We start from the raw sequence: 57,671 nt of genomic DNA on the forward strand, positions 1-57,671 counted from the left end.
CTCTCCCAGAAGGCGCGGAGGTCGTCCTCGTCGAACCCGAGCTCGCCGTCCTCGGTGAAGAGGTTGCCGCCCTGCGCGCGCAGCACGTTCTCGAAGTTCTGGATGCGCTGCGTGTAGTCCGTGCCGCCGTACACCGCGCCGCCGGTCGCCTCGGTGACCTCGGCCATCCACGCCGAGTAGTCCTCGAAGCTCGTGCCGCCCGGGTAGGACTCGATCCCGTGCTCGGCGAGGATGTCGTCGTTGAGGAAGACGGCCCACGTGCTGTAGCCGAGCGGGAGCGAGTACTGCGCGCCGTCGAGCTGGCCGGTCGCGAGCAGGCCCTCGTCGATCGCCGAGGTGTCCACGTACTCCGCGTACTCGCTGAGGTCGGCGAGCATGCCGTTCTGCGCGTACTGACGCAGGTACGTGTCGGAGAACTGCCACACGTCGGGGAGGCCGCCGCCGGCGGCCTCGGTCTGGCGCTTCTCCCAGTACGACGGGAAGTCGGTGAACGACCCGTTGACGGTGATGTTCGGGTGCTCCTCGTTGAATGCCTCGATGAGCTTCTCGTACCGCTGCGCGCGGTCGTCGTTGCCCCACCACGTGAAGGTCAGCTCGACCTTCTCGTCCGGGTCGTACTCGGTCGAGCCGGAGCCCGAGCTCGCGCATCCCGCCAGGGTGAGGGATCCGATCGCCGCCGTGACCGCGGCCACGCGGATGAGCCGTCGCTTCATCGCTGCTCTCCTGTCTGCTTCTTCGCTGTGTGAAGGGCGCGCTTCCCACGTTGGAAAGCGCTTCCCTTCGGGCACGCTAGTGCAGTCAGAAACGTTTTACAAGCCGGATGTCACGGCGCGAGCTCACGGGCGAGCGCCGCGACCTCGTCGGGCTCCCAGACGCGGTCGAGGAACGCGAGACGGTGCGCGAGCGCGAGCTCCTCACCCGGCGCGAGCACCACGGTCTCGGCGAAGGTCGGCGACGGCGCGAGCACGGGGAACGGCTCCGCGCGCACGAACCAGCGGATGGCCGGCGAGCCGCTCGAGCGCCCGGCGAACGCGAGCACGGTCCCGCCCCCGTCGATCTCGTCGTGCAGGCCCGAGAACGCCAGCCACGGCGCCTCCGATCCCATCAGCTCATCGGCCTCGGCGCCCGCACGGGCGGCGGCGACGCCGCTGACGTCGGGTGCGACGACCGTGCCGCCCGTGAAGGAGCGCGTCAGGCGCAGGAACAGGCCGGAGTAGCCCGCGTTCTCGCGGCCGTTCGTCGTCGGGCTCCCGAGCACGAGCTCGCGCTGGCTCGTGTTCCGCAGCGTCGACGCGATGTCGAGCGCCCAGAGCCCACGCGAGGGGTCGAGGGTGTGGAACCGGTGCTCGCGCGCCTCGCTCAGCCACGCGTCGCCCGAAGCCGTGATCCACGTGAGGTCCTCGCGGATGACCGCGGCCGGGCCATCCGACAGCGCCCGGAAGCGGTCGTGGCGGATGCGCCCCACGTTGTCGAGCGGGATGTAGCCGCGCCCGTGCACGTAGGTGTTGCCGCCCCAGAAGTTCTGGCCCGAGACGTCGGTGAGGGTCATCTGCAGGCCCTTGTGCCAGCGGTGGTCCCAGGGGCGGAAGCCCGTGAGCGGCGCCCCCGAGAGGGCTCGGATCGGATGGAGGTAGGGCTTCGGGCCCTCGAATGCCGGGGCGTCCTCGGCGAAGACGTATCGTGCGACCTCCCTCCCGCCCGCGCGGACGACGACCGAGGCCTCCTCCTCGTGCAGGGCGAAGCCGGTCATGCGCGCGCCGTTCGGATGGTGCCGGCATGGATGCGCGCGGTCGCCCCGACGGGATCGCCGCCGGGCATCGACGCGTAGAACGGGTCGGCGGGGGAGAGCTCGTCGCGCGCGACCGCCCGACCGGTCAGGGCGGACTTGTACATGCCGGCGGCGAGCTCCATGACGCGCCGCCCGTCCGCGCCGCTCACGCGGGGCCGCTCGCCGCGCTCCATGCTGTCGACGAACTGCGTGAACTGCGGCACGTGGGTCGAGCTCGGCACATCGTCCGTCGGCGCCCAGGCCGCCGCCGTCTCGGGGGCGACGTGCGGCGCGGGCGTCCACGTCCAGTGCGCGTTGCCGTAGCCGTAGAGATGCTCGACCTCGACGGTCGCGTGCTCGAAGTCGATGCGCACCTGGCTCGTCTCGCGCGGCGACAGGAGGCTGTTCGTGATCGAGCAGAGGGCGCCCGAAGCGAAGCGCACGACGGCGAAAGAGACGTCCTCGGTCTCGGTCTCGCGCGCGAGCGTCGACATGACGGCCGTGACGTCGGTCCATTCGCCCAGGAGCGACAGGAGCATGTCCATCTGGTGGATGCCGTGGCCCATGGTCGGGCCGCCGCCCTCGGTCGCCCACTTCGCGCGCCACGGCACGGCGAAGTACGACGGATCGCGGTACCAGAGCGTGTCGCACTTCGCGACGAGCGGCCGGCCGAGCGATCCCTCGGCGATGAGCGTGCGGAGTCGCTCGGCCGCCGAGCCGAACCGGTGCTGGAAGATGTAGGCGGCGTAGGGGCCGTTCTCGCCCTCGTGCGCCATGATCTCGTCGTAGTCGGCGAGCGAGAGGGTCGGCGGCTTCTCCGACAGGACCCACGCGCCGGCGTCGAGAGCGGCGATCGCGGCCTCCTTGTGGGCGATCGGCGGCGTCGCGAGCGTGACGAGGTCGGGGCGCTCGCGCTCGAGCAGCTCGGCGACGTCGGTGTACCAGCTCGCGACGCCGAACTCGGCCGCGGCCGACGCCGCGGACTCGGCGCTCAGATCGGCGACCGCGACGACCTCGACGCGATCGCCGAGCGCGCGCAGACTCGGCAGGTGCTGCACACGGGAGATCGCTCCCGTTCCGATGACGGCGACGCGGATGGCCATGGTGCTGCTCCTTCGCATAGGGCGCGCGGTGGGAAAGCGCTTGCCGACAGGGTATCGCGATTCGGCCGCGCGAGCGAGCCGAGGCGCCGCTCGCGGGTCAGAGCGCCTGGGTCAGGTGGAGCCGTGCGTAGCGGCCGTCGCGCGCGAGGAGCTCATCGTGCGCGCCCTGCTCGACGATCCTGCCCTGCTCGAGGACGACGATGCGGTCGGCGCTGCGGACCGTCGACAGCCGGTGCGCGACGACGAGCGTCGTCCGCCCCGACATGAGGCGATCGAGCGCCTCCTTGACGAGTCGCTCCGACTCGGGGTCGAGGGCGCTCGTGGCCTCGTCGAGCAGGAGGATGCGCGGGTCGCGCACGAGCGCGCGGGCGATCGCGATCCGCTGGCGCTGCCCGCCCGACAGGCGCGCGCCGCGCTCGCCGACGATCGTGTGCCATCCGTCGGGCAGCGCGTCGACGAAGTCGAGCGCGTTCGCGTCGCGCAGGGCCGCGCGGATGCGCTCGTCGTCGGCGTGCTCCAGCCCGTACGCGACGTTGTCCCGGATGGTGCCCTCGAACAGCACGGACTCCTGCGGCACGACCGACACGTGACGGCGGACGGTCCGCAGGTCGAGCTCGCGCGTGTCGGCCCCGTCGAGCAGGATGCGACCGCCCGTGGGGCGCACGAAGCCGAGCACGAGGTTGAGCATGGTCGACTTGCCCGAGCCGGACGACCCCACGAAGGCGACGGTCTCGCCGGGGAGGATGTCGAGTGACACGTCGCGGACCGCATCGACGTCGGCGTCCGGATAGCGGTGCGTCACGTTCTCGAGCGCGATCGCGCCGACGACGGCGTCGACACGTCGCCGGCCCTCGTTGACCTCGATGTCGGGCTCCTCGAGCACCTCGGCGATCGAGCGCACCGACTCCATCCCGCGCGCGGCGACGGGGAGGAGGAGCAGGAGCTGCGTCATCCCCTGCGTGAGGAGCGCGAAGTACGACGACAGCATGACGACCTCGCCCGGCGTGATCGGGACGATGCCCGTCAGCGCGAACACCGCGGCGAGGACGAGGCACGAGGCGCCGAGCAGCTGCATCGCCACCCACGACATCGACGCGATGCGCCCGTTGAGCAGGTCGAGCACGAAGCCCGCGCGCCGCACCTCGTCGGCGCCTGCGGCCACGCGCGTGACGGCCGTCTGCTCGAGCCCGTGCGCGCGGGTGATCGGGATGAGCGAGGCCATCTCGCCGACGCGCGCCGAGAAGCCCTCGACCTCGCGCCGGAAGCGCTCGTTGCTCGCGCGCGAGCGGCGGGAGGTGCCCCAGCGGATGAGCACGGCGAGCGGAACGGCGAGGAGGTAGATCGGCAGGAACTGCGGCACGACGAACGCGGTCATCGTCACGGCGCCGAGGAGGACCATCGCGGCCGACAGCAGCGGGTGCATGACCTGCTGCAGCATGACCTCGATGTTCTCGACGTCGCGGACGACCTTGGTCTGCACGACCGACGCGCTCTGGCGTGTGTGGAAGCCGATCGACAGGTTCTGCAGCCGCTGCGCGAGCGCGTTGCGCAGCTCGGCCCCGGTGTCGCGCACGACCGTCATGAACATCCGCGTGTACACGATGTGGTTCGGGTAGTTCTGCAGCAGCAGGAGCGCCGCGACCGCGAACCAGCCGAGCACGTGGATGACCTCGCCGTCCGACGCGACGATGTCGACGATGGCGGCCGTGACGACCGGGAGCGCCCACAGGGGGATCTCCTTGAGCGCGAACGCGCCGACGGCCACGGCCATCCGCCCCTTCCGCCGCAGCAGCAGGCGGACGACCGAGCGGGCGGGGTGTGATCCGTCGATGCGGACGGGCCGGGGAAGCGATTTCTCGGTCACGTCAGCCATGCTACGGCCGTCGTGGGCCATCCGGCCTCGCCGCGTTTCGCGGCGACCCGCCTCCGGATCGACGCGAAACGGGGCAGGGCTCGTCGAGCCCTGCCCCGGAACGCGTCGAAGGAACGCCCGGTCGCCGCACTTCGCGGCGACCGGGCGCCGGATCACTTCACGGTCACCCGGATCTCCTTCGTCTCGGTCTCGCCCGCGGCGTTCGCGAGCACGGCGCGGTACACGTGCTCGCCCGCGGCCCGGCCGGTCAGGTGCGTCGACGCGGTCTGGGCCTCCGGCGTCGCCGCCGTGAGCTCCTGCTCGTCGACGAGCTGCCCGTCCTCGTACAGGCGGTACGACGTCGCGTTCGTGCCCCACCAGAGGTTCGCCGTGACGGTGTAGTCGCCGTCGCGGTCGTGGTTGTCGTGCGAGAGCACGGCCGTGCCGGGGTTCGCGTCGACGACCTTCACGGTGACCGGCTTGCACGGGGTCGTCCCGTGCTGGTTCACGAGCTCGCACGTGTACTCGTACGTGCCGTTCACGCGGCCCGTCACGTCGAACGAGAACTCCTGCGCGTCGGGAGTGCGGTCGGCGAGGTGCGCCTCCGTGAGGAGCTCGCCGTTCTCGAACAGGCGGATGGTGTGCGCGTTCTGGCCGTGCCACAGGTTCATCGTGACGGTGTAGTCGCCGTCCTTCAGACCGTAGGCCCATCCGCTCGTCGTCGAGAGCACGCCCTTCGCGGGCGCCGCCGTCGCCGGCCCGGGCACGACCTCGGCCGGTGCGGCGTCGGTCGTGTAGGCCAGGCGGGGAGCGGCCGGCGTCTCCATGCCCTCGCCGAGGTAGTAGCTCGTGTGCGGCGGCTGGTTGTATCCGGTGAGCTGCCACGCGACGGCGAGGCGGTACTGCGCGTCCGACATCAGGGTGCGGAGGCGGTGCTCCGTGACGTCCGTCGTCGTGAAGATGCGCAGCGCCGTCGAGTCGGTCGTGCGGTACACGAGCTCCTCGCGCCAGTCGCCGAACAGGTCGGCCTGGAGAGCGGGGTTGCCCTTCGTGTCGTTGTTCGTCAGGACGCCCTCCGGCTCGAAGATCGGCACCTCGACGCCGTTCTCGTAGTCCCACTTCGACACGACGGGCGAGCCCAGGCGCGTCGTCGTGTCGAACGCGTGGTCGACGATCTCGCTGAGGAGGTCGCCGTCCCACTGGGCGACGAAGTTGGCGGCGGGGATGGCCGTGGAGATCTCCTCGCCCGACACGTTGCGCAGAGTGCCCACCCGGGAGTCCCACGCCACCGTGCCGCCGATGTTCCAGCCCTCGGCGCCGTCGTAGCGCGGATCGATGTCGGCCATCGCGCCGCGGCCGGTGTCCTTCGTCGCGGGGACCGACCACAGCACCTCGCCGGTCGCCGCGTCGCGGTAGGTCGCGCCCATGCTGCCGGACCGACCCATGTCCTCGTGCACGGCGTAGACCTCGAGGCCCGGGCGCGCCGGGTCGAAGTCGCTCACGTGCTCGGCATCGCCGTGGCCGAGACCCGTGGAGTACAGGCCCGTTCCGTCGTCGTCGATCGTCGCCGATCCGAAGACGATCTCGTCCTTCCCGTCGGCGTCCACGTCGGCGGAGATCATGGCGTGGTTGCCCTGACCCGCGTAGTCGCCGTTGCCCTTCGTCGAGGAGTCGAACACCCAGCGCTGGCTGAGGCTCTCGCCGTCGAAGTCGAACGCGGCGATCACCGCGCGCGTGTAGTAGCCGCGCGAGAACACGACGCTCGGGTGCTCGCCGTCCAGGTACGCCACGGTCGCGAGGAAGCGATCGACGCGGTTGCCGTAGCTGTCGCCCCACGACGCGACGTCGCCGCGGCCGGGCACGTAGTCGATCGTGTCGATCGCGCGGCCCGTCGTCCCCTCGAACACCGTGAGGTACTCGGGTCCGGTGAGGATGTAGCCCGACGAGTTGCGCCAGTCCTTGCTGCCGTCGCCGATCACGGTGCCCTGGCCGTCCTCGGTGCCGTCGGCGGTCTTCACGACCACCTCCGCGCGGCCGTCGGAGTTCAGGTCGTAGACCATCGGCTGCGAGTAGTGCGCTCCCGCTCGGATGTTGATGCCGAGGTCGATGCGCCACAGCTGCGTGCCGTCGAGCTCGTACGCGTCGAGGTAGACGTTGCCCGTGTAGCCGGCCTTCGAGTTGTCCTGCGAGTTCGTCGGATCCCACTTGACGACGTACTCGAGCTGGCCGTCGCCGTCCAGGTCCGCGACCGACGTGTCGTTGGCGCGGTAGGAGTACGGCTGCCCGTCCTTCGAGTACGCGTCGGCCGGCTTGTTCAGGGGGATGTCGAGCGACTGCCCGTCCTCCCACGGCCGGAACTCCTCGGTCGCCCAGAACGACACCCCGTCCTCGACGATCGCGATGCGGTACGTCGAGTCGGCCGAGCCCGCTGCATCGAGGTAGTTCGTCGTGTCGACGATCGGCTCCTCCGTGATGCGCTCGCCGTCGCGGTAGACGTGGAACGCGGCATCCTGCGCGTCGTCGCCCAGCAGGCGCCATCCGACGTAGACGCCCTGCTCCTGCGCGACGGCCACGGGGGCGCGATCGAGCCGCTCGGCGGCCCGATCGAGCGTCGTGACCGCGGGCGTGGTGACGGGCTCGGAGGGCTCGGACGCCCCGCCCGCGTTCACGGCCTGCACGCGGTAGGTGTACGCGATCGTCGTGAGGACGTCCTCGTCGACGTACGCGGGCTCATCCGCCCGCGCGATGACCTGCCACTCGCCCTTCTTGTCCTGACGGCTGACGAGATAGAACAGCGCGCCGTCGGACGCGTCCCACGAGAGCGCCACGGAGTTCTTGAGCACGTCGCCGTAGGCGAGGCCCGTGGGCGCCGCGGGGACCGCGACATCCGGGTCGATGACCTCGACCTCGACGCCGACCGAGGGCACCGACTCGTCGCCCCGCGCGGTCACGGTGGTGACGGCGTAGGTCGCGGTCTGGCCGGGCTGCGCCGTCTCGTCGACGAAGGAGGTGCCCTCCGTCTCGCCGACGAGGACGGTGCCGTCATCGGTCGTCCGGTACAGCCGGTAGGCCGCAGCCTCGGGCGCGGCATCCCAGGACAGCGCGGCCGTCGCGGACGCCCCGTCGAATGCGAGGTCGTCGAGCCGGATGGCCGCGGGCGCGACGAGGATGGGCGTGAGCGTGAGGCCGTTGAGGTGGCCGGTCGCTCCCGAGATCACGGTGCTGAGCTGCCCGTCGCTCACCGTGATGCCGTCGATCGCCTTCGTCGTGCTGCCGCGGCTGACCGACAGGCCGCCCTCGTCGCTGCCCTCGATCTCGAGGTTCGTGCGGACGGTGCCGAGCAGGTCGCCGACCGTGACGCTCGCCGAGTACTCGCCGTTGGGCACGTCGACGGCGAACTCGTAGCTGCCGTTGAAGTACGCGACGAAGTCGCGCGCGACGTCGTCGCCGGCCGATGCGCCGCGGTCGCGGTCGATCATCCCCGTCGGGTCGACGATGCCGTAGCCCCGCTCCGCCGAGTAGACCGTGGAGCGGTTGACCTCCGTGTAGCCCGCGCCGACCGGGGCGCCGGCCGGCTGGAAGTCGTAGCGGTACGCCGCGGCGCGGGTGGTCGCGGTCACGATGTCGCTCGACGGACCCTCGCCGAGTCCGTTGACGGCGCTCACGCGGAAGTCGTACGCGCCGCCCTCCGCGAGCGAGCCGATGCTCTTCTGCGGCACAGTGGATGTCGCCGCGAGGGTGAACGCGTCGGCTCCGGCCTCACTGCGGTAGATCCGGTAGATGTCGGCGCCCGCGGTCTCGTCCCATTCGAGCGACACCGAGGTGCTGGAGGTTCCGGCCACGGCGAGACCCGTGACCGCAGCGGGGAGCTCGGAGGGCGAGGTGACCTCGACCGCCTCCGAGATGGGCAGGCCGAGCTCGGCCACGCCCTGCGCGACGAGGCGCGCCATCTGGATCGCGCCGTACTCCTGGAAGTGCGTGTTGTCCTGCACGCCGTTCGGGCGGTTCGGGTACACCCCGGGGTCGGCGTAGAGGAAGACCGACTTCGCGGCCTCGGCGCCGATCGCGTCGAGGTAGGCGCGGCTCGAGGCGGAGAGATCGACCAGCGGGACGGCGAGCTCTGCGGCGACGGCCTTCATGACCGCGACGTACTCGGGGAAGCTCTCGTTGAAGAGCCCCGTCTCGCTGTCGACGTCGAGCCGGTTCACCGGGGTCACGAGCACCGGGATGCCGCCGCGCTGGCGAGTGCCCTCGACGTAGATGCGGAGGTAGTCGTCGAACTGGTCCGGCGGCGTGTACCGCTCGGGCACGGACGCGGTCGCGTCGTTGTGGCCGAACTGCACGAAGACGTAGTCGTCGGGTCGCACGACGCGGAGAATCTCGTCCAGGCGGCCCTGCTGCACGAACGACCGCGACGAGCGGCCGCCGATCGAGCGGTTGTCCACGGCGACGGCGTCGGTGAGGAACTGGTCGATCATCTGACCCCAGCCGGCCTGCGGCTCCCAGTACGGGTCGTACGTCTGCACGGTGGAGTCGCCGGTGAGGTACGCGGTGGGGGTCGCCGCGGCCTCGCGCGGAGCCTGCGGCGTGATGACGATCGCGTTGATGTTGGCGGCCGCGCCCGTGAAGTCGAACGACAGCTGCCCGTCGACGAGGGCGATGTCGTAGTTCATCTCGAGGAAGGCGCCCGCGGCCTTCGAGGTCGTCTGGACCTTCTGGATCTGCTCGCTCGCGATCGCGATCTCGGTCGTGCCGCCGGTGTCGCCGGCGACGATCGAGACGGTGTAGTCGACGTTCGCGAGATCGACGACGAAGCTCGAGCCGCTCACCGTCGCGAAGTCGCCCTTCAGAGGGTCGCCGCCGCGGTCGGTCTCGGTCACCGTCGCGCCCGGGGCGAAGCCGAAGCCCGCCTCGGGGGAGTACGCCGAGCCCGCCGTGACCTGCGTGTAGCCGTCGGCCACGGCGCCGGGGCCGAAGTCGAATCGGACGGGCTGGCCGGCTGCCGCCGTGTCGGCCGGTGTCGTCGCGGCGTGCGCGGCGCTCGCGCCGCCGATGCATCCGAAGGCGACGGCAGCCGCCGTCGCGATCGCGAGGCCGCGCAGCGCGCGCGGCCCCCGGCCATCCGTCGGTTCGCCGGCGGGCTCGCCGGCGCGCAGGGTTCTGCCCTTCACATCAACTCCGATCGTGGGGGACGTCGTGCTTCATCGCACGGAAACGTTTCAGGAAAGCGCTTCCCGGGCACCATAGCGTCGGCGACGGCGACCGTCAAGACAGGACATGAAACGTTTGACGCGCGGGGAGTCAGGCGCGCGTCGACGCCCGGACGACGAGCTCGGGCGCGAACACCTCGGCCGGCGCTGCGGCGGGCGCCGCGCCGCGCACGGCATCGACGAGCATCTCCGCGGCGCGGCGTCCCATCGCGCGCGCCGGCTGCCGCACCGACGTGATCGGCACGGCCGCGATCGAGGCGAAGGGGATGTCGTCGTATCCGACGATGGCGATCTCGCCGGGAACGCGGATGCCCGCGGAGACGAGGGCGTGGACGATCCCGCACGCGAGCTGGTCGTTGGCGGCGAACACCGCGTCGGGGCGCTCGGCCGCGGGCAGCGCTGCGATGCGCTCGCCGATCTCGGCGCCCACTCGCGGAGTCGTGCGCCCGCTGAGCGTCACGTCGAGGGAGAGGCCCGCGTCCTGCGCCGCCGCGGCGGCTCCGCGCAGGCGGTCGCGCGTCTGGCGCACCTCCTCGCGCGCGCCCACGAACGCGATCCGCCGCCGGCCGAGCTCGATGAGGTGCTGCACGGCCATCCGCCCGCCCAGCACGTTGTCGAGCGAGACGGAGGGCGTGAGCCCCTTCTCGTCGACGCCGTCCACGAGCGCGACCGGGATCTGCTGCGCGCGCAGGCGCTCGAGCGCGGGCCCGACGTCTCCGAACGGCGAGATGAGCATGCCCTCCACGTGCGCCTGCTCGAACAGCTCGAGATAGCTGCTCTCGCGCTGGGCGCTGTCGTCGCTGTTGCCGAGCATGACCTGGTAGCCCGCGGCCGACGTCGCCTCCTCGGCCCCCTCGAGCATCTCGGCGAAGAAGGGGTTGCCGATGCTGATGACGGTCATGCCGATGAGTCCGCTGCGCCCCGCGCGGAGCTGCTGCGCCGCACGCAGCGGCACGTACCCGAGCTGGTCGACGGCGGCGTGCACGCGCGTGCGCACGTGATCGCTCACGGCCTCCGGCCGGTTGAGGGCGTTCGAGACCGAGCTGATCGAGACGCCGGCGAGGACGGCGACGTCGCGGATGCCCACCCGCTTCATCCGACCCCCGTCCCGCCGTCGTCTGCGACGGCTCGGTAAACGCTTTACGAGATCAGTGTGGCACAGCGCAGCGGCGGGCGACGCCAGGCGGCGCGGGCGAGTGCCGTGTCGTCAGCCGAGGCGACGCCCGAGCCACGCCAGCTGCGCCGCGCGCTGCGCGCCGCCCCCGCCCTCGTGGTTGTTGAACGGATAGACCTCGATGTCCTTCTCCTCTGCACCCCACGCGTTGAAGGCGCCGAACACCGTCGAGGGCGGGCAGATCGTGTCCATGAGCGCGACCGAGAACAGCGCGGGAGCCGTCGCCCGCGACGCGAGCGTGACCCCGTCGAAGTACGACAGCGTGCGGTAGACGTCGTCGATCCGGTCGCGGTGCGCCGAGAGGTAGGTGCGGATCTCGCCGTACGGCATCGAGTCGACGAGGGTCGTCGCGCGCGGGAAGTCGCACAGGAACGGCACGTCGGGCATGGCGCCCGCCACGTCGCCGGCGAGCGCCGCCGCTGCGATCGAGAGGCCGCCGCCCTGGCTTCCGCCCGCGACGAAGACCGGGAGCCCGGGCGCGAGCGCGCGAGCGGCGTCCACGGCGAGTGCCGCGTCGGTGAACGCGCGGCGGTAGTAGTAGGTCTCGGGGCTCTCGATGCCGCGCGTCATGACGCCCGGCGCCTGCGAGCCGCTGCCGTGCGGGTCGGCCGTGGCGCCGCCCATGCTCCAGTGGCCCCAGCCCTGGCCGCGCGTGTCGACGATGAGCCGTGCGCATCCCGCGAGCGGGAACGAGCCCACCTCGTGAGCGGGGCCGCGGCCGCCCGAGTAGCCGACGAACTCGACGACGATCGCACGGGGCGCGCTCGCGGCGGGCACCTGCCACCAGCCGCGGATCGTGTCGCCGCCGAAGCCCGCGAACGCGACGTCGTGCACGTCGACGAGCGTGAGCCCGGTGTCGACCGGCTCGAGGCGCGGAGCCCAGGCCGCATCCCGCGACTCGGCGAGCGTGCGCTCCCAGAAGGCGTCGAAGTCGTCGGGCACGGGGAGCTCGGGCCGGTACGTGCGGAGCTGGTCGAGGGGGAGATCGAAGTGCGCCATCGTCGGCGTTCCTCCTGAGGTCGGGGCTGCGGTGGAAGGACCGAGGGCGAGCCTAGCGCGCCGCGTGCGCGCGACGGAAAGCGTCATCCGGCCCGGCATGCGACGACGCCCGCCCCCGGCGAGGGGCGGGCGTCGTCGAGCGGATGGTCAGAGCGCGTCGATCGCGGCGTTGAGCGTCGCGGAGGGGCGCATCACGGCGGCCGTCTTCTCGGCGTCCGGACGGTAGTAGCCGCCGATGTCGGCGGGCTTGCCCTGGACGGCGAGGAGCTCCTCGACGATCTTCTCCTCGTCGGCGGCCAGCTTCTCCGCGAGCGGCGCGAACGCCGCAGCGAGGTCGGCGTCCTGCGTCTGCCGCGCGAGCTCCTGCGCCCAGTACAGCGCGAGGTAGAAGTGCGAACCGCGGTTGTCGATCGTGCCGAGCTTGCGACCGGGGGAGCGGTCCTGCTCGAGGAACGTCCCCGTGGCGGCGTCGAGCGTGTCGGCGAGCACCTGCGCGCGCGCGTTGTCGGTGGTCTGGGCGAGGTGCTCGAACGACGCCGCGAGGGCGAAGAACTCGCCGAGCGAGTCCCAGCGCAGGTAGTTCTCCTCGACGAGCTGCTGCACGTGCTTGGGAGCGGAGCCGCCCGCGCCGGTCTCGAAGAGGCCGCCGCCCGCCATCAGCGGGACGATCGAGAGCATCTTCGCCGACGTGCCGACCTCGAGGATCGGGAACAGGTCGGTGTTGTAGTCGCGCAGCACGTTGCCCGTCACCGAGATGGTGTCGAGACCCTGGCGGATGCGCTCGAGCGAGAACGTCGTCGCCTCGGCGGGCGCGAGGACGCGGATGTCGAGGCCGTCCGTGTCGTGCTCGGGCAGGTAGCGCTCGATCTTCGCGATGAGGTTCGCGTCGTGCGCGCGGGTCTCGTCGAGCCAGAACACGGCGGGGGTGCTCGAGAGGCGCGCGCGCGTGACGGCGAGCTTCACCCAGTCGCGGATGGCGGCGTCCTTCGTCTGGCAGGCGCGCCAGATGTCGCCCTGCTCGACCTCGTGGGAGAGGACCGTCTCGCCTGCGCCGTTGACGACGCGAACGGTGCCGGCCTCGGCGATCTCGAAGGTCTTGTCGTGCGAGCCGTACTCCTCGGCCTTCTGCGCCATGAGGCCGACGTTGGGCACGGTGCCCATCGTCGTCGGGTCGAGGGCGCCGTTCGCCTTGCAGTCGTCGATCACGGCCTGGTACACGCCGGCGTAGGACGAGTCGGGGATGACGGCGAGCGTGTCCTTCTCGGCGCCGTCGGGGCCCCACATGTGCCCGCCGATGCGGATCATCGCGGGCATCGACGCGTCGACGATCACGTCGCTCGGCACGTGGAGGTTCGTGATGCCCTTGTCGCTGTTGACCATCGCGAGCTCGGGGCCGTCGGCGAGGGCGCGGTCGAACGCCGCACGGATCTCGGCGCCGTTCTCGAGCTTCTCGAGGCCGGCGAAGATGCCGCCGAGGCCGTCGTTGGCCGAGAGGCCGGCCGCCTCGAGGTCGGCGCCGTACTGCGCGAAGACGGGAGCGAAGTAGGCCTTGACGATGTGGCCGAAGATGATCGGGTCGGAGACCTTCATCATCGTCGCCTTGAGGTGCGCCGAGAACAGCACGCCCTCCTGCTTGGCCTGCGCGATCGCGTCGGCGAGGAACGCGTCGAGCGCCTTGGCGCTCATGAAGGTCGCGTCGACGACCTCGCCCTCGAGAACCGCCACCTTGTCCTTGAGGACCGTCACCGTGCCATCCGCCGCCACGTGCTCGATGCGCAGCGCGTCGTCGGCGGGCGAGACGAACGACTTCTCGTTCGAGCGGAAGTCGTCGTGACCCATCGTGGCCACCGAGGTCTTCGAGTCGGCCGACCACGCGCCCATGCGGTGCGGGTGCGCCTTCGCGTACGCCTTGACGGCGCCGGGCGCGCGGCGGTCGGAGTTGCCCTGACGCAGGACGGGGTTCACCGCGGAGCCCTTGACGCGGTCGTAGCGCGCGGCGACCTCCTTCTCGTCCTCGGTCTGCGGGTCCTCGGGGAGGTCGGGGATGTCGTAGCCCAGCGCCTGCAGCTCGGCGATCGCGGCCTTCAGCTGCGGCACCGATGCCGAGATGTTGGGGAGCTTGATGATGTTGGCGCTCGGCTCGTTGGCGAGCTCGCCCAGCTCGGCGAGTGCGTCGCCGATGCGCTGCGCCTCGGTGAGACGCTCGGGGAACTGCGCGATGATGCGGCCCGCGAGCGAGATGTCGCGCGTCTCGAACTCCACACCGGCCTTGGACGCGAAGCCCGAGATGATCGGCAGCAGCGAGTACGTCGCCAGCAGCGGCGCCTCGTCGGTGTGGGTGTAGATGATCTTTGACATGGGTGAGGCGACTCCAGACGGTGGGGTGTTGCCGGGGAACGACGGATGGCACGCGGATGGCGCGATTCTGTCTCGACATCAAGATACCTGGTGGGCTCTGCGCGGACGAAAGCGGGACGCGACTTGACCCTCACGCAGCGTCAGGCTCGAGGGTGGAGCGCATGACCGACTACTACGACGCCTTCGAGATCAGCCCCGTGCCGCCGCGCGACCCCGACGCGGTCGCGCCCGAGCCGTTCCGCGGCATCTACGCGATGCCCTCCTTCGTCACCATCCCCGCGCCCGACCTGCCCGCGTCCGTGGAGTTCTGGACGAGAGGGCTCGGCTTCATCGAGCTGTTCAGCGTTCCGGGCGGGATCGTGCATCTGCGGCGCTGGGCCTTCCAGGACGTCCTCCTCGTGCCCGTGGGCGATGCCCCCGCGCCGCCTCCCGCGATGAGCGTCAGCTTCGCCTGCGTCCTCCGGCAGATCGAGCCGGTCGCCGCCGCGTGCCGTGCCCTCAGGGCGGACGCGGTCGACGGCCCGCGCGACACGCCGTGGGGCACGCGCGACCTCGAGATCCGGACGCCCGAGAACGCCCGGGTCGTGTTCACCGCGCCCCTGCCCTGGGACCCGGAGAGCGACGCCGCGCGCCACCTCGCGGAGCTCGGCATCACGGCGCCCGATGCGGCCCGTGAGCAGAATGGGGAGCATGCGCGATGACGTCGACGGCCTGACGGTGGGGCAGGCGGCTGCGCAGCTCGGGGTCACGGTGCGGACGCTGCACCACTGGGACGCGATCGGGCTGGCGAGCCCGTCGGAACGGACGCCGGCGGGCTATCGGCTGTACACGGCGCCTGACCTCGATCGGCTGCGCCGCGTCGCGATCTACCGCGAGATCGGCGTCGCGCTCGAGGACATCCGCGCGATCCTCGACGGCGCGTCGCCCGAGGCGGCGGGGACGCTCCGGGCGGCGCACGCCCAGCTCGAGGAGCGGATCGCGCGGCTGAACCGGCTCGGATCGGGCCTCGAGCGGATGATCGCCGCGCACGAGCGCGGCGTCCCGCTCGCGGACGAGGTGCAGCGGGAGGTGTTCGGATCCGGCTGGGACCCCGAGCAGGCGCGCGGCGCACGCGAGGCCTACGGCGGCACACGGCAGTGGCGGCAGTTCGCCGAGGCGGCCGCCGACCGCACCGCCGAGGAGTGGCGCGAGGTCGCCGACCGCGTCGCGGGCGTCGAGCGCTCGCTCGCGGACGCGATGGACCGCGGTGTCGCACCGGGCAGCGCCGAGGCCGATGACCTCGTCGAGCGCCACCGCGAGGCGTTCTCGGCCTACTTCCCGCTCAGCCGCCAGATGCAGGTGTGCCTTGCCCGCCGCTACGAGTCGGACCCGGGGTTCGCGGCGCACTACGACGGCGTCCGCGTCGGCCTCGCGGCCTGGTTCCGGCGCGCGGTCGACGAGAGCGCACGCGCGCGGGGGATCGACCCCGAGACGGCGGTCTGGGAGTAGCGGGACGCGACTAGGGTCGTGGCGTGGCCGTCCTCGTCGCGTGCATCGCCGTCGTCCTGCTCAACATCTACGCGATCGTGCTCGTGAGGCTCCGATCGGCGGTGTACGGCGTGCCGCTCTACCGGCCGATGCTGCTGAACATCGGCCTCTCCTTCGTTCCGGTCCTCGTCTCGCTCGTCGCGGTCGCCGGGCTCCTCGGGCTCCCCGCGCTGCTGTCGCTCACGGCGCTGCGGCCACGGGCCGCGGCGGTCGCGGTGTGGGTGTACGTCGTCGTGGGCGCGATCGTGTGGGTGCTGCTCTTCCCGAACTCGATCTATCTCATCACCGAGCTGAACTTCAGCCACCGCCGCGACGGCGACCCGGTGCCCCTCTGGTACGACATCGTGCAGACCCTGACGCTCACGCTCTCCGGCATCGCGAACGCGGTGCTCAGCCTCGCGGTCGTGCAGACGGCCTTCCTCGTGCTCGTCGAGCCCAACGCGATCGGCGCGGTGCCCGCGTCGAGCTGGGCGCTCGCGGCGGTCATCATCGTGCTCGGGGCCGTGGGCGTCTACCTCGGGCGCTACCTCCGGTTCAACAGCTGGGATGTGCGCCATCCGGTCTCGCTGCTCCGCAAGCTGCGCGCGCACCTGCGCCAGCGCGGGAAGGCCCTCGAGGCGGGCGGGTTCGTGCTCACGCACGCGGTGCTCATCGCCCTCATCTACGTCCCGACGTACCTCCTCGGGTTCGGCGCCCTGGCCGCCTGAGCCCCTCAGCCCTTCAGCGCCTTCGCGATGCGCGGGAGCGACACCGCCTCGGCCGTGCCGAGACGCTGCGCGAACAGGCTCACGCGGAACTCCTCGAGCAGCCAGCGTGCGCGCTCGAGGTGCGCGGGAGCATCCGGCGGCAGGGGGATGGCCCCGCCCGCCTCGTCGAAGACGGCCCGCGCGCGCTCGAACTCCGTCATCCAGGCGCGGTCGCGGCCGGGATTGTCGGGGAGCGCCTCGAGGCGGATCCGGGCGCCCTCGAGGTACCGGGGCAGGTGCGCCAGGCGCTCGACGCCCGTCGCCGACACGAAGCCGCGGAAGATCAGGCCAGCGAGCTGACCGCGCACATCGTTCAGTGCGCCGAGGAGCGCCATCGACGTCGCGCCCTTCATCGCGCGCTCCACGTCCCGCGCGAGGGTGAGGATGTGCGCGACGAGCGAGACGCACGCGAAGACGTCGTCGACCGAGCCGCGCGAGACCTCGTCGCGCAGGCGCTCGAACGCCGCGCGGTCGCGCACCTCGCCATGACGCGCGAGGACGGCGTCGGCGACCGCCGCTCGGCAGTCCTCGATGAGGGCCTTGGCCGACGCGTACGGCGACGCGGCGAGGGCGAGCTTCTCGTTCGCCGTGAGGTGCTGCTGCACGTACGACGCGGGCGAGGGCACCTGCAGCAGCACGAGCCTGCGCAGACCGGCGCGCGTGAGACGGGCGGCCGACTCGGGTGTCGCCTCGACGCGCAGCGCGACCGTCTGCCCCTCGTCGACGAGTGCGGGGTAGCCGCGGACGACGCCGCCCGCGACGCGCGTGTCGACGACCGGCGGCAGCTCGCCGAAGGTCCAGTCCGACAGGCCGGCGCGCTCGATGCCCGCGGAGGGCGCGGAGATGCCCGACGCCGCCGCGACGGCCGCCTCGCCGCGACGGCGCTCGCCGCGGGCTGCGCCGCGCGCGATTTGCTTCGCGACGCTGTCGCGCGTGCGCTCGGCGAGCCGCCTCTGCAGCGACGCGAGGTCGCGATCGGACGCGATCGCGCGCCCGCGCGCATCCACCGCCCGGAACGACATCCGCAGGTGCGACGGCACGCGCTCGAGATCGAAGTCGGCGGGCGACACCGGCTGGCTCGCCGCGCGCTGGACGAGCCGCGCGAGGGCGTCGAGCAGCGGCTCGGCGGGAAGACCCGCGCTGTCCTCGGGGCCCCGTCCTGCCAGCTCCTCCGACAGCTTCGCGGCCCAGTCGGCCGCGGGCACGACGTGGCGGCGGATGGCCTTGGGCAGCGCCTTGAGGAGCGCCGTGACGAGCTCGTCGCGGAAGCCGGGCACCTGCCAGTCGAAGCCGTCGGGTCGCAGCGATGCGAGCAGCGGGAGCGGCACGACGACCGTGACGCCGTCGTCCTCGGCGCCCGGTTCGAAGCGGTACGCGAGGTTCAGGGTCTGATCGCCCTGCGTCCAGCGCGTCGGGAAGTCCCGCGCGTCGGCGGTCGCCGCGCCGTCGACGAGGTCGGCCTCGCGCATCGTGAGGAGCTTCGGCGTGCGAGCGCGCGCGTCGGTCCACCACTTCTCGAACGACCGGACGTCGAACACCTCGGCGGGGATCCGCGCGTCGTAGAAGGCGTAGACGGCCTCGTCGCCGGCGAGGATGTCGCGGCGGCGCTCGCGGTCCTCGAGGCGCTCGAGGCGCCGACGGAGGTCGGCGTTCTGCCGCAGGAACGCGGTGACCTGCTGCGGCAGCGCGTGCGCGTCCCATTCGCCCTCGACGAGCGCGTGCTGCAGGAAGAGCTCCCGGGCGGCCGGGCGATCCACGCGCGCGAACGGGATGCGTCGGCGGGGGACGATCTCGACGCCGAACAGCGTGACCTTCTCGTACGCGATCGCGGCGCCCGAGTCCTTCGACCAGTGCGGCTCCGACACCTGGCGCTTCACGAGGTCGCCCGCGAGATCCTCGGCCCAGGCCGGATCGATCGCGGCCGCGGTCCGCGCGAACAGGCGCGAGGTCTCGACGAGCTCGGCGGCCATGACGGCCTGCGGGCGCCGCTTGCGCAGCACGGAGCCGGGGAAGACCGAGAAGCGCACGCCGCGCGCGCCGCGATACTCGGCGCCGCGCGAGCGCGGGTCCTTCTTCGCCTCGCGCTCGTCGAGCACGCCGATCTGCGACAGCAGGCCGGCGAGGATCGCGCGATGCACGGCGGCGGGGTCCGCCGCACCCTCCCGCCGCGGGGCGGAATCGCTCTCGCCGCGACGGCCGAGCCCGCGCGTGAGCCCCTGCAGCTGGCGGTGCACGTCGAACCACTCGCGCACCCGCACGTAGTTGAGGAACTCCGTGCGGCACAGGCGCCGGAACGCGCTCGAGCCGAGCGCGCGCTGCTGCTCCTGGAGGTGGTCCCACAGGTTGAGCAGCGTGAGGAAGTCGCTCGTCGGATCCGCGAACCGCGCGTGCGCCTGGTCGGCCTGCTCGCGCTGCTCCTCTGGGCGCTCGCGGACATCCTGGATGGACAGGCCCGCGACGATCGCGAGCACCTCGCGCTGCGTGCCGTTCCGCTGCGCCTCCACGAGCATCCGCGCGAAGCGGGGATCGATCGGGAGCCGGGCGAGGTCGCGGCCGATGCGCGTGAGCCGCGGCTGCCCGCCATCGCGCGCCGGGTGCACGGCCCCGAGCTCGACGAGCAGGTCGAGGGCCGCGCGCACGCCGCGGGAGTCGGGCGGAGTGAGGAACGGGAACTCGGAGATGTCGCCGAACCCGAGCGACAGCATCTGCAGGATCACCGAGGCGAGGCTCGTCCGCAGGATCTCCGGCTCGGTGAACGCGGGGCGCCGCGTGAAGTCGTCGTGCGCGTAGAGGCGGATGGCGATGCCCGCGCTCGTGCGGCCGGCGCGACCCGATCGCTGCTGGGCCGACGCCTGCGAGACCGCCTCGATCGGAAGGCGCTGCACCTTGGCCCGGTTGCTGTAGCGCGAGATCCGCGCGGTGCCGGTGTCGACGACGTACTTGATGCCGGGCACGGTGAGCGAGGTCTCGGCGACGTTGGTCGCGAGGACGATGCGGCGCCTGAGGCCGGCGACCGTCGAGCGCTCGAAGACCCGGTGCTGCTCGGCCGAGCTCAGGCGGCCGTAGAGGGGGAGCACCTCGACGGGCGCGGTCTCGCTGCGGAAGGCCCCGCGGACGGCGTCGGCCGCGTCGCGGATCTCGGCCTCGCCGGGCAGGAACACGAGCACATCGCCCGGGGCCTCGCGCTCGAGCTCGCGCAGGGCCTGCACGATCGCCGACACGTCGTCCTCGACGTCGTACGGCCGCTCGTCGGGTCTCGGCTCTTCGCCGCCCTCGATCGACGTCCGGGGTGTCGGCGCTTCGCCGTCCTCTGTCGTGTCCGCGAGCAGCGGCCGGTACCGGATCTCGACGGGGAACGTGCGCCCCGAGACCTCGATCACGGGGGCGGGTGTGCCGTCCGGCTCCGCGAAGTGCTTCGCGAACGACTCGGGGTCGATCGTCGCCGACGTGATGACGACCTTGAGATCGGGCCGCTCCGGCAGGATGCGCTTGAGATAGCCGAGGAGGAAGTCGACGTTCAGCGACCGCTCGTGCGCCTCGTCGACGATGACCGTGTCGTAGCGGCGCAGCAGCCGGTCGCGGTGGATCTCGTTGAGGAGGATGCCGTCGGTCATGAGCGCGATGCGCGTCGCGTCCGACACCTGGTCGGTGAAGCGCACCTTGTATCCGACGAGCCCGCCGAGCTCGACCTGCATCTCCTCGGCGACCCGCTCGGCGATGGTCCGCGCGGCGAGGCGGCGCGGCTGCGTGTGCGCGATCGACGTCCGCCCGAGCTCGAGGGCGATCTTCGGCAGCTGGGTGGTCTTGCCCGACCCCGTGGCGCCAGCGACGATGACGACCTGGTGGTCGCGGATGGCCGCGGCGATCTCGTCGCGCGCCGCGCTGACGGGCAGCTCGGGCGGGTAGGCGATGACGGGGGAGGACATAGCCTTCCAGCTTAGAGGTGCGCTGGGAGCGCGTGCACGCGCCGACCCTAGGATCGACCGCATGTCACGGGCGTTCACCTCGGTCGAGCAGCGGATCGATGCCTGGGCGCACCGTCGGCTCGAGCGGCTCGAGCCCGGGGGAGCCCTGCGCCGCGGCCTGATCGAGTTCGCGGTGTTCCTCCTCAAGCAGGCGTGGGCGTGCATCTTCGGGGCGGCGATGCTCGCTGCGCTCGTCGCGGCGCGCCTGTGGTACCCCGACGACGCCGCGCTCGCGCGCACCGACGCGCTCGTCATCGCGGCCGTGGCGATCCAGGCGATCATGCTGCTCGCCCGGCTCGAGAGCGGCCGCGAGGTGTGGGTCATCCTGCTGTTCCACGTCGTCGGCACCGCCATGGAGATCTTCAAGACCGACGTCGGGTCGTGGTCGTACGAGGACGGCGGCGTGCTCCGCATCGCGGGCGTGCCGCTCTACACGGGATTCATGTACGCGGCCGTCGGCTCGTACCTCGTGCGCGTCTTCCGCCTCTTCGAGCTGCGCTTCGAGCGCTACCCTCCGATCTGGGCGACGGCCCTCGTCGCGGCCGGCATCTACGCGAACTTCTTCGCGCACCACTTCCTGCCCGACGCGCGCTGGGTGCTGCTGGCCCTCGTCGTCGCGCTGTACCTCCGCTGCACCATGCACTTCCGCAACCACCGCACGCGGCCGTGGCGGCGGATGCCCGTGCTCGCGGCGTTCGTCGGCGTCGCCTTCTTCATCTGGATCGCCGAGAACGTCGGAACGGCGGCGGGCGCGTGGATCTACCCGGATCAGGCCGACGGATGGCAGCCGGTCTCGATCTCGAAGCTCGTCGCGTGGCTGCTGCTCATGATGATCTCGGTCGTCCTCGTGACCTTCGTGTACCGCCCGCAGCCGCTGGTCAGATCAGACGACGCAGCGCGTCCTCGGGGCTGATGCCCCACGAGGCGGCCCGCGCGCGCAGGCGTGCGAGCTCGTCCGGTGCGAGGAGGAGCCGCAGCTCGACCATCTCCTCCTCGGGGGCCGGGAAGAGGGCGAGCTCGTCGTCGGCACCCCACAGCGCGTCGTCCACCGCGGTCGCGGTCGGCGTCGGAGCCGCGGAGGCAGACGACCCGGACGCGGCCGGCGGCTCGGGGGCGACGACGGCACCGCCCGACGCGCCCTCGACCGGGTCGGCGGCGAAGCCCGGGCCCCGGTTCGGCTCCGCGCGGCGCTGGAACGCCTGGGCGGCCGCGTTCGCGCGCTCGTCGGCCGCCTCGTTGAGCGGATGGCCGGCGTGGCCCTTCACCCACGAGAACACGACGTCGCGGCCCTGCATGGCCTCGTCGATCCCCTGCAGCAGCTCGCGGTTCAGGACGGGCTTGCCGTCGGCCTTGCGCCATCCCTTCCGCTTCCACCCGGGCATCCACTTCGTCACGGAGTCGATCACGTACCGGCTGTCGCATTCGATGAGCAGGGCGACGCCGGCGTCGGCCGTGGCGCGCAGGAGCTCGAGCACGGCCTGCAGCTCGCCCTGGTTGTTCGTGCCGTGAGGCGAGCCGCCCGCCGCCCAGCGCTCGTCGTCGATGTACCAGGCCCACCCCATCGGACCGGGGTTCCCGAGGGCGGAGCCGTCTGCGGCGGCGGTGATTCTCATCCCGCCAGCGTAGTTTCCTGCGCTGACATCTCCCGCGCGACGGTTCGTCACACGCCCGACGCGGGGCGGGGGTAGCGTCGGGCGCGTGAAGCTCGCAGACGTCGATCCGTTCATCGGGACCCAGCCGGCCGATCTTCCCGAGCCCCGAGGCATCGCGGCGTCGTGGTGGTGGCCCAAGCCGCAGATCGGCAACACGCATCCGGGCGCGACCTTCCCGCTCGGGATGGTCTCGGCGTGCGCGTACTCGGGCGCGTACCCCACGGGCTACGGCGAGTACGACCTCGCGACCGAGGGCGTGCCCCCGCGCCTGCGGGACCGGCCCGTGGCGAGCGGCATCACGCACTTCCAGCAGAGCGGCACCGGCGCCATCCGCAAGTACTACAACTACGTCCGCGTGACGCCCATGCTCGGCTCGCTCGACGCGCTCGGCGAGCAGTGGGACGTGTCCGACGAGGTCGCCGCACCGGGCTTCTACGCCTGCACGCTCTCGAGCGGCATCCGCTGCGAGGTGACGGTCGGGCCGCGCAGCGCCGTGCACCGCTACACGTTCCCGAAGCACCGCGACGCGCGGCTCGTCGTCGACCTGTCCCTCGGCGGCCTCGACATCCCGTACGGCGCGACCGTGCCGCTGCGCGCGCACCTCGAGTCCACGGCCCCCGGGCACGCCGAGGGCGAGATCGTCGTCGAGGGCGCGCCCCTCGCGATGCGCATGGAGGCCGACGCACCGGGATGGCGCCAGCTGCTCTGGTACGACCGCCGGCTCATGCCGGGCGGCAAGCGGCTCGACTTCGACGCCATCCGCCCGACCACGCTCCGCCCCTTCGGGCTCATGTGGGCGGGACCGGCCGCGGCGGGGCAGACGATCGAGCTGAGGATCGGGTTCTCGCTGCGCGGCGTGGAGCGCGCGGCGCGGAACCTGCGCGCCGACTGCCCGGAGGGCAGCGGCTTCGCCCACCGCCGCACCGCGACGCAGCTCGCATGGACCGAGCACCTCGGGGCCATCCGCCTCTCCGATCCGCCCGAGCACCCGCGCGAGCCCGACCGCGAGGCGCGGAAGGCCGAGACGCGCGAGCGGCGCACGGTCTTCGGCACCGCGCTGTACCACTCGCTCATCAAGCCGTCGCTCGCGATGGGCGAGAGTCCGTTCTGGCCGTCGGAGGGCCCGTTCGTCTACGACCTCTGCACGATGTGGGACATCTACCGCACGCAGCTGCCGCTGCTCACCCTGCTGCGCCCCGATCGGGCGGTCGAGCTCGGGAACGCCCTCGTGACGATCTGCGAGGAGGAGGGCAACTTCCCGATCGGGTACCGGATGGCCAAGGGCTCGGACCGCTTCGCGCGCCAGGCGAGCGCGCTCGCGCACACGTTCCTCTCCGACCTCTGCCTCGCGGGCTTCGAGGGCATCGACTGGGACTGGGCGCTCGTGCACATGCTCTCCGACCTGCGCCGCACGTACGGCGAGGACTTCCTCACCCACGGTCGCGCCGAGCCGATCACGCACACGCTCGACATCGCCTTCGGCTACTGGTGCACGGCCCAGGTGGCCGCCGCCGTCGGCGACCGTCGCGTGCGCGAGGAGTGCCTCGCGCTCGCCGGACGCTGGCGCAACGCGTTCGATCTCGACACGGGGCTGCTGCGCGACTCCACGTTCTACGAGGGCACGAAGTACAACTACTCGTTCCGGATCGGGCACGACATGGCGGGGCGCATCGCGCTCGCCGGCGGAGACGAGGCCTTCGTGGGCATGCTCGACCGCTTCTTCGGGTTCGGCGCTGCTCCCGTTCGCCAGCCCGGCGTGGGCCCCGGCGACGTCGAGATGGAGGGCGGGTACGCGCTCGGCCGCTTCGAGGGGCTCAACAACGAGCCCGACATGGATGCGCCGTGGGCCTACACCTACGCCGGCCGCCCCGACCGCACCGCCGAGATCGTGCACGCGGCGCTGCACCAGATGTTCGGCACGGGCCCCGGCGGCCTCCCGGGGAACGACGACTCGGGCGGGCTCTCGTCGTGGGTCGTGTGGGCGTCGCTCGGGATGTTCCCGGTGGCCGGCCAGGACCTCGTGCTCCTCAACGCCCCGGCCTGGCCCGAGGCGCGCATCGACCTCGGCGGCGAGAGCGAGCTCGTCGTGCAGACGACGGGATTCCGGCGGGTGGGCCGGGACACGACTCCCCAGTACGTGCAGGGGATGCGCCTCGACGGCCGTCCGCATCACGCGCCATGGCTCTCCGGCGCCCAGCTGCGCGCAGGCGGAGTGCTCGAGGTCGACCTGGGCGAGGAGCCGGGCGACTGGGGCCGGGAGAGCCGGCCGCCGTCGCATCCGCACGAGGCCTCGCCGAGCTCCCGGTCGCTGCGCTGAGCCGAGCGGCGGGGTCGATCGACCGCGCGACACAGACCGCGCACGCAGCCGACACATGCGTGTCGTATCATCGCCCGAACTCGCGCGCAGATCGCCCGCGATCCACGACCATCCGCCCCCTCGGACAGGAGCCAGCATGACCCGTCGACTCGTCATCGTCGTCCGCGCCGATCCGGTGATCTGCGGCCATTCGGGGGAGGCCCGGAATCTCGCCGAGGCCGCCATCGCCCGCGGCTTCGACGAGGTGCGCATCGTGACCTGGCCCATCGAGCGCCTCGAGTCGGCCGGGCTTCCGCTCAAGCCGCTCGAGTCGGTGCTCCCGTACAGCCCCGGGATCCTCGTCGAGCGCCCCGAGCCGGTCGGCGACTACAAGGTCGTCGACGGGCGGTACATCGGAGGTCTCGTCGGGCGCCTCGTCGAGCTGTTCACCGATGGCGTGCCGACCGTCGCGATGTCGCTCTACCTGAGCCCGCACACGACGGCCGTCAGCGACGCGGTCTCGGTCGCACGCCGCACGGGGCTTCCCGTCGACGTCGTGACGGTGGCCGAGGCCGTCGGATCCGACGTGACGAACGTCGTGCGCCAGTGCGTGAACGAGGGCCGCTTCGGCGCGGCGGCGCACGTGCTCGAGTCGTATCTCGCGAGCGACGTGTGCGTCGCGGTGTCGCAGTACACGAAGGACCTCATCGTCGAGGAGGCGCGCGTGCTCGACGCGCGCCACGGCACGCGGTACGCCGCGCGCTGCGAGGAGCGGATCGCGATCTCGTACCCCGCGATCGACGCCTCGCTGTTCCTCGATCTCGACGGCGCCGAGGTCGACCGGCGTCTCGCCCAGCGGGGCCTCGAGCGCGACGGCTACGTCTTCTACCTCTCGCGGCTCGCTCGCGCGAAGGGCGTCGACGACCTCATCGAGGGCTTCGCGCGATCGAGCGCGCCCGCGACGCGCCGGCTCGTCATCGCCGGTCGCGGGCCAGAGGAGCATGAGCTGCGCGCGCTCGCCGCGGCGTCTCCGGTCGCCGATCGCATCACGTTCCTCACCGACGTCGACGACGCCGAGAAGCCGTATCTCTTCGCCGGCGCGGCCGCGTACGTGCTCCCGACGAAGCCGCGGCCGGAGTTCATCGAGACCTTCGGCATCGCGCTCGCCGAGAAGGCGCTCTCGGGCGGTGGCCCGGCCATCACCACGCTCACGGGCGGAGTCGGCGAGGCCGTCGGCGACACCGCGATCATCATCGGGGTCGACGCGCCCGATGAGATCGCGGCCGCGATCGACCGCGCGATCGGGATGGACGTGGTCGAGCGCGCGGAGTGGGAGGAGCGGGCCAGGGCGCACGCGCTCCAGTTCGACCGCGGCAGCGTGTTCGATGCGCTGTTCGCGCGCGTCGACGCGCTCCAGGCGGCGGCGGTGTGAATCCGCATCTTCCGGCGCCGACCGCCCTCGCGCTCAATAAGGTGGAGACATGAACATTCCCGCAGTGACTCTGAACTCCGGCCACGACATCCCCCAGCTCGGCTTCGGCGTCTTCCTCGTGCCGCCGGCGGAGGCGGAGCAGGCCGTCAGCGAGGCCCTCGAGCTCGGCTACCGCCACATCGACACGGCGGCGATCTACCGGAACGAGGAGGGGGTGGGCGCTGCCATCGCGAAGAGCGGCATCCCGCGCGAGGAGCTGTTCATCACGACGAAGCTCTGGAACGACCGCCAGTCGGGCGAGCAGCCGCACGACGCCATCCGCGAGAGCCTCGAGAAGCTCGGCCTCGATTACGTCGACCTCTACCTCACGCACTGGCCGACGCCCGAGAAGGACACCTACTCGAACGCGTGGGCGAAGCTCATCGAGATCCGCGACGCGGGCCTGGCGCGCTCGATCGGCGTCTCGAACCATCTGCCTGAGCACCTCGACCGGATCGTGAAGGACACCGGCGTCGTGCCGGCCGTCGACCAGATCGAGCTGCACCCCGCCTACCAGCAGCGGGATGTGCTCGCGTGGGCCGAGCAGAACGGCACGAAGATCGAGTCGTGGGGCCCCCTCGGCCAGGGCAAGTACCCGCTGTTCGAGAACCCGGCGGTCGCCGAGGCGGCGGCCGCGCACGGCGTGACGCCCGCTCAGGCGGTCATCCGCTGGCACCTGCAGAAGGGCTTCATCGTGTTCCCCAAGTCGACGCGCAAGGAGCGGATGGCCGAGAACCTCGACGTGTTCGGCTTCGAGCTCACCGCCGACGAGGTCGCCCGCATCGACGGCATCGACCCCCTCGACGGGTCGGGGCGCGTGGGCGCACACCCGCTCGAGTTCAACTGAGCCGACCGCGCGGCCGCCGTCTCCCCGGAGGCGGCGGCCGTGTGCTGTCTGCGCACCGCCGCACCTCCTCCCCGGGCGTCCGCCGGGTTGCGGCTAGCCTGAACTGCGCCCGGGTGGTCCGGCGCGCATGCGGGAGGAGCGGTCTGTGTCGAAGGCGCCCACCGTCTACGACGTCGCGGAGAGCGCCGGTGTCTCGATCGCGACCGTGTCCCGCGTGCTGCGCACCCCCGAGGCGGTGCGCCCGGAGACGCGCGACCGCGTCCTCGATGCCGTCTCGCGTCTCGGGTACGTGCCCAGCGGAAGCGCGCGCGGGCTCGCCGAGCGGCGCACGGGCGTGCTCGGCATGTACTTCCCGGGCTTCGACGCGATCGACGACGTCTCGGCTCTCGACGTGCTCGCGAACGAGGTCAGGGAGCCGTTCACGGTCGTCCGCGGCGCGGGTCCGCGCGACGACGCCCGCGCATCGATGCTGTTCCAGGACGAGGTGCTGCGCGGCGCCGAGCTCGAGGCCTGGCGGCGCGGCTTCGTGCTCATGGTGGGCGTGGGGCGGGGCGACCCGTCAGCTTCGACCGTGCGCGACATGGCCGGTCGCGTCGACGGGCTCGTCGTCCTCGCCAGCAGCATCCCCGACGACGCGCTGGACTGGCTCTCGCGGCGCGTGCCCATCGTCGTGCTCGCAGGGCCCCGCCGCGGCGACCGACACGACCACGTCACCGTGAGCAACACCGAGGCCATGGCCGAGCTGACGCGCCACGTCCTCGCGCAGACCGACGGGCGCCCTCCCGCGTACCTCGCCGGCCCGGCGGACTCGCCCGATGGCGCGCAGCGCTGGGAGGGCTTCCGTCGCGCGATCGAGGCGGCCGGACTCCGCATCGACGAGATCGACGTGCGCCGGGGGGACTTCACGCGGGCATCGGGGCGCCGCGTGGGGGAGGAGCTCGTCGCGCACGGCCTTCCCGCCGCCCTCATGTCGTCGAACGACCAGATGGCGCTCGGGGCCCTGGACGCGTTCGCGAGCGCGGGCATCCGCGTCCCGGAGGACGTGATCGTCACGGGCTTCGACGGCATCGACGCCTCCGCTCTCGTCTCGCCCCCGCTCACGACCGTGCGGCAGCCCATGATCGAGCTCGGGCGCGCCGCCATCCAGGTGCTCGCGCACCGTCTCGAGGCGCCGGACGCCGAGCCGGTGTCGGTCCGGCTGCCGGTCGAGATCCTCCTGCGCGAGAGCTCGCTGCGCGCGAGCTGACGCGCGCTCGCCTCCGTCGTGCGGATCGGAGCACCCCGCAGACCGTTGCGCTCGGCAATGTATGCGCTTACACTCGTCGTGCGGACACCCTCCGCGAACGCCTCCTCCTCACGAGGAGCCGTGCTCCAGACACACACGACATCGAGGTCACACCGTGCCGAAGACGCACAGACTCCGCCGCTGGCGGCGGGCGGCGGCCGCCGGGCTCGCCGCCGTCGCGCTCGCGGTGAGCGGATGCAGCATCCAGATCACGTCGCAGCCCGATCCCTCGATCGGCGACGACACGATGCTCATCAACGCCGACCACGGGAACCCGCTGTTCACGCGCACCTTCAACCCCTATCTCACGAACACGCGCACCGCGTCGCGGTGGATCTACGAGCCGCTCGTCCTCGTCAACCCGCTCGACGGGTCGCTGACGCCGTGGCTCGCGTCGGAGTGGGAGCAGCCCGACGCAGAGACGATCGTCATGACCCTCCGCGACGGCGTCGAGTGGAGCGACGGCGAGCCCTTCACGGCAGCCGATGTCGCGTTCACGTTCGACATGCTCAAGAAGACGCCCGCGAACGACATCTACGGCGCGTGGCAGCACCTCGCGAGCGTCGAGGCCGACGGGAAGACCGTGACGTTCCGCCTGCAGGGCGAGGACGCCCCCGCCCTGTCGATCATCGGGAAGACCTTCATGGTCCCCGAGCACATCTGGGCCGAGGTCGACGATCCCGGCACCTGGCGCAACGAGCACCCGGTCGGCACAGGGCCGTTCGTGCTCGGCAACTACAGCGACCAGCAGTACTCGATGGACCGGAACCCGACGTACTGGCAGGCCGACTCGATCGAGATCGAGCACATCATCCTGCCCGCGACGAACACCCAGCTCGACACCGTGACGCGCGGCTACGACTGGGCCTACTCCTTCATCTCGGACGTCGAGGGCACCTGGGGCGCCGCCAGCGCGCACAACCGCTGGTGGTTCCCTCCCGTCGGCATCATCTCGCTCGTGCCGAATCTCGAGCGCGAGCCGTTCGACGACGTCGACGTGCGACGCGGGATCGCGCTCGCGCTGGATCGCGAGGAGATCGCCGAGACCGCGTCGGAGGGCTACATGGAACCCGCCGGACAGACGGGACTCATCCTCCCCAACCAGGAGGAGTACCTCGATCCGACGATTCCCGACAGCGGCGTCCTCGCGCAGGATCAGGACGCGGCGCTCGCGGCATTCGAGGAGGCCGGCTACGAGCTCGAGGGTGACCGCCTCGTCGACGACGCGGGGGAGCAGCTCTCGTTCTCGCTCACGACGGCGAACGGCTACTCCGACTGGACGCGCGCCGCGCAGGCCGTGCAGCGCCAGCTCGCCGAGGTCGGCGTGAAGGTCTCCCTCGAGCTGCCGCAGCCGGCCGGCTACCAGAGCGCGATCGCGAACGGCGACTTCGAGATGGCGATCGGCGGCATGGGGAACGGCGAGGTGTACCAGTCGTTCAACAGCCTGCTCTCGAGCGACTTCTACGTGCCGAGCGGCGAGACGACCGCGAACAACTTCGAGCGGTTCCGCTCCGAGGAGGCGGATGCGCTCCTCACCGAGTACCGCTCGACGGTCGACCCGCAGCGGCAGACCGAGATCGTCCACGAGCTGCAGGGCATCGTCTACGACGAGCTGCCGGTCATCGGGCTCTACTACGGCGGCAGCTGGGGGCTCTTCAACGACGCGAAGTTCACCGGCTGGCCCTCGGCGGAGGACCCGTACATGATCCCCCAGAACTACGACTCGGCCCCGCTCGCGATCTTCCCGCGCCTGGACCGGGTGGAGGGAGACCAGTGAAGTACCTGCTCCAGAAGCTCGGCCTGTTCGCTCTCACGCTGTGGGCCGCGATCACCCTGAACTTCTTCCTGCCCCGCCTGATGCCGGGCTCTCCCGCCGATGCCGCTCTCGCCAAGCTCTCGCAGAACGGCCCGGTGTCCGAGGCCACGCGGGCGGCGATCGAGGCGCAGCTCGGCGTGCCGAGCGGATCCCTGTGGGACCAGTACGTCGCGTACCTCGGCCAGGTCGTCACGCTCGACTTCGGCGTCTCGTACACGTTCTATCCGCAGACGGTCTCGAGCATGGTCTCGACGGCGCTGCCCTACACGATCGGGCTCGTCGGCATCGTCACGGTGCTCGCGTTCGTCATCGGCACCCTGATCGGCGTGCTCGCGGCGTGGAAGCGCGGCACCTGGCTCGATGCGCTGCCGACGCTGACGGGCTCCTTCCTCAGCACGTTCCCGTACTTCTGGACCGCGCTCCTGCTCCTGTTCTTCCTCGGGTACGTGCTGCACTGGTTCCCGACCACAGGCGCGTACGCCGCGACCACGACGCCGGGATTCACGGGGGAGTTCGTCGCCGACCTCGTCCGGCACGCGGCGCTGCCGGCGCTCACGATCCTGCTGACCTCGCTCGGCGGGTGGATCATCGGCATGCGCAACGCGATGATCAACACGCTCGGCGAGGACTACGTCACGTTCGCCGAGGCGAACGGCCTGCGCGGTCGGACGATCGCCATCCGCTACGCGGCGCGCAACGCGATCCTGCCGAATCTCACCGGCTTCGGCCTCACGCTCGGCGGCGTCGTCGGCGGGTCGATCCTCGTCGAGCAGGTCTTCGGGTACCCCGGCATCGGATACCTGCTCTTCAACGCCGTGATCGGGCAGGACTACCCGCTCATGCAGGCGCTCTTCCTGATGATCACGGTCAGCGTGCTCATCGCCAACTTCCTCGTCGACATCCTGTACGGCGTGCTGGACCCAAGGACTCGCCGATGACCTCCACCATGAACGTCAAGATGCCCCCGCGCTCGATCGCCGGGCCGCGCCCATGGCGCTCCGCCGGCCGGATGGTCGCGACCCTGTGGGGCAACGGCAAGGCGCGCCTGGGGCTGTGCATCCTCGCCGTGTTCGCGCTCGCCGCCGTCTTCGCGCCGGTGCTCGCGCCCTACGGCCCCAAGGACAACGGCTTCCCGCGCAATGCCGACGCATCGTGGGAGCACTGGCTCGGCACGACGGCTGCCGGCGAGGATGTGCTCAGCCAGCTGCTCTACGGCGCGCAGGTGAGCCTCGTGGTCGGGTTCGCGGCCGGCATCCTCTCCACGGTCGTGGCGGTGCTCATCGGACTGAGCTGGGGCTACCTGCGCGGGTTCGCGGCCGAGGCCGTCGGCTTCGTGGTGAACCTCTTCCTCGTGATCCCGGGGCTCCCGCTCATGATCGTCATCGCGGCGTACCTGCAGAACGGCGGGATGCTCATGATCGTCGCCGTCATCGTCGTGACCGGATGGGCGTGGGGAGCGCGGGTGCTGCGCAGCCAGACGCAGTCCCTGCGCGGACGGGACTTCGTCGCGTCGGCGCAGTTCTCGGGCGACGGTCCCGCGCGGATCGTGTTCCGCGAGATCCTCCCCAACATGACCTCGATCATCGCCGGAACGCTCTTCGGCGCCGCGACGGCGGCGATCCTCGCGGAGGCGGGTCTCGAGTTCCTGGGGCTCGGCGACTCGAGCATCGTGAGCTGGGGGACGATGCTCTACTGGGCCCAGAACTCCAACTCGCTCCTCACCGGCCAGTGGCTGCTCCTGTTCGCGCCCGGCCTCTGCATCGCCCTCCTCGCCCTGAGCCTCACGCTCATCAACTTCGGCGTCGACGGCATCTCGAATCCGCGTCTGCGGGAAGGAAAGGGGCGATGAGCATGGAGCGCGAGATCCTGCTGGATGTCCAGGGACTGTCGGTCGAGTACGCGTCGCCGGGAGCGACGCCCGTCACGGCCGTCGACGACGTCTCGTTCACGCTGCGGCGCGGGGAGTTCGTCGGCCTCGTGGGGGAGTCGGGGTCGGGCAAGTCGACGCTCGGCTTCGCGCTCACCCGGCTGCAGAAGCCGCCGGCGCGGATCAGCGGCGGGCGCATCCTCTTCGGCGGTCGCGACATCCGCGAGCTCGACGCCGAGGAGCTGCGCCGGCAGCGGCAGGGCGGATTCGCCATGGTGCTCCAGTCGGGCATGAACGCGCTCAACCCCGTCCGCACGATCCGGAGCCACTTCCTCGACGTCTTCGCCGCGCACGGCCATGTCGCCGGCCCCGCGCGCGAGGCGCGAGCGCGCGAGCTCGTGGCCAAGGTGGGGCTGAGGCCCGAGGCGCTCGACCGCTACCCGGGTGAGCTCTCGGGCGGCATGCGCCAGCGGGCGTCGATCGCGATCGCGCTGTCGCTCGAGCCGCAGCTCATGGTGTTCGACGAGCCGACGACCGCGCTGGATGTGCTCGTGCAGCACGCGGTCATGGACACGATCCAGGCTCTCCAGCGCGCCGAGGACTTCACCGCGATCCTCATCAGCCACGACCTCGGCATCGTGCTCGAGGCCACCGACCGTGTCCTGGTCATGCACGAGGGCCGCATCGTCGAGGACGCGCCGAGCCGCGACATCCTCGAGCGCCCGCAGGATCCGTACACGCGCATGCTGCTGAGCCACTACGCGGATCCGCGTGCTGCGCACATCTCGATCCCGGGCTTCGTCGACCTCGCGACGCGGAAGGCGCAGGGCGCCACGCGTGCCGAGGGCACCGAGACCGTGCCCACGGTCGGGTCGCGCGGAACCCGCCGCGCGGATGCGGCCATCGCGGTCGAGAGCGTGTCGAAGACCTACCCCGCTCCGCGCCGCGGACAGGCGCCCGTGACGGCGGTCGACGACGTGTCGTTCCGGCTCGAGCCGGGGGAGTCGCTCGCCCTCGTGGGCGCCTCGGGGTCGGGCAAGTCGACCCTCGCGAAGCTCATCACGGGAGTCGAGAAGCCGACGTCGGGCGTCGTCCGCTTCGGCGACGTCGACGTGCCGTCGCTGCGGCGGAAGGGGCTGCGCGACCTGCGCAAGGACGTGCAGATGGTGTTCCAGGACCCCTACGCGGCGCTGAACCCGCTCCACACGGTCGAGTACACGCTCACGCGCCCCGTCGTGAACTACACGGGTCTGCGCGGAGTCGAGGCGCGCGCCCGTGTCCTCGAGCTCCTCGAGACCGTCGGGCTGACGCCCGTCGAGCAGTTCGCGGCCAAGCTCCCGCACCAGCTCTCGGGCGGGCAGCGACAGCGCGTCGTCATCGCCCGTGCACTCGCGAGCGATCCGCAGGTGCTCATCGCGGACGAGCCGGTGTCGATGCTCGACGTGTCGCTGCGCGCCGGCGTGCTCGCGCTCCTCGAGGACCTGCGCGAGCGCTGGGGCATCAGCATGCTCTACATCACCCACGACCTCCTGAGCGCCCGCCTCGTCACCGAGAACATCCTCGTGCTCGACCAGGGGCGCGTCGTCGAGCGCGGAGAGACCGCGCACGTGCTGCAGCATCCGCAGGACCCGTACACGATCGGCCTCCTGGACGCCGTGCCGAACCCCGCTCGCGCGCGCTGAGCGCGCGGGCGGCATCCGAAACCGAAACAGCGAGAGGAGCATCCGTGCTCTCATTCCCCGATGGCTTTCTCTGGGGCGCCGCGACCGCGGCGCATCAGGTGGAGGGGAACAATATCGGCAGCAACTGGTGGGTCATGGAGCACGCTCCCGGCTCCCCGATGGTGGAGCCCTCGGGCGACGCCGCCGACCACTATCACCGCTACCCGGAGGACATGCGCCTCCTCGCGGAAGCGGGCCTGAACTCCTACCGGTTCTCGATCGAGTGGGCGCGGATCGAGCCCGAGCGCGGGTTCGTCTCGCGCGCCGCGCTCGACCACTACCGGCGGATGATCGACACGGCGCGCGAGACGGGGCTCGACCCGACCGTGACGCTCATGCACTTCACGGTGCCGCGCTGGTTCCAGGACGACGGCTTCTGGCGTGCGGACGACGCGGTCGACCTGTTCGCGCGCTACACCGAGACCGTGCTGCCGATCCTCGAGGGGGTCGAGCACGTGTGCACGATCAACGAGCCGAACATCGCCGCGATGCTCGCCGGCGGGGAGGATGCCGCGAACCTCGTCGCGTACGGGCTGCCGCATCCCGACCTCGGCGTCGCCGACACCCTGCTCGCCGCCCACCGTCGATCCGCCGAGATCCTCCGGTCCGTGCCGGGCATCAAAGCCGGCTGGACCATCGCGACGCAGGCGTTCCACTCGACGGGCGAGCCCGGCGCGGACGAGATGCTGCAGGAGTACGGTCATCCGCGCGACTTCTGGTACCTCGAGCAGTCCGCGGGCGACGACTTCGTCGGGGTGCAGGCGTACACGCGCACGTTCATCGGGCCGGAGGGGCCGCTGCCCGTCGCGGAAGGCGTCGAGACGACGCTCACCGGCTGGGAGTTCTTCCCCGACGCGCTCGAGCTCGGCGTCCGCTCGGCTTGGGAGCTGTCCGGCGGGACGCCCATCCTCGTCACCGAGAACGGGATCGCGACGTCGGACGACACGCGACGCGTCGCGTACACGCGGGGAGCGCTCGAGGGCCTCCACCGCGCGATCTCGGACGGCATCGACGTGCGCGGCTACCAGCACTGGAGCGCGCTCGACAACTACGAGTGGGCGAGCGGGTACCGGCCGACGTTCGGCCTCATCGCGTTTGACCGCGAGACGTTCGCGCGCACGCCGAAGCCGAGCCTGGCCTGGCTCGGCGAGGTCGCGCGCCGCAACGGCCTCGACGGCTGAGCGCGTGATGCGCGAGACCCCCGGAGCGCGCGCTCCGGGGGTCTCGCGCATGCGGATCAGACCCAGCTGGGCAGCCAGTTGTGCAGCTGCCAGAGCGGGAACGGCTCGACGATCCCGAGCGCGAGCGGAAGGTAGAACGCGCCCACGACGACGGCCACCGCGAGGAAGACGGCCGCCGCGATGCGCCACGCGCGCCGCTCGCGATCGGCGGCCTCCGTCGCGAAGGCGACCTCGGCATCCGTCGGGAACGGGAGCAGGTCGGGCTGCCGCGAGCGGGTCAGATGCTGCAGCGCGACTGCGAGTCCGAGCACGACGAACGGCAGCATGACGACCGTGTAGAACTGGAACACCGTGCGCTCGGGGTAGAGCAGCCAGGGCAGGTAGGTCACGGCGATCCCCGCGAGCGGGAAGCCGAATCGGGCGTCGCGGGTGCGGATGAGCAGCCAGACGAGGAAGAGGGCGGCCGCGATCCCCGCGTACCAGACGACGGGGTTCGGGATGCTCCCGATCACGCCGATGCAGTCGGTCGACCATGCGCAGGTCGTCGTGCCGACCTCGGGGCGCGTCAGCCACATCGCGGTCGGGCGGAGGAGGAGCGGCCACTGCCACGCGGGGCTCGCGTACGGATGGCTCGCGCTGAGCCCCACGTGGAACCCGTAGACCGCCTGATGGTAGTTCCACAGGGCGACCAGCGGGTTCGCGTCGCTCGCGCGGTCGTACCCGCCGGTCGTGACGAGCCACCCGCTCCACGAGAGCAGGTACACCACGGCGGCGGCCGGCACGAGCAGCAGGAAGGTCACGGGGCCCTGGCGGAGGATCGCGGAGAAGTACCACTCGCGGACTCCCGCGCGGCGGCGCCAGAGCGCGTCGAGGACGACGAGTCCGATCCCGACGCCCGCGATGACGTACATGCCCGACCACTTGACGGCGGTCGCGGCGCCGAACGCGGCGCCCGCGGCGAGGAGCCAGGGGCGCGCCCAGACGACGGGCCCCCACGCCTCTGTCTGATCGCGGAGGACGCGATCGCGCGTCTCCTGCACATCGCGCAGCAGGAACGAGAAGCCCAGGAGCACGAAGAGAGCGAGGATGCCGTCGAGCAGCGCGACCCTGCTCATCGCGACCGCGAGCGGGTCGATGGCGAGCAGGAGCCCCGCGACGCCCGCGACCGCGATCGAGCCGGTGAGGCGGCGCGCGACGAGGGAGAGCAGCGGCACGAGGAGGGTGCCGACGACGGCGGTCGAGATCCGCCAGCCCCATCCCGAGTCGGCGCCGAAGACCGCGAGCCCCAGTGCGATGATCCACTTGCCCAGGGGCGGGTGCACGACGAAGGAGGCATCCGCCGAGTACACGTCGGTGTCGCCTGCGAGGAAGCTCTCGTTCGCGCCCTCGGGCCACGTGCCCTCGTAGCCGAGATGCAGAAGCGTCCAGGCGTCCTTGACGTAGTAGGTCTCGTCGAAGACGAGCTCGTGGGGATGGCCGAGTCCGACGATGCGCAAGAGGCCCGCGAGCAGCGTGAGAGCCGAGGGCACCAGCCAGCCCGCGTGCTGGCGGATGGCCGTGAGGGCTCTGTCGCGGGGGGATGCCTCGGGCAGCGCGTGCGTCACGGCTCCAGCGTAGTGCGCGGGCGCGAGGCGCCCGGGGGCGGGCGACTCCCCAGCCGGGTCCGCTCCAAGGGTCCTGACAACGCTCACCCAGGCGGGCTTCGTATGTTGACGGGATGTCCTACTCCGCGCATCGCCCGGGACGCTACGACTCGCAGGGGCGGATCATCCTCCCCGACGACGACCCGAACGGCGCCGTTCCCGACGAGGAAGCCCTGTACCTCGAACGGGAGTTCTTCCCCGAGACCGCCGCCGCCCCGACCGAGCCGATCGAGGTCGACGAGCGCCCCGCTGAGGCGTCTGCCGAGCCCGAGCCGACGCCGCGCGCTCCGCGACGTCGCGCGGCGCGTCCGCCGCGCACGCCCGGCTCGCGTCTGCGCATGCTCGCGATCCTCGGCGGCGCGGACGGGCACGTGCTCGACACCGTCCCGACCGAGACGCCCCGGTTCGTGCAGATGTTCTTCGTGCTGCTCGGCACCGCGCTCGTGTCCGCCCTGTCGATGCTCTTCGCCCTCACGACCGGTGTGCAGGTCTCGGTGTGGCTCGCGGTGCCGCTCGCGATCGTCTGGGCGGGCATCATCTTCAACCTCGACCGGTTCCTCACGTCGACGATGACCGCGACCCGCAGCATCGCGCGCCTCGTCGGGCTCGCCCTCCCGCGTGTCATCATGGCGCTCCTCATCGGCGTCGTCGTCGCGGAGCCCGTCGTGCTGCAGGCCTTCCGCAACGACATCGCACAGGAGGTCGCGTCGACGAACATCGTGCAGTCGCAGGAGGACCAGGCGGCCCTCGACTCCGGGCCCGAGAAGCAGGCGCTCGATGCCGCGACCGCGCGTCTCGGCGAGCTGCAGAACCAGGCCGCGACGGGCATCGTCGCGGGCACCGACTCGGCCTCTGCGACGCAGGCCGCCGCGCAGGCGACGGTCGACGACCTCACCGAGAAGCTCGCGGCGCAGCAGACCGTGATCGATGAGGCGCGCGCGCTCTACCAGTGCGAGCTCGACGGCACAGGAGCGGGCGAGGTCGCCGGCTGCACGGGCGTGCAGGGGGAGGGCGCGAGCTCCGATGCCGCCCAGGACCAGCTCGCGGCGGCTCAGGCGACCTATGACGACCTCGCTGCCCAGCTGCGCGAGGCGAACGAGGCCCTCGCAGCGGCCGAGACGGCTGCGGGCGAGAACGCCGCGGCATCCGAGGCCGCGAACCGCCAGGCGGCGGAGGACCAGCTGCCCGCGGCGCAGCAGGAGTACGACGCGGCGCTCGCCGCGTACAACGCGCGGGCGGCATCCGTCGCCGAGACGAACGCCGGCGCGATCGGGCTCCTCAGCCAGATCAGCGGGCTGAACCGGCTCGCGGAGAAGGAGCCGGCGATCTGGTGGGCGCACCTCCTCATCGCCGCGCTCTTCCTCATGATCGAGCTCCTCCCCGTGCTGGTGAAGGTGCTGACGAGCTTCGGCGATCCCTCGCTGTACGAGAAGGCGGCCGCCGTGCGCAAGCAGGTCGCGGAGGAGCGCGTGAACGCGGACGGGTTCCGCGACCGCGCCGACATCATCTCGGCGCCTAGGCTGGCGGGGTGATCATCCTCGCCGCGACGCCCATCGGCAATCTCGGCGACGCGTCGCGCCGCCTCGTCGAGCTGCTCGAGCAGGCGCCCGTCGTGGCCGCCGAGGACACGCGCACGACGCAGCGCCTTCTCGCCGGGCTCGGCATCGCGAACCGTCCGCGGCTCATCGCCCTGCACGACCACAACGAGCGGCAGAAGGCGGCCGAGCTCGTGGAGCTCGCGCGCGACGAGGATCTCGTCGTGCTGACCGATGCGGGCATGCCGACCGTGAGCGACCCGGGTTACGGGCTCGTGCAGACCGCGGCCGCTGCGGGAGTCGACGTCACGGTCGTTCCGGGCCCGTCGGCCGTGCTCACGGCCCTCGCGGTGTCCGGTCTCCCGACCGATCGCTTCACCTTCGAGGGCTTCCCTGCGCGCAAGCCCGGCGACCGCCGTCGCGCTCTCGCGGCGCTCGCGGCCGAGCCCCGCACGATGGTGTTCTTCGAGGCGCCCACGCGCGTCGCGCAGACGCTCGCCGACATGGCGGCCGCGTTCGGCGGCGACCGCAGGGCGGTCGTCGCGCGAGAGCTCACCAAGCTGCACGAGGAGGTCGCGCGCGGCACGCTCGACGAGCTCGTCGGATGGGCCGAGGCGGGTGTGCGCGGCGAGCTCGCGATCGTCGTGGCCGGGTCCGAGCGGCGCGAGACGCCACTCGAGGACGCGGTCGCCCAGGTCCTCGCGCTCGTCGCCGACGGCGGCCGCCTCAAGGAGGCGGCCGCCGAGGTCGCCGCAGCGACCGGGCGCTCATCGCGCGAGCTGTATCAGGCCGCGCTCGCGGCGCGCTGACGCGCGCCCGCGGGCTCAGCCGTCCGCGCGCCCGTGGTGCGCGCGGAACAGGTCGTGCGGGTCGACTGCCCGCTTGATCCGCTCCACGCGCGCGGTGTCCTCCGGCAGGTAGGCCGTCGCGAGCTCGGCGCGCGTCACCGCCGGGCCTGAGAGGAAGCTGGCGAGCACGCCGCCCGTGCTCCATGGCGACATGTCGCCGATGAGTCCGGCGAGCGCGGACCTGAGGGCGGGCGCGTCATCGCCGTGTGCCGCACCGCCCGCATACAGGACGAACGCGCCGTCTCGCCTCCCGATCGCGCTCGGCACGGCGGCGGGCCGAGCGAGGGCGCCGCCCAGGAGCCGGAGCTCGACGAGGTACGGGGCGGCCGCCTCGGGCCCGGCGTGCCGCAGGAGCGTGCTGATGGCGGCCGGAGCGAGCGAGGCGAGCACGGTGTTGCGGCCGTGGAAGGGGACCGGAGCGGTCGGCTCGGCGTGGATGGACCCGACCTCGGCGTACGGCATCTCGGCCACCGTGTCCGTCGCCGGGTCCAGGTCGCGGAAAGGCTGGACGAGTCGCGCGCCTTCTTCGGCGCTCCCGGTGAACGCGAAGCGGAGGTGCAGGACCGAGCGGCCGCGCAGGGCGTCGGGGAGCTGCGGCAGGTCGGGCATCCGGATCAGGAGCGCGGAGGTTCCCATGGCCTCCGGAACAGTCTGCGTCCACTCCGCCCACGCCCGCAGCGCGCGCTCGACGTCCTCGGCGGCGAAGTGCATCCCGCCGCCGTACAGCCGGCTGATCGGATGCAGCGCGACCTCCATGCCGACCACGACGCCGAGGGTCCCGCGTCCCGCGCCCCGCAGCGCCCAGAACAGCTCGGGTTCCTCGGTCGCGCTCGCACGGCGCACAGCGCCGTCGGCCGTGACGACGTCCAGCGCCCGCACGTGATCGACGGCCCAGCCGAGCGTTCGGCCGAGGATGCCGACGCCCCCGCCCAGGTGGTATCCGATCACCCCCACCTCGGGAGATGAGCCGTTCACGGGAGCCAGTCCGTGCGCGGCCGCCGCCCGGACGAGGTCGCCGCCGCGGACGCCTGCTCCCACGCGCGCGATGCGGCGGACGGGATCGATCTCGACGGCATCCAGGCCCGACGTGCGGATGAGCACGCCGCCGTCGGCGGGAAGCGACGGGCCGTGCCCGGTCGCCTGGACGGCGATGCCGAGACCGCGCTCCGCCGCGAAGCGGACGCCGTCGATGACATCCTCGACGGTCGAGGCGGGCACGACGAGGTCGGGGCGATGGGCGACAGAGAGGTTGTATCCGACGCACTCGGCGTCGAAGCGGGGATCCGAGGGGGAGAGGAATTCGGTCATGACTCCACCCTCGGCTCGGCGGAACCCGCGAACAACGACGGATCCGGCATCGACTGATAACCTGAGCCTTATGGAACGGCGCGAGATCGAGGTCTTCCTCACGCTCGCCGAGGAACTCCATTTCGGACGGACGGGGGAGCGCCTGCTCATCTCCCAGGCCCGGGTGAGTCAGACGATCGCGGGTCTCGAGCGTCGGCTGGGCGTCGCCCTGTTCGAGCGCACCAGCCGGCGCGTCGCGCTCACCCCGGTGGGCGCGGCACTGCACGCCGAGGTGCGCGAAGGCCACGAGCGCATCGAGCGCGCTGTGGCAGACGCGATGGCCGCCGGCCGCGGGGTCGCCGGGAGGCTCGTCGTCGGACTCGAGGCGCCGGCGGTCGCCGAGCTGGCGGCGGACCTGTTCGACCGCTTCCGCGCGCGCCGCCCCGCTGTCGATCTCGCGTTCCGGGAGACGGGGTTCGCCGATCCGCTCGACCTCCTGCGCACGGGGGAGGTGGACGTGGTCGTCACGAACGGGCCCATCGACGAGGACGGCTTCGTCGAGGGACCGGAGGTGCTGCGAGAGCCGGTCGTGCTCGCGGTCGCGCACCGTCACCGTCTCGCGAAGCGCGAGACCGTGACCCTGGCCGACCTCGAAGGGGAGACGGTGTTCCGCGCGGGCCGCCGCGCCGCGCCGTACCGGCGCGAGCCGGATCGCACGGCCGCGACGCTCCTCGACCTCCTGACGATGATCGCCGCGGGCGAGGGCGTCTGCCCTCTGGCCGCGCACGCGGCGGACTACTTCGCGCGGCCGAGCCTGAGGATGATCCCGTTCGAGTCATCGGCGCCGCCCGTGAGCTGGGTGCTCTGCTGGCGCACCGGGCGGCTCACGGCGCAGGTCGCTGCGCTCGCCGAGGCGGCAGCGCGCGGCGACGCGGACGCCGCCGCGCGCTGAGGTCGTTCAGCCGACCTTCACGAGACGCACCTCGTCGACCGTTCCCCACGCGCCGGCCGACAGCTCCCACGCGATCTCGACCGTGACCTCCTGCCCACGCTGCACGCGCACGGCGTCGGTCTCTGAGGTGGCGTACGCGCGCCATCCGTCGAACGCGAGCAGCGCCTCCGCGGTGCGCGTCTGCGCCTGCGCCGCCCGGTCAGCCGCGGTCGCCGGCAGGTGCGTCGGCGACGCCGTGACGCGGAGGGTCACCGTGTCGCCGGGCAGCGTGCCGCCGCCCTGCGACGTCGCCGTCGCGACGTAGCGGCCAGGCTCGAGACCCGTCACGACCTGGGTCGCCGAACCCGTGAAGTCGCGGTCGAGCCACACATGGAGCGCATTCGTCCCTGCCGAGGCGTCGGCCTGCCATCCGATCGAGCCGCCGTCGCCGGCGAGCGTCCACAGCGCAGCCCCGTCTCCCTCGAAGCCGCCGCCGGGGAGGTGCGAGCGGGCGAGGACCTCGATCGTCGCGGACGTCTCGTGGCCGGCCGACGTGCGCCCCGCCACCGTGTAGACACCGGGCCCGTCGATCTCGACAGCATCCCAGACCACGGGCTGATCCTCTGTCGTGCCGTCGCTGTACGAGACGGTGACGGTCTCCGGCAGCGCGGCGTCCTCGCCCTCCTCGATCTCGAGCGCGACCGTCTCGACGCCGGTCACGACGCGCGGCCCCTGCGCTCCGGTGCGGACGTACTCGAACATCCGCAGCGACGGCAGGGGAGTGCCGTCGAACGCGAACAGCGCCTGGTTGTCGACGGCCGACCCGCCGAACCAGCGACCCGCGTCCGCGGGGTCGTACGCGCCCGCGTAGCTCGTCGCCCACCCCGAGCCGTCGCGCTCCCAGAGGAGGCGGTTCGCTTCGAGCTGCTCCGGAGGGCCGACGGGGAGCCACGCTGGCTCCCACGAGAACACGCCGATCCCCGCATCGCCGACATCGGCGACCGCCTGCACGACGTCGCGGAACGCCGTCGCCTGGCCCTGAGGGCTGACGGGATACGCCGTGGCCTCGCTTGCGAGGTCGATCGTGTTGCCATGGCCGTCGCCGTCCTCGAGCGTGTAGGCCCAGGAGGTCTCGACGACCGCGACCTTCTTGTCGTGCACCTCCGCGACGTGCGAGAGCACATCGGTGAGGTTCGCGATCGTGCCGTGCCAGTACGGGTAGTACGACGATGCGAACACGTCGTAGTCGACGCTGCGGGCGGCGAGCTCCGCGGCGTAGCCCGCGTAGCGCCCGGGCGTCTCGGGATTCGTGAAGTGCACGGCCACGAGCGCGTCAGGGAGCGTCTCGCGGACTGCCGCCGACCCGGCCCGGAACACCTCCGCCATCCCGTCCCAGCCCTTGACGCCGGCGACGCCGTTGTTCGTCTCGTTGCCGACCTGCACCATCCGCACATCGACGCCTGCATCCGCGAAGCGCGCGAGCGCGTCGGCGGTGAAGTCGTGCACCGCATCCGCGGTCTGGGCAGCCGTCAGTCCCTCCCACGCCTTCGGCGCCTGCTGCTTGCCCGGATCGGCCCAGAAGTCGGAGTAGTGGAAGTCGACCGTCACGCCGAGCCCCGCGTCGGTCGCGCGCTCGCCGATCTCGATCGCGCGTGCGACGTCGACGTTCCCGCCGCCGTATCCGCGTCCCTCGGCGTCGAAGGGGTCGTTCCACACCCGGACCCGCACGTCGGTGACGCCGTGGTCGGCGAGCACCTGGAACAGGTCGGCCGGCGCGCCGGTGTCGTCGCGGAACACGACCCCGGACTCCTCGAGCGAGAGGACGGAGGAGACGTCGACGCCGGTCATGAAGTCGGCCGACAGGCCGTCGACGGCGGGCAGCGAGATGTCGATGCTCGCGTCATCGGCATGCGCGGGCGACGCCACGAGGGCGAGGGAGACGGCCGCGGCCGTCGCGATGGCCGCTCGGATGGGGGATGGCATGGCACTCCTTCGTGCGGGTGGATGGATGGGGGATCGGTTTCGACTCGCTGCGCGCGCTCAGCCCTTCACGGAGCCCGCGGTGAGGCCGCCGACGATGTAGCGCTGGAGCGACAGGAACAGCACGAGGACCGGGATCGATGCGAGCACGGAGCCCGCGGCGAAGATGCCCCAGCGCGACGTGAGCTGGTTCGAGACCCACTGGTACATGCCCACGGCGAGGGTCCAGTTGTCCTCGCTGGTCAGGACGATCTTCGCGAGGATGAAGTCGCCGAACGCCGAGATGAAGGCCAGCAGCGCGACGACGGCGAGCACGGGCGTCACGAGCGGCATGATGATGCGCCAGAAGATCTGCGCGTGCGAGGCGCCGTCGATCTTGGCCGACTCGTCGAGCTCGATCGGGATCGAGTTGAAGAACCCGTACATGAGGAAGGTGTTCGCGCCGAGCGCGCCGCCCAGATAGACGCAGATGAGCGCGAGGCGCGAGTTGATTCCGAGGGCCGGCACGACCTCGCCGAGCGCGAGCAGCAGGAGGAACACCGCGACGAACGCGACGGTCTGCGGGAACATCTGGATGATGAGGAGGCTCGTGAGGCCCGCGCGCCGTCCCGCGAAGCGGAAGCGCGAGAAGGCGTACGCTGCGGCTGCGCCCATGAGCACCGCGCCGATCGCGGCGACGCCGCCGACGTAGAGGGTGTTGAGCATCCAGGTCCAGAAGCGCGTCTCGGCGAGCGCGGCGTAGTTGTCAGCGCTCACCGCCGAGAACAATGCGCTCGACCCGGCGAGGCTTCCCCGCGGGTTCACCGACGCCGAGACGATGTAGAGCAGCGGGAACATCGCGTAGACGAGGATGACCGCCGCGACCGGGTACTTCCAGCCCACCTCGGCCCACCAGCGGGAGCGACGTGCGGTGCGACGCCCCGGGGTAGCGGACGTGATGCGTTCGGTGACAGTGCTCACTGGAACTCCTCGAGCTTGCGGGTCTGTCGGAAGGCGAGCGCCGAGATCACGCCGATGACGATGAACACGACGATCGAGAGGGCGCTCGCGAGGCCGTAGTCGGCTGATCCGCCCGCAACGCCGGAGATCCGGTAGATCGCGGAGATGAGGATGTCGGTCTCGCCCAGTCCCGAGTTGCCGAGGAACGCGGGGCCGCCTTCGGTGAGCATGTAGATGATCGTGAAGTTGTTGAAGTTGAACGCGAACGACGAGATCGCGAGCGGTGCCGTCGACACGAGCAGCTGCGGCAGGATGATGGATCGGAATCGGCGCCAGCGTCCGGCCCCGTCGATCGTGGCGGCCTCGAGCGTGTCACTGGGGAGCGCCTGGAGCGCGCCCGTGCACACGAGGAACCAGTAGGGGTAGCTGAGCCAGAGGTTCACCCAGAGGACGGCGGCCTTGGCGAGCAGGGGATCGCCCAGCCAGGCGATGTCGGCGCCGAGGAAGAGCAGGTCGTTGACGACGCCGAACTCGGAGTTCAGCATGCCCCGCCAGAGGAGCGCGGACATGAATGCGGGGAACGCGTACGGGAGGATCATGAGCGTCCGGAGGACCTTTCGGCCGCGGACACGGGGGTCGTTGTAGATGAGAGCGAAAAGGAGCCCGAGGCCGAAGCTCGTGAGCACGGTCAGAATGGCGAACGCGAACGTCCACGCCGCGACCTGGAGGAGCGGCCCGGCGAGGCTCTGATCCGTCACGGCGCGCACGAAGTTGTCGAACCCGACGTTGACGTACCAGCCGGTCGGGAGAGCCGACCCGTCCTCGGCGACGAAGCGGCCGTCATCGGACGCCGCGTAGACGACCCCGGTCTCTGTGTCGGTGAAGGTCCGCGCGGCGGCATCCCATTCGAGGCCCGAGGTGTAGACCGCGCCGGTCGTGCCCTCGCGGGTGCGGAGCGAGCCGTCTTCCGCCTCGTCCGAGACGGGGACGCGCAGGCTCGCGACGCGCTCCTGCAGATCGGGGTCGGTGAGGATGTCCGCGCGCGGCACGACGGTCCACCCCGGCACGGTCTCGGGGGCGCCTGATCCGCCGGTGCGTGCTCCCGCGACGGCCTCCAGGGGCTGGTCGGCGGTCCCGGCCCGCACGACGCCGTCCTCGTCGACGATCGCGAAGCCGAGCTCCCCGTCCTGCTCGACGACCGCGAGGGGATAGGACGGGGAATCGGGATCCCGCCGCTCGTCCTGGATGAGCGCCGCGTCGACGGCCTGCTCCATCGAGCCCGCATGCCCGGTGCCGTAGTTCGTGAACGCGACGTAGGCCGTGTAGCCGAGCACGAACACCTGGAAGACGGCGAGGAACACGAGCCCGGGAAGCAGGTACTTGAGCGGCAGAGCCCGTCGTGAGAAGTACACCGCGTCCGCGATCGCGAGCAGCACGAGGGACGCGCCGAGCACGATCCACGACTCCGCCTGCCACGCCGACAGCGCGACAGCGATGCCGAGCGCGTTGACGATCCCCATGAGCACGAGCTTCACGACGAAGCCCCATCCGAGCCCGCGCCAGCCGCGCGCGTGCGATTCGCCGCGCCGCGCGGGGGCGGTCGTCACATCCGTCATTCCGTCTTCCTTCCGCCGGAGCGCCGGGGCGCGCGTCCGCCCGCCCCGGCGCAGCCGGTCAGCCCAGCTCGGCCTCGAGGTCGGCGACCATCTGCTTCCAGGTCGCTGCGGGGTCGGCGCCGCCGATGATCTGCACCTCGGCCGCGTTCCAGAGGTCCCACACCGAGCCCATCTCGGGGAAGCTCGGCATCGGCACGCCGTTCTGCGACGAGGCGAGGAATCCCGCGATGACGGGGTCGGAGGCGACCTCATCGGCGAGCGCCGTGAACGCGGGAATGCGCGGGTCGGCCTCGTAGAGGGCACGCTGCGCGTCCTCCTTCGCGAGGTAGTTCACGAGGAACTCCTGAGCGAGCAGCGCGTTCTCGCTCTGCGAGCTGAGGTAGAAGCCCTGCACGCCCACGAAGGGCGCCGCGGTCTGCCCGCCGGCCGACGGGATGGGGTGCACCGCGACGTTCGGGACGTCGGCATAGGCGCTCATCGCCCACGGTCCCTGGATCGTGAAGGGCGCCGTGCCGCTGTTGAACAGCTCGTTGTTGATGTCGTAGTCGACCGTGGTCGAGATGTAGCCCGTGCCCGCCGACCCGTTCTCGTGGAGCCACTGCGCGAACGCCTCGCCGTTCGCGCCGCCCATGCCGATCTCGGCCGTGTACGAGCCGGTCTCGTCCTGGACGAACACCGGCGCGCCGAACGAGGTCTGCAGCCCGTACATCGTGTACGCGTCGCCCGTCTCGCCGGCCGTGTTGACCGCGATCGGGCGCTCGGCCCCGGCCTCCTGCGCCATCGACACGAGCTCGTCCCAGGTCGCCGGGGCGTCGGGGCCCACCATGTCGACGTTCTGAATGAGCGCGACCGTCTCGAGCGAGTACGGCAGCGCGTAGAGCTGGCCGTCGTAGGTCATCGCGTCGAGCGCGACCTGCTCGAAGTCGCCCGTCGCGTCGCCGAGATCGATCGTGTCGACGACGCCGGCGGTGACGAGCGCCCCGAGCCAGTCGTGGGCGCCGACCGTGATGTCAGGCCCCTCGCCCGTGGGCACCTGCGCGATGAAGTCGTTGCGCAGGTCCTCGAAGTTCTTCTGGACGAGCGTGACGGTCGCTCCCGTGTCGGCCTCGAACTGCTCGGCGGCCGCGGCGATCGCGTCCTCGCGCTCCTCGTCGGTCCACACGACGAGCTCGGCGGTCGAGCCCTCGTCGGCCGGCTCCTCGGCCGTCTCGGGGGCGCTGCCGGAGCAGCCGGCCAGCAGCAGGGCCGACGCGGCGGCGATGCCGGCGAATGCGATCTGCGTGCGCATGATTGTCTCCTTCTCGATGGTCGTGCGATGCGTCCGCCGAAGCGGTCGCGTCGTCACGACCTGGTGGTGGTGGATCGGTCGGGCCGGGCGGCCCCGGGGTGCCCCGGAGGGCGGGTCAGTCGGTCTCGATGACGGCGACGCCCCCGGCGGGGACGACGAGGGATCCGGACGCCGTGGCGCCGGTGAGCAGCTCGCGGCCGACGGCGTCGATGGTGACGTCGTCGTCGCGGTGGTTGATCGCGAAGAGGAACGTGCGATCGTCGGCGCGGCGCCGGACGACCTCGAGGCCATCCGGAGTCGACGACGGGACGACCCCCGCATCGGCGTACACGTCGGACAGGACGGCGCGCAGCCCCTCCGGGTCCAGGCGCGTGGAGATGTACCACCCCGTTCCGGCGCCGTGCCGGTGACGTGTGATGGCGGCGCCTCCCGCCGCGGGGCCCTCGGCGTAGGCGCCGACGACGTCGGCGCCGTGCAGACGGAGGCTCTCTTGCCAGTGGTCGGCGCCCAGCAGGGCGCCGTCGCTCCATTCGACCGCGGCAGCAGCGCCCTCGCGCAGCGGCAGGTGCTCCTCGACGTCGACGCCGAGGGCATCGCGGAGGGGAGCGAGGAACCCGCCGGGGTGGACGGCGTCGTTCTCGTCGACGACCGCCGAGAAGTACGAGACGACGAGCGTTCCGCCGCCTTCGACATACCGGGTGAGGTTCGCGGCGTCTGCCGCCGTGAGCAGGTACTGCGCGGGTGCGACGACGAGCCGGTAGCGCGACAGGTCGTGGTCGGGGAGCGCGAAGTCGACCGTGACGCCGTCCCGCCAGAGACGCTCGTAGAACGCGCGCACGCGCTCCTGGTGGGAGAGGTCCTCGGTCGGGCGCCATTCGAGGTCCTGCGCCCAGAACGACTCGAAGTCCCACAGGACGGCGACGTCGGCCTCGACGCGCGACCCGACGACCGCGTCGAGCCGGGACAGCACCTCGCCGAGCGCGACCACCTCGCGCCAGACGCGCGAGTCGGTGCCGGCGTGGGGGAGCATCGCCGAATGGAACTTCTCGGCGCCCGAGCGTCCCGCGCGCCACTGGAAGAAGAGCACGGCGTCCGAGCCGCGTGCGACGTGCGTCAGCGAGTTGCGGGCCATCTCCCCGGGGCGCTTCGCGATGTTGCGCGGCTGCCAGTTCACGGCCGACGTCGAGTGCTCCATGAGGATCCACGGCTTCCCTCCGCCGACCGACCGGGAGAGATCGGCGGCGATCGAGAGCCCGATGTGCGCGTCCTCGTCGGCCGCCCACAGATAGTGGTCGTCGGACACGACGTCGACGTCCCTGGCCCACGCCCACAGGTCGGTCGTCCAGCTCTGGTTCGCCATGAAGTTCGTCGTGATCGGCTGCGGGGCGCGGGCGCGGATCGCGTCGCGCTCGGCGACGAAGCACGCGCGGAGCTGATGGTCGGTGAAGCGCTGGAAGTCGAGGCGCTGTGCGGGATTGACGACCGACGGCGCCGCGGCCGGGGCGCCGATGTGCTCCCAGGCCGTGTAGTGCTGGCCCCAGAACGCCGTGCCCCATGCGGCATTGAGGGCGTCGAGTGACCCGTAGCGCTCGCGCAGCCATCCGCGGAAGGCGCGCACGGAATGCTCCGAGTAGTCCTCGCCGACCGGGACGCCGTACTCGTTGTGCACGTGCCACAGCACGACGGCGGGGTGATCGCCGTAGCGGTCGGCGAGTGCGCTCGCGATGCGGACGATCGCCTCCCGGTAGGCGGGGGAGGAGTGGGACGCCATCCCGCGCGATCCGAAGCCCATGACGGTGCCGTCTCGTGTGACGACGCGCGCGTCGGGGTGCGCGGCGAAGAACCAGGCGGGCGGTGAGGCGGTCGGCGTGCCGAGGTCGACGGCGATGCCGTTCGCGTGGAGGAGGTCGATCACCTCGTCGAGCCAGGCGAAGTCGAACTCGCCCTCGGCGGTCTCGAGCAGAGCCCACGAGAAGATCCCCACGCTCACGAGGTTGACGCCCGCCTCGCGCATCAGGCGGACGTCCTCCTGCCACGTCTCGCGCGGCCACTGCTCGGGGTTGTAGTCGCCGCCGAAGGCGATGCCGGGCAGGGCGGGCAGGGGGGTCTGGTCGGGCATGGACGCTCCATCGGGTCGAAAGACTGTGACCGGTCCCAGTGTGGCGCGGCGTCGTCAGAGCGCCAAGGCGATCGTCCATCCGTTATCGAACTGTGACCGGTCCCAGTCGGACCCTCGGCTCGCGCTAGAGTCTTGATCCATGGAGCAGACGCCGCCCGCGCGCAAGCCGACGATCCGCGACGTCGCGGCGGTCGCGGGCGTCTCGCGCGGCACGGTCTCCCGCGTCATCAACGGAGGGCACTGGGTCTCGCCCGACGCGCGTGCCGCGGTCGAGGACGCCATTCGGCGGACGGGCTACACAGCGAATCACCACGCGCGCAGCCTGGCGACGGGCCGCTCCGGATCGCTCGCCTTCCTCCTGACCGAGGAACACCACTTGCTGTTCGAGGACCCGACCTTCGGCCTGCTGCTGCGCGGCGCTGCCGAGTCCCTCTCGAAGCGGTCGATGACCCTCGTGCTCCTCGTGGCGGGAACCGATGCCGAGAAGGCGAACGTGCTCGAGTACGTGCGCGCGGGGCACGTCGACGGTGTGCTCCTCGTGTCGAGCCATGCATCGGACCCCTTCCTCGGCCGCATGCACGAGGCCGGCATCCCGATCGTCAGCACGGGCGTCCCGCTCGGCCTCGAGGGGCTCGTCCCGTCGGTCGGCATCGACGAGGCGCGCGCCTCGCGCGAGATGACGGCCTACCTGCGCTCCCGCGGGCACCGTCGCATCGCGCATATCGCGGGGCCCGACGACACGCCGGGCGGCCGGTTCCGTCTCGCCGGGTTCCGCGAGGAGATGGGCGGCGACTACGACGCCGAGCTCGTCGAGCGCGGGGACTACTCGCGCGAGTCCGGCTCGCGCGCGATGGCGCGCCTGCTCGCACGCGGGCGCGATATCGACGCGGTCTTCGCGGCCTCGGATGGGATGGCCGCCGGCGCGGTCGCGACGCTGCGCCGCGAGGGGCTGCGCGTGCCCGACGACATCGCGGTCGCGGGGTTCGACGATTCGGGCCTCGCCGAGACCCACGATCCGCCGCTCACGACGATGCGTCAGCCGTGGGCCCGGATCAGCGAGGAGATGGTCGCCCTGCTGCTCGACGTCGTGGCGGGGAGCGCTGGCCGCGATCTCATGCTCCCTGCGTCGCTCGTCGTTCGCGAGAGCGCGTAACGCTCGGCGCGGAGCACGCGCGGCCCGGAATAGACTCTCCTGGTGACTTCCGGCCGTTCCTTCTACATCACCACGCCGATCTACTATCCGAGCGATGTCCCGCACATCGGGCACGGGTACACGACCGTGGCGGTGGACACGCTCGCGCGCTGGCACCGCCAGGCCGGTGACGACACCTGGATGCTGACCGGCACCGACGAGCACGGCCAGAAGATGATCCGCGCCGCCGCCGCGAACGGCGCGACCCCGCAGGAATGGGTCGACAAGCTCGTGGCGGAGTCGTGGCAGCCGCTTCTGCGGACGCTGGATGTCGCCAATGACGACTTCATCCGCACGACGCAGGAGCGTCACGAGAAGAGCGTCCAGCTGTTCCTGCAGGCCGTGTACGACCGCGGCTACATCTACGCGGGCGAGTACGAGGCGCTCTACTGCGTCGGGTGCGAGGAGTTCAAGCCCGACAGCGAGATCGTCGACGGCACCGGGCCGTTCGAGGGGCTCAAGGTGTGCGCGATCCACTCGAAGCCGCTCGAGCTGCTGCAGGAGAAGAACTACTTCTTCAAGCTCAGCGAGTTCCAGGACCGCCTCCTCGAGCTCTACCGGGAGCGCCCCGACTTCGTCCAGCCCGAATCCGCGCGCAACGAGGTCGTCGCCTTCGTGCAGCAGGGCCTGAAGGACCTCTCGATCTCGCGCTCGACGTTCGACTGGGGCATCACCGTCCCGTGGGACGAGTCGCACGTCATCTACGTGTGGGTCGACGCCCTCCTCAACTACGCGACCGCGGTGGGGTACGGCTCCGACCCCGACAACTTCGCGCGCCGCTGGCCCGCGCACCACGTCGTGGGCAAGGACATCCTCCGGTTCCACGCCGTGATCTGGCCGGCGATGCTGATGGCCGCGGGCATCGAGGTGCCCGAGAACGTCTTCGCGCACGGCTGGCTGCTCGTGGGCGGCGAGAAGATGTCGAAGTCGAAGCTCACGGGCATCGCGCCCAACGCGATCACCGACGTCTTCGGCTCCGACGCGTATCGGTTCTACTTCCTGTCGGCGATCTCGTTCGGCCAGGACGGCTCGTTCTCCTGGGAGGACCTGTCGGCTCGGTACCAGGCGGAGCTCGCGAACGGGTTCGGCAACCTCGCATCGCGGACCATCGCCATGATCGGCAAGTACTTCGACGGCGTCGTCCCCGCTCCTGCGGAGTACGCGGATGGCGATCTCGCGATCCAGCGGACCGTCGCGGAAGCGGCTCGGAAGGCCGATGCGGCGATCGACCGCTTCCGCATCGACGAGGCCATCCGCTCGATCTGGACGATCGTCGACGAGCTCAACGGCTACATCACCGAGAACGAGCCGTGGGCGCTCGCGAAGGACGACGCGCAGCGCGACCGCCTGGCGACCGTGCTCTACACGTGCGCCGAGGGGCTCCGCGCGCTCGCCGTGCTGCTCTCGCCCGTGATGCCGCAGGCCACCGGCAAGCTCTGGGACGCGCTGGGCGTCGAGAGCGCCCTGGGTGCGCTCGTCGAGCAGCCCGTGCGCGAGGCCGGCGCGTGGGGCGGCATCCCCGCCGGCACGGCGACGTCCACGCTCCAGCCGCTCTTCCCGCGGGTCGAGCAGCCGGAGTGATCCGATCGAGGGGGATGGCGTGAAGGACAACGGGGCGGACCCGACCGTCTACGTGCGCGAGCGGAGCCGGGACGGGCGGAAGGACCTGCGCTACCCGGCCGCGCCCGAGCCGCTCGCGGTGCCCGTGTACGACAACCACTGCCACCTCGAGATCGAGGACGGCGACGAGCCGCTCTCGCTCGAGGAGCAGCTCGATCGGGCGGGCGCGGTCGGCATCGCCGGCGTCGTGCAGTCGTCGGGCGACATCGACTCTTCGCGGTGGGCCGTTGCCGCCGCCGAGCGGGATGCGCGCGTGCTCGCGGCCGTCGCCATCCATCCCAACGACGCGCCGACGTACGCCGAGCAGGGGCGCCTCGAGGAGGCGCTCGGAGTCATCGACGAGCTCGCGGGGCACCCGCGCGTGCGCGCCGTGGGCGAGACGGGGCTCGACTACTTCCGCACGGGCGAGGAGGGGCGACCGGCACAGCACGCCTCCTTCGAGGCGCACATCGACATCGCCAAGCGCCACGGCGTCGCACTGCAGATCCACGACCGCGACGCCCATCGCGACGTGCTCGACACGCTGCGGCGCGTCGGCGCCCCCGAGCGGACGGTCTTCCACTGCTTCTCGGGCGACGAGGACATGGCCCACGAGGCGGCCGACGCGGGCTACTGGGTGTCGTTCGCGGGGAACATCACGTTCAAGAACGCGCAGAACCTGCGCGACGCCCTGCGGGTGACGCCGCGCGACCGCATCCTCGTCGAGACGGATGCGCCGTTCCTCACTCCGACGCCGCACCGAGGGCGCCCGAACGCGCCGTACCTCGTGCCCGTCACGGTCCGCTTCATGGCCGCGGAGCTGGGTGCCGACGTCGACGAGCTCTCCGCCCAGCTGGCCGCGAACACGCGCGCCGTGTACGGGGAGTGGACATGACCGTGCGGCTCCTCGGGGCCGGCGACATCCGCGAGCTCGCCGCCGAGCTCGATGTCACGCCCACGAAGAAGCTGGGCCAGAACTTCGTCGTCGACGCCAACACCGTGCGACGCATCGTGCACACCGCGCGCGTCGAGGCGGGGGAGCGGGTCGTCGAGATCGGCCCCGGGCTCGGCTCGCTGACCCTGGCCATCCTCGAGGCCGGCGCGACCGTGACCGCCGTCGAGATCGACCACCGGCTCGCCGAGCGGCTGCCGCGCACGGCGGCCGAGCGCGGCGTCCCGGACGGCGCGCTCACGGTGGTCGACGCCGATGCGCTGCGCGTCACCGAGCTGCCCGGCGATCCGACCATCCTCGTCGCGAACCTGCCCTACAACGTGTCGGTGCCTGTCCTGCTGCACTTCCTCGAGACGTTCGCCCGGCTCGACCGCGGTGTCGTCATGGTGCAGGCCGAGGTCGGCGAGCGCCTCGCGGCCGAGCCGGGGAGCAAGGTCTACGGGGCCCCGAGCGCGAAGGCCGCCTGGTACGGCGCGTGGCGGCTCGCCGGCAGCGTCTCCCGCCAGGTCTTCTGGCCGGTGCCGAACGTCGACAGCGTGCTCGTCGCGTTCCAGCGCGACGCCGCGGCGCGCGGCACGGAGGACGAGCGGCTGCGGACCTTCCGGATCGTCGATCTCGCGTTCCAGCAGCGACGCAAGATGCTGCGCCAGGCGCTCGCCGGCGAGCTCGGCGGCTCGGCGGGCGCGACCGAGGTGCTCGAGCGCGCGGGCGTCGCGCCGACCGCGCGCGGCGAGTCGCTGGACATCGACGACTTCCTGCGGATCGCACGCGCGCTCGCCGAGACGAGCGGCGCCGAGGCGACGGCGCCATGAGCCTCGCGTCGTCGGAGCCGCAGGTGCGCGTGCGCGCACCGGGCAAGATCAACGTCTTCCTCGAGGTCGGATGCCGTCAGAGCGACGGCTACCACCAGCTCGCGACCGCCTTCCAGGCCGTCTCGCTCTACGAGGATGTCGTCGCAACGCATGCCGACGGCTTCACGCTCGCGGTCGAGGGAACGGTCGACGTCTCGGGCGTGCCGGTCGACGACCGCAATCTCGCGCTCCGAGCGGCCCGCCTCCTCGCGGCGGAGACCGGGTACGCGGGCGGCGTCCATCTCGACGTGTTCAAGGAGGTCCCCGTCGCTGGCGGCATGGGCGGCGGCTCGGCGGATGCCGCGGCCGCGCTCGTGGCGTGCGACGCGCTCTGGGGCACGCGGGTCGGGCAGGCCGAGCTGCATCGCCTCGCAGCGCAGCTCGGCGCCGACGTGCCGTTCGCGCTCAAGGGCGGCACCGCGATCGGGACCGGTCGCGGCGATGAGCTGAGCCCGGCCCTCGCACGCGGCCGCTTCGACTGGGTGCTCGTCGTGAACGAGGAGGGCCTCTCGACGCCCGAGGTATACGGGGCGCTCGACCGCCACCGCGAACGGCACTGGCTCGACATCGCCCCCACGCGCGCCGTGCCCGAGGTCGACGCCGGCGTGCTGCAGGCGCTGCGCGCAGGCGACGCGGCGATGCTCGCCGAGACGCTCCGCAACGACCTCCAGGTGGCCGCGCTCGGCCTGCGCCCCGATCTCGCCGAGACGCTCGAGCTGGGGGAGTCGTCGGGGGCGCTCGCGGGCCTCGTGTCGGGCTCGGGGCCCACCGTCGCGTTCCTCGCGGCATCGCCCGAGGACGCCGCGGAGCTCCGCGACGTGCTGGACGCCGCCGGTCGGGATGTGCTCCTCGCGCACGGCCCCGTGCGCGGCGCGCGCATCGTCGGCTGAGCGCCGCCGCGGCGCCCTCGCGCCACGCCCCGTCGTGCCCGGGATGGCCCCGTGCGCGTCCGTGCGCCATACTGTGGGAGGCGATGTGACCGTGCGCATCGCGAAATCAGGTGAGGACGAGACGGCTGTGGCCCACGCAACGGAGCGACCGCGGATGCCGAGCATCCGCGATGTGGCGCGCCTCGCCGGCGTGTCCCATCAGACGGTCTCGCGCGTGCTCAACGAGCATCCGTCGATCCGCGAGGAGACGAAGCAGCGCGTCCTCGATGCGATCCGCCAGCTCGACTACCGGCCGAACCAGGCCGCGCGCGCGCTCGTCACGAGCAAGCTGAATCTCATCGGCATCCTGTCGGCCACGGTCGGCGAGTTCGGCCCGACGGCGTCGATCGCGGCGATCGAGGAGGCCGCGCGCGAGGAGGGCTACTCGGTCACCACGCTCAACCTCCCCGACACGTCGCCGGAGGCGATCGGCGGCGCCGTGCGGCAGCTGCTGCGCGAGCAGGTCGACGGCATCGTCGTGCTCGCCCCCCAGGTGCGCGTGTTCCATGTCCTTCGCGGCATGGCGATCGGCGTGCCGTTCGTGAGCCTCCAGACGGCATCCGGCGCGCTCGAGGAGAGCGTCGCACCCGACCAGCTCGAGGGGGCGCGGATGGCGACGCGGCACCTCATCGAGCTGGGGCACGTCGACATCCTCCATCTGTCCGGCCCGCAGGACTGGATCGAGGCGGACTCGCGGATGCGCGGGTACCTGCAGGCTCTGCGCGACGCGGATCTGCCCACCATCCCGCCGATCCGCGGCGACTGGACGGCCGACTTCGGCCACTACGCGGGGCTCGAGCTCGCGCGGCGGCAGGACTTCTCCGCCGTCTTCGCGGCCAACGACCTCATGGCGATCGGGCTCATGCACGGCTTCCGCGATGCGGGCCTCGATGTGCCGCGCGATGTGAGCATCGTGGGCTTCGATGACATTCCCGTCGCGGCACATGTCTGGCCGCCCCTCACCACGGTCCACATCGACTTCGCGGATCTCGGCCGTCGTGCGATCGCGCGACTCCTCGCATCCCTCCGCGGCGAGGCCCCCTCGGCGGAGGAGCCGCCGGCTCCCGCCCTCGTCGTGCGCGACTCGGCCGCACCGCGTCGTTAGCGAGATGTGACACGGCGTCGGCTTGACAGCCCGGCGCGGCGGGTGCACGATAAGACGCGATGTGAACGGTCACACGGAGACGTGCGACCCCGACGAGGACGTCCCGCGACTCCTCGACGGCGCATCCCCCCGCTGTGACGCGGAGGCACACGTCCTGGATTCAGAGGAGAACACCCGTGAAGAAGCACCTTCTGCTCGTCGGCATCGTGGCCGTCGGCGGACTGGCCCTCGCCGGCTGCAGCGGCGACCGCACCGGAGGCGGAGCCGCTGAGGAGGGCGGCGAGGTCGACACGAGCTCGCTGACCATCGGCGTCGCGATGCCGACCCAGCAGTCCGAGCGATGGATCGCGGACGGCGACAACGTCAAGGCGACCCTGGAGGAGATGGGCTACCAGGTCGACCTCCAGTTCGCGAACGACGACATCCCCACCCAGGTGTCGCAGATCGAGAACATGATCTCGAGCGGCGCCGACGCCCTCATCGTCGCGTCGATCGACGGCACGACCCTCACCGACGTCCTGCAGACGGCCGCCGATCAGGACATCCCCGTGATCGCATACGACCGCCTCATCAACGGCACGGAGAACGTCGACTACTACACGACGTTCGACAACTACCAGGTCGGCGTGCAGCAGGCGACGAGCCTGCTCACGGGCCTCGGCGTGCTCGACGAGAACGGCGAGGAGACCGGCGAGAAGGGCCCGTTCAACATCGAGCTCTTCGCGGGCAGCCCCGACGACAACAACGCGACGTTCTTCTGGAACGGTGCGATGGACACCCTCCAGCCCTACCTCGACTCGGGCGTTCTCGCGGTTCCGTCCGGCCAGACCGACTTCGACCAGGCCGCGATCCTGCGCTGGCTGCCGGAGACGGCCCAGGAGCGCATGGAGAACATCCTCACGATCATCGGCGACACCAAGCTCGACGGCGTGCTCTCGCCGTACGACGGCCTCTCGATCGGCATCATCTCGGCGCTCACGAGCGGCGGCTACTCGGCCGACGCGCTGCCCGTCATCACCGGCCAGGACGCCGAGGTCGGCAGCGTGAAGTCGATCCTCGCGGGCGAGCAGTACTCGACGATCTTCAAGGACACGCGCCTGCTCGGCGAGACCGCGGCCGACATGGTCGACGCGCTCATGCACGGCGAGGAGCCCGAGGTCAACGACACCGAGACGTACGACAACGGCGTCAAGGTCGTGCCCTCGTACCTCCACGAGTCGGTCATCGTCACGGCCGACAACTACGAGGAGGTCCTCATCGACAGCGGCTACTACGAGGCCGGCGAGCTCGAGTAGCACGGAGCGCGGGTCCGCCTCGACGGCGGGGCGGACCCGCGCGCCCGTCACCCCTCATCCGCACGGCGAGAAAGCGAACCTGTGAACACCATCCTCGAGATGCGCGGCATCACCAAGGAGTTCCCGGGCGTCAAGGCACTGCAGAACGTGACGCTCGAGGTCGAGCGCGGCACCGTCCACGCCATCTGCGGCGAGAACGGCGCCGGCAAGTCGACCCTCATGAAGGTGCTGTCGGGCGTCTACCCGCACGGCACCTACGACGGCGAGATCGTCCTGGAGAACGAGACCGCCCAGTTCCGCGACATCCGCGACTCCGAGCGCGCAGGCGTCGTCATCATCCACCAGGAGCTCGCGCTCAGCCCGCACCTGTCGATCGCCGAGAACATCTTCCTGGGCAACGAGCGCCAGAAGAACGGCTTCATCGACTGGCACGACACGAACGTCGAGGCGCAGAAGCTCCTCGCACGCGTCGGGCTCGGCGACAACCCCGCGACCCCTGTCAAGGAGATCGGCGTCGGCAAGCAGCAGCTCGTCGAGATCGCGAAGGCCCTGTCGAAGAGCGTGAAGCTGCTCATCCTCGACGAGCCCACCGCGGCCCTCAACGACGAGGACTCCGCTCACCTGCTCGACCTGATCCGCCACCTCAAGGGCCAGGGGATCACGTCGATCATCATCAGCCACAAGCTCAACGAGATCAAGGCGATCGCCGACCGGGTGACGATCA

The 57,671-nt window shown here is 71.6% G+C and carries 41 protein-coding genes (2 of these 41 cut by a window edge); 24 read left to right on the plus strand and 17 right to left on the minus strand.

Annotated features, from left to right (window positions below; translation table 11 throughout):
- The 8 genes from ACOWU6_RS00945 to ACOWU6_RS00980 all read right to left on the minus strand — a co-directional run.
- A protein-coding gene (locus ACOWU6_RS00945; RefSeq protein ID WP_421074407.1) for an ABC transporter substrate-binding protein crosses the window boundary here: on the minus strand, window positions 1–713 show its 5' portion. Its footprint begins 565 nt before the window's first position; only the first 713 of its 1,278 coding nucleotides appear in the window; it begins with the start codon at window positions 711–713; its stop codon lies beyond the left edge, outside the window.
- 110 nt (window positions 714–823) lie between these two features.
- Window positions 824–1,750 carry a PmoA family protein gene (locus ACOWU6_RS00950; protein ID WP_282978563.1) on the minus strand — a complete coding sequence of 309 codons (927 nt, stop codon included), beginning with the start codon at window positions 1,748–1,750 and terminating at the stop codon, window positions 824–826.
- The gene (locus ACOWU6_RS00955) at window positions 1,747–2,871 is read right to left on the minus strand and encodes a Gfo/Idh/MocA family protein (RefSeq protein WP_421074408.1); all 1,125 of its coding nucleotides are present in this window, start codon (window positions 2,869–2,871) and stop codon (window positions 1,747–1,749) included. The genes ACOWU6_RS00950 and ACOWU6_RS00955 overlap by 4 nt, the downstream gene beginning before the upstream one ends.
- A gap of 97 nt (window positions 2,872–2,968) precedes the next feature.
- The gene (locus tag ACOWU6_RS00960; RefSeq protein ID WP_421074409.1) at window positions 2,969–4,735 is read right to left on the minus strand and encodes an ABC transporter ATP-binding protein; all 1,767 of its coding nucleotides are present in this window, start codon (window positions 4,733–4,735) and stop codon (window positions 2,969–2,971) included.
- A gap of 161 nt (window positions 4,736–4,896) precedes the next feature.
- Window positions 4,897–9,894 carry a fibronectin type III domain-containing protein gene (locus tag ACOWU6_RS00965; RefSeq protein ID WP_421074410.1) on the minus strand — a complete coding sequence of 1,666 codons (4,998 nt, stop codon included), beginning with the start codon at window positions 9,892–9,894 and terminating at the stop codon, window positions 4,897–4,899.
- Between the two features lie 130 nt (window positions 9,895–10,024).
- Window positions 10,025–11,029 carry a LacI family DNA-binding transcriptional regulator gene (locus tag ACOWU6_RS00970; RefSeq protein WP_421074411.1) on the minus strand — a complete coding sequence of 335 codons (1,005 nt, stop codon included), beginning with the start codon at window positions 11,027–11,029 and terminating at the stop codon, window positions 10,025–10,027.
- A gap of 111 nt (window positions 11,030–11,140) precedes the next feature.
- Window positions 11,141–12,106: an acetylxylan esterase gene (locus ACOWU6_RS00975; RefSeq protein ID WP_421074412.1), complete on the minus strand. Its 966-nt coding sequence runs from the start codon at window positions 12,104–12,106 to the stop codon at window positions 11,141–11,143.
- A 147-nt stretch (window positions 12,107–12,253) separates the two neighbouring features.
- A complete protein-coding gene (locus tag ACOWU6_RS00980; protein WP_271172725.1) occupies window positions 12,254–14,464 on the minus strand; it encodes an NADP-dependent isocitrate dehydrogenase in 2,211 nt (736 codons plus the stop codon).
- 161 nt (window positions 14,465–14,625) lie between these two features.
- Here ACOWU6_RS00980 and ACOWU6_RS00985 point away from each other — a divergent pair, with 161 nt between their 5' ends.
- The 3 genes from ACOWU6_RS00985 to ACOWU6_RS00995 are packed head-to-tail and all read left to right on the plus strand — an operon-like array spanning window position 14,626 to window position 16,698.
- Window positions 14,626–15,165: a VOC family protein gene (locus tag ACOWU6_RS00985; protein WP_421074413.1), complete on the plus strand. Its 540-nt coding sequence runs from the start codon at window positions 14,626–14,628 to the stop codon at window positions 15,163–15,165.
- On the plus strand, window positions 15,155–15,952 hold the full coding sequence (locus tag ACOWU6_RS00990) for a MerR family transcriptional regulator (protein ID WP_421074414.1): 798 nt from the start codon (window positions 15,155–15,157) through the stop codon (window positions 15,950–15,952). The genes ACOWU6_RS00985 and ACOWU6_RS00990 overlap by 11 nt, the downstream gene beginning before the upstream one ends.
- A 23-nt stretch (window positions 15,953–15,975) precedes the next feature.
- A complete protein-coding gene (locus ACOWU6_RS00995; RefSeq protein WP_271172722.1) occupies window positions 15,976–16,698 on the plus strand; it encodes a DUF1361 domain-containing protein in 723 nt (240 codons plus the stop codon).
- 5 nt (window positions 16,699–16,703) lie between these two features.
- Here ACOWU6_RS00995 and hrpA read toward each other — a convergent pair whose 3' ends face one another.
- Complete coding sequence (hrpA, locus tag ACOWU6_RS01000; protein ID WP_421074415.1) at window positions 16,704–20,663, minus strand: ATP-dependent RNA helicase HrpA; 3,960 nt, start codon at window positions 20,661–20,663, stop codon at window positions 16,704–16,706.
- A gap of 61 nt (window positions 20,664–20,724) precedes the next feature.
- Between hrpA and ACOWU6_RS01005 the strand changes: the two genes are divergently transcribed.
- A complete protein-coding gene (locus tag ACOWU6_RS01005; RefSeq protein WP_421074416.1) occupies window positions 20,725–21,615 on the plus strand; it encodes a DUF817 domain-containing protein in 891 nt (296 codons plus the stop codon).
- On the opposite strand, the gene ACOWU6_RS01010 is transcribed toward ACOWU6_RS01005, so the two are convergent.
- Window positions 21,581–22,315: a ribonuclease H family protein gene (locus ACOWU6_RS01010; RefSeq protein ID WP_282978554.1), complete on the minus strand. Its 735-nt coding sequence runs from the start codon at window positions 22,313–22,315 to the stop codon at window positions 21,581–21,583. The two genes, ACOWU6_RS01005 and ACOWU6_RS01010, sit on opposite strands and share 35 nt — an antisense overlap.
- A gap of 85 nt (window positions 22,316–22,400) precedes the next feature.
- Between ACOWU6_RS01010 and ACOWU6_RS01015 the strand changes: the two genes are divergently transcribed.
- The 9 genes from ACOWU6_RS01015 (at window position 22,401) to ACOWU6_RS01055 (ending at window position 34,838) form a co-directional block, all read left to right on the plus strand.
- A complete protein-coding gene (locus tag ACOWU6_RS01015; protein ID WP_421074417.1) occupies window positions 22,401–24,671 on the plus strand; it encodes a glycoside hydrolase domain-containing protein in 2,271 nt (756 codons plus the stop codon).
- A gap of 136 nt (window positions 24,672–24,807) precedes the next feature.
- Window positions 24,808–26,082 (plus strand): glycosyltransferase, encoded by a 1,275-nt coding sequence (locus ACOWU6_RS01020; RefSeq protein WP_421074418.1) that lies wholly within the window; start codon window positions 24,808–24,810, stop codon window positions 26,080–26,082.
- 49 nt (window positions 26,083–26,131) lie between these two features.
- Window positions 26,132–26,968: an aldo/keto reductase gene (locus tag ACOWU6_RS01025; protein WP_271172716.1), complete on the plus strand. Its 837-nt coding sequence runs from the start codon at window positions 26,132–26,134 to the stop codon at window positions 26,966–26,968.
- A gap of 145 nt (window positions 26,969–27,113) precedes the next feature.
- The gene (locus tag ACOWU6_RS01030) at window positions 27,114–28,214 is read left to right on the plus strand and encodes a LacI family DNA-binding transcriptional regulator (RefSeq protein ID WP_324014358.1); all 1,101 of its coding nucleotides are present in this window, start codon (window positions 27,114–27,116) and stop codon (window positions 28,212–28,214) included.
- A gap of 154 nt (window positions 28,215–28,368) precedes the next feature.
- The gene (locus tag ACOWU6_RS01035; RefSeq protein ID WP_421074419.1) at window positions 28,369–30,030 is read left to right on the plus strand and encodes an ABC transporter substrate-binding protein; all 1,662 of its coding nucleotides are present in this window, start codon (window positions 28,369–28,371) and stop codon (window positions 30,028–30,030) included.
- Complete coding sequence (locus ACOWU6_RS01040) at window positions 30,027–31,007, plus strand: ABC transporter permease (protein ID WP_282978547.1); 981 nt, start codon at window positions 30,027–30,029, stop codon at window positions 31,005–31,007. Before ACOWU6_RS01035 ends, ACOWU6_RS01040 begins: the two co-directional genes overlap by 4 nt.
- Window positions 31,004–31,918: an ABC transporter permease gene (locus ACOWU6_RS01045; protein WP_282978545.1), complete on the plus strand. Its 915-nt coding sequence runs from the start codon at window positions 31,004–31,006 to the stop codon at window positions 31,916–31,918. Before ACOWU6_RS01040 ends, ACOWU6_RS01045 begins: the two co-directional genes overlap by 4 nt.
- Window positions 31,915–33,618 carry an ABC transporter ATP-binding protein gene (locus ACOWU6_RS01050; RefSeq protein WP_421074420.1) on the plus strand — a complete coding sequence of 568 codons (1,704 nt, stop codon included), beginning with the start codon at window positions 31,915–31,917 and terminating at the stop codon, window positions 33,616–33,618. Before ACOWU6_RS01045 ends, ACOWU6_RS01050 begins: the two co-directional genes overlap by 4 nt.
- Window positions 33,619–33,662: 44 nt before the next feature.
- Window positions 33,663–34,838 carry a glycoside hydrolase family 1 protein gene (locus ACOWU6_RS01055; RefSeq protein WP_421074421.1) on the plus strand — a complete coding sequence of 392 codons (1,176 nt, stop codon included), beginning with the start codon at window positions 33,663–33,665 and terminating at the stop codon, window positions 34,836–34,838.
- 56 nt (window positions 34,839–34,894) lie between these two features.
- On the opposite strand, the gene ACOWU6_RS01060 is transcribed toward ACOWU6_RS01055, so the two are convergent.
- The gene (locus ACOWU6_RS01060) at window positions 34,895–36,442 is read right to left on the minus strand and encodes a dolichyl-phosphate-mannose--protein mannosyltransferase (RefSeq protein ID WP_421074422.1); all 1,548 of its coding nucleotides are present in this window, start codon (window positions 36,440–36,442) and stop codon (window positions 34,895–34,897) included.
- A 113-nt stretch (window positions 36,443–36,555) separates the two neighbouring features.
- On the opposite strand from ACOWU6_RS01060, the gene ACOWU6_RS01065 reads away from it, so the two are divergent.
- Together ACOWU6_RS01065 and rsmI are read left to right on the plus strand one after the other, a co-directional pair.
- Window positions 36,556–38,013 (plus strand): DUF4407 domain-containing protein, encoded by a 1,458-nt coding sequence (locus tag ACOWU6_RS01065; RefSeq protein ID WP_271172709.1) that lies wholly within the window; start codon window positions 36,556–36,558, stop codon window positions 38,011–38,013.
- Window positions 38,010–38,825 (plus strand): 16S rRNA (cytidine(1402)-2'-O)-methyltransferase, encoded by an 816-nt coding sequence (gene rsmI / locus ACOWU6_RS01070; RefSeq protein ID WP_282978540.1) that lies wholly within the window; start codon window positions 38,010–38,012, stop codon window positions 38,823–38,825. Before ACOWU6_RS01065 ends, rsmI begins: the two co-directional genes overlap by 4 nt.
- A 15-nt stretch (window positions 38,826–38,840) precedes the next feature.
- On the opposite strand, the gene ACOWU6_RS01075 is transcribed toward rsmI, so the two are convergent.
- Window positions 38,841–40,172, minus strand: a complete 1,332-nt coding sequence (locus ACOWU6_RS01075) for an FAD-binding protein (RefSeq protein ID WP_421074423.1) — start codon at window positions 40,170–40,172, stop codon at window positions 38,841–38,843.
- A 70-nt stretch (window positions 40,173–40,242) separates the two neighbouring features.
- Here ACOWU6_RS01075 and ACOWU6_RS01080 point away from each other — a divergent pair, with 70 nt between their 5' ends.
- Window positions 40,243–41,103, plus strand: coding sequence for a LysR family transcriptional regulator (locus ACOWU6_RS01080; protein WP_421074424.1), 861 nt, complete (start codon window positions 40,243–40,245; stop codon window positions 41,101–41,103).
- A 6-nt stretch (window positions 41,104–41,109) separates the two neighbouring features.
- On the opposite strand, the gene ACOWU6_RS01085 is transcribed toward ACOWU6_RS01080, so the two are convergent.
- From ACOWU6_RS01085 to ACOWU6_RS01105, 5 genes are all read right to left on the minus strand, one after another.
- Window positions 41,110–43,065, minus strand: a complete 1,956-nt coding sequence (locus ACOWU6_RS01085; protein ID WP_421074425.1) for a glycosyl hydrolase 53 family protein — start codon at window positions 43,063–43,065, stop codon at window positions 41,110–41,112.
- A gap of 57 nt (window positions 43,066–43,122) precedes the next feature.
- On the minus strand, window positions 43,123–44,022 hold the full coding sequence (locus ACOWU6_RS01090) for a sugar ABC transporter permease (protein ID WP_271172705.1): 900 nt from the start codon (window positions 44,020–44,022) through the stop codon (window positions 43,123–43,125).
- Entirely contained in the window at window positions 44,019–45,617 is a 1,599-nt protein-coding gene (locus ACOWU6_RS01095; protein ID WP_421074426.1) for an ABC transporter permease subunit, read from the minus strand. The genes ACOWU6_RS01090 and ACOWU6_RS01095 overlap by 4 nt, the downstream gene beginning before the upstream one ends.
- A gap of 58 nt (window positions 45,618–45,675) precedes the next feature.
- Window positions 45,676–46,905 (minus strand): sugar ABC transporter substrate-binding protein, encoded by a 1,230-nt coding sequence (locus tag ACOWU6_RS01100; RefSeq protein ID WP_421074427.1) that lies wholly within the window; start codon window positions 46,903–46,905, stop codon window positions 45,676–45,678.
- A gap of 115 nt (window positions 46,906–47,020) precedes the next feature.
- A complete protein-coding gene (locus ACOWU6_RS01105; RefSeq protein WP_421074428.1) occupies window positions 47,021–49,024 on the minus strand; it encodes a beta-galactosidase in 2,004 nt (667 codons plus the stop codon).
- A 139-nt stretch (window positions 49,025–49,163) separates the two neighbouring features.
- Between ACOWU6_RS01105 and ACOWU6_RS01110 the strand changes: the two genes are divergently transcribed.
- From ACOWU6_RS01110 to mmsA, 8 genes are all read left to right on the plus strand, one after another.
- A complete protein-coding gene (locus tag ACOWU6_RS01110; protein WP_421074429.1) occupies window positions 49,164–50,177 on the plus strand; it encodes a LacI family DNA-binding transcriptional regulator in 1,014 nt (337 codons plus the stop codon).
- A gap of 42 nt (window positions 50,178–50,219) precedes the next feature.
- Window positions 50,220–51,797 (plus strand): methionine--tRNA ligase, encoded by a 1,578-nt coding sequence (gene metG, locus ACOWU6_RS01115; protein ID WP_271172700.1) that lies wholly within the window; start codon window positions 50,220–50,222, stop codon window positions 51,795–51,797.
- Between the two features lie 19 nt (window positions 51,798–51,816).
- Entirely contained in the window at window positions 51,817–52,710 is an 894-nt protein-coding gene (locus ACOWU6_RS01120) for a TatD family hydrolase (RefSeq protein WP_421074430.1), read from the plus strand.
- On the plus strand, window positions 52,707–53,579 hold the full coding sequence (gene rsmA, locus ACOWU6_RS01125; RefSeq protein ID WP_271172698.1) for a 16S rRNA (adenine(1518)-N(6)/adenine(1519)-N(6))-dimethyltransferase RsmA: 873 nt from the start codon (window positions 52,707–52,709) through the stop codon (window positions 53,577–53,579). Before ACOWU6_RS01120 ends, rsmA begins: the two co-directional genes overlap by 4 nt.
- On the plus strand, window positions 53,576–54,508 hold the full coding sequence (locus tag ACOWU6_RS01130; RefSeq protein ID WP_421074431.1) for a 4-(cytidine 5'-diphospho)-2-C-methyl-D-erythritol kinase: 933 nt from the start codon (window positions 53,576–53,578) through the stop codon (window positions 54,506–54,508). Before rsmA ends, ACOWU6_RS01130 begins: the two co-directional genes overlap by 4 nt.
- 154 nt (window positions 54,509–54,662) lie before the next feature.
- Entirely contained in the window at window positions 54,663–55,652 is a 990-nt protein-coding gene (locus ACOWU6_RS01135) for a LacI family DNA-binding transcriptional regulator (protein WP_271172859.1), read from the plus strand.
- Between the two features lie 176 nt (window positions 55,653–55,828).
- A complete protein-coding gene (gene chvE / locus ACOWU6_RS01140) occupies window positions 55,829–56,947 on the plus strand; it encodes a multiple monosaccharide ABC transporter substrate-binding protein (protein ID WP_271172694.1) in 1,119 nt (372 codons plus the stop codon).
- Window positions 56,948–57,046: 99 nt separating this feature from the next.
- Window positions 57,047–57,671: the 5' portion of a multiple monosaccharide ABC transporter ATP-binding protein gene (mmsA, locus tag ACOWU6_RS01145; RefSeq protein WP_271172858.1), read on the plus strand. Its footprint extends 902 nt past the window's final position; the window shows 625 of its 1,527 coding nt (coding positions 1–625); it begins with the start codon at window positions 57,047–57,049; the stop codon falls past the right edge of the window.

The sequence above is a fragment of the Microbacterium sp. SA156 genome (genome assembly GCF_049065455.1).
Lineage (GTDB): Bacteria > Actinomycetota > Actinomycetes > Actinomycetales > Microbacteriaceae > Microbacterium > Microbacterium barkeri.

Excerpts from the sequence above, each read along its gene's own strand:
- ACOWU6_RS00950 (WP_282978563.1), bottom strand. The coding sequence starts at position 1,750 with ATGACCGGCTTCGCCCTGCACGAGGAGGAGGCCTCGGTCGTCGTCCGC.
- ACOWU6_RS00955 (WP_421074408.1), bottom strand. The coding sequence starts at position 2,871 with ATGGCCATCCGCGTCGCCGTCATCGGAACGGGAGCGATCTCCCGTGTG.
- ACOWU6_RS00970 (WP_421074411.1), bottom strand. The coding sequence starts at position 11,029 with ATGAAGCGGGTGGGCATCCGCGACGTCGCCGTCCTCGCCGGCGTCTCG.
- ACOWU6_RS00975 (WP_421074412.1), bottom strand. The coding sequence starts at position 12,106 with ATGGCGCACTTCGATCTCCCCCTCGACCAGCTCCGCACGTACCGGCCC.
- ACOWU6_RS00980 (WP_271172725.1), bottom strand. The coding sequence starts at position 14,464 with ATGTCAAAGATCATCTACACCCACACCGACGAGGCGCCGCTGCTGGCG.
- ACOWU6_RS00985 (WP_421074413.1), top strand. The coding sequence starts at position 14,626 with ATGACCGACTACTACGACGCCTTCGAGATCAGCCCCGTGCCGCCGCGC.
- ACOWU6_RS00990 (WP_421074414.1), top strand. The coding sequence starts at position 15,155 with ATGCGCGATGACGTCGACGGCCTGACGGTGGGGCAGGCGGCTGCGCAG.
- hrpA (WP_421074415.1), bottom strand. The coding sequence starts at position 20,663 with ATGTCCTCCCCCGTCATCGCCTACCCGCCCGAGCTGCCCGTCAGCGCG.
- ACOWU6_RS01005 (WP_421074416.1), top strand. The coding sequence starts at position 20,725 with ATGTCACGGGCGTTCACCTCGGTCGAGCAGCGGATCGATGCCTGGGCG.
- ACOWU6_RS01010 (WP_282978554.1), bottom strand. The coding sequence starts at position 22,315 with ATGAGAATCACCGCCGCCGCAGACGGCTCCGCCCTCGGGAACCCCGGT.
- ACOWU6_RS01020 (WP_421074418.1), top strand. The coding sequence starts at position 24,808 with ATGACCCGTCGACTCGTCATCGTCGTCCGCGCCGATCCGGTGATCTGC.
- ACOWU6_RS01025 (WP_271172716.1), top strand. The coding sequence starts at position 26,132 with ATGAACATTCCCGCAGTGACTCTGAACTCCGGCCACGACATCCCCCAG.
- ACOWU6_RS01045 (WP_282978545.1), top strand. The coding sequence starts at position 31,004 with ATGACCTCCACCATGAACGTCAAGATGCCCCCGCGCTCGATCGCCGGG.
- ACOWU6_RS01050 (WP_421074420.1), top strand. The coding sequence starts at position 31,915 with ATGAGCATGGAGCGCGAGATCCTGCTGGATGTCCAGGGACTGTCGGTC.
- ACOWU6_RS01065 (WP_271172709.1), top strand. The coding sequence starts at position 36,556 with ATGTCCTACTCCGCGCATCGCCCGGGACGCTACGACTCGCAGGGGCGG.
- ACOWU6_RS01075 (WP_421074423.1), bottom strand. The coding sequence starts at position 40,172 with ATGACCGAATTCCTCTCCCCCTCGGATCCCCGCTTCGACGCCGAGTGC.
- ACOWU6_RS01080 (WP_421074424.1), top strand. The coding sequence starts at position 40,243 with ATGGAACGGCGCGAGATCGAGGTCTTCCTCACGCTCGCCGAGGAACTC.
- ACOWU6_RS01085 (WP_421074425.1), bottom strand. The coding sequence starts at position 43,065 with ATGCCATCCCCCATCCGAGCGGCCATCGCGACGGCCGCGGCCGTCTCC.
- ACOWU6_RS01095 (WP_421074426.1), bottom strand. The coding sequence starts at position 45,617 with ATGACGGATGTGACGACCGCCCCCGCGCGGCGCGGCGAATCGCACGCG.
- ACOWU6_RS01100 (WP_421074427.1), bottom strand. The coding sequence starts at position 46,905 with ATGCGCACGCAGATCGCATTCGCCGGCATCGCCGCCGCGTCGGCCCTG.
- ACOWU6_RS01105 (WP_421074428.1), bottom strand. The coding sequence starts at position 49,024 with ATGCCCGACCAGACCCCCCTGCCCGCCCTGCCCGGCATCGCCTTCGGC.
- ACOWU6_RS01110 (WP_421074429.1), top strand. The coding sequence starts at position 49,164 with ATGGAGCAGACGCCGCCCGCGCGCAAGCCGACGATCCGCGACGTCGCG.
- rsmA (WP_271172698.1), top strand. The coding sequence starts at position 52,707 with ATGACCGTGCGGCTCCTCGGGGCCGGCGACATCCGCGAGCTCGCCGCC.
- ACOWU6_RS01130 (WP_421074431.1), top strand. The coding sequence starts at position 53,576 with ATGAGCCTCGCGTCGTCGGAGCCGCAGGTGCGCGTGCGCGCACCGGGC.
- ACOWU6_RS01135 (WP_271172859.1), top strand. The coding sequence starts at position 54,663 with ATGCCGAGCATCCGCGATGTGGCGCGCCTCGCCGGCGTGTCCCATCAG.